The organism is Paenibacillus sp. FSL M7-0420, from assembly GCF_038002345.1.
Classification (GTDB): Bacteria; Bacillota; Bacilli; order Paenibacillales; family Paenibacillaceae; genus Paenibacillus_AQ.
Genome location: NZ_JBBOCJ010000001.1, coordinates 3748036 through 3805706 on the forward strand (window position 1 = coordinate 3748036; position 57671 = coordinate 3805706).

Consider the following 57671-nt stretch of genomic DNA (forward strand, 5'->3'; position numbering starts at 1 on the left):
TGCTGACCTCTACAGTCATCGAAGCTCTGTCTACCGGTAGACTAAGCTTATTTACTCGCTCCCCTTGAAACGTAATTTCCGTCTCCAGCCGGAGATCCTTTTCTTCCGGGAGGCCGTGTACGCGATAATCCAGCCGGAGCATTTGGCGGTTAATGTCGGGCGTCATTTTCACAGAATCCAGCCGGGTAGCGTGGACATGCTCCAGCCAGACGCTTTTCCAGATGCCGGTGGTCTGCACATAGAATGAGTCGTGGTTCCGGCCCGCCCAGCGCTGCTTGCCCCGGGGCTGGAGACAGCTGTCGCTGTCGGTCACCATCAGTACGATCTCGTTCACGCCATCCTGCTTAAGCAGATCGGTAATATCGAAGGAGAACCGCGCATACGCCCCCTCATGCTCTCCAGCGAAGCCGCCGTTCACCCAGCAGACCGCCTTATAATCCACGCCTTCAAAATGCAGCACCGTCCGCTTCCCATCTTCCGCCCGGAACAGGTCCAAATGCTTGCGGTACCAGATCCGCGGGTGAAAGGTCTCTTCACCAATGCCGCTGGCCGCTGTCTCGTAGGTGAATGGAACGTTGATCGTGTGCGTGGCTGGAAAATGGTCCATCCAGCGCTCCGCAACGCCTGCATGGTCATCATCGAAGCTAAAGTCCCATTCTCCGTTCAGATCCAGCCACTGGCTGCGGACCATTTGGGGTCTCGGGTAGTTAGGGGTATAGAATTTGGTAGCTGGCTTTGTAGTTGCTGTAGTAGACATCTCGAACCATCCTCTTTCTCATCACTGAAGTATTCTCTATTCACTATCACAGAGTACTCCCTTGTCCCGGGAAAGAAAATGAATTATCCTATCTATTGACTGATCTATTATCTAAAAGGTGGAATTGTGTATGATCACCCTGAAGCGGTGCGGTGCGAATGTGATTCATCCGGAGGGCATGACAATCGACCGCCCGGAGGGCTCCGGCGATTATGTCTTCGTATTCTTTCGGAGCAAGATGGAGCTGAGGCTTCAATCGCGGAGCGTGTATGCTGAACCGAATACTTACATCATCTATAACAGAGACAGCCACTATTACTACAAGGATGCGGAGCTGCCGCTGGTGCATGACTGGTTCCATTTTGAGCTGGAGGGGGCAGATGCTTGGTTTAACCGCTTGAAGCTGCCGCTGGATACCTTAATGAAGGCCCATGACCCGCTCTATATCACCAGAAAAGTAAATGAGCTGCACTGGGAGAATCTGCAGAACGGCACCTTCCGCCAGGAGATTATCGACTCCATTATGCGCTGCCTGTTCATGAAGCTTAGCGATATGCGGCATCACGTAGAGGCCAGCCATAGGGTCAGCCGATACTATGATTCGTTCCTGAATCTGAGAAATGAAGTACTCAGCTCCCCCTCCATCTGGTATTCTGTCGAAGCACTGGCAGAGCGGATGAACATGAGCCCTTCCTATTTCCAGCAGATCTACAAGCAGGTCTTCAGCATCCCGGTCGTCAGCGACATCATTCAGAACAGGCTGGGGCATGCGTCTTATTTACTGAAGAGCACCACGTATAGCGTCAGCCAGATTTCTGCGATTTGCGGCTATGAGAACGATGTCCATTTCATGCGGCAGTTCAAGAAGTTTACCGGCCAGACGCCGAGTGAATATCGAGGGAAGGGCTGATGGCGAAGGAAGGCAGACCGGGGTTATTGGCTTGGATGAGCGGGATTAACGATTCCGTAATAAACCAAATCCTCATACGAATTAATCTTATGTATTTGATCTTTCAATGTGCCTTCATAGGTCATTCCGCACTTCTGCATAATTCTTCCTGAGGCCGGGTTGGAGGCGAAATGCCGGGCATAGACCTTGTGATACTTCTTTTCGGTAAAAGCAAATTCAATAACCGCCCGCTCGGCCCGGTGATATATCATTTAGACCCTCTCCCTATCAATTCATGACTCTCCTAAACATTTCATTTGGAGATGTTATATAAGACGCACTAAAGAAATTAACAAAAAAGGCAAAAGAAGTGGAGGGGAAATTTGGAACTGTAGGAGCGTAGCGTCCGCCTTTGTATTTGGATTTCTACCGCGAGAAGCGGTTCTCATCAGGAAATCCAAATACAACAGCGGCCGGAGGGCCAAATGTTCACCGCAACGACGACCATGCTTCAAGTGCTAATCTTAAGTGCTTTTTTATAATCAAAAAATCCACATGATCACAACAACAATCAAAGCAATAACACCTACTGCAATTAACAGATCAGAGATCTGCCGCCAAAATCCCAAAGGCCCTTCACGATGAAGCTTCTGTTCATTGACGTCATGGTTGGCCTTGTGCCCGCCGGGATCAGTCGAATTCGCATGAGGTCCCGGATTGAAGAAATCAGTCATTACAATCGCCTCCCTTTCCCACAATTATACACCATTTAATCTCATTTATGGTAAACGAAAAGAATTTGATATAGCTTACATTTGAATTTTAGTTGGAAATATCCTATTTTAAAAAGATAGAGTTTCAGCAGTTAACGGAAGAGGTGAGCGCAGCGTGGCGGAAATACATGAATTGATTTCAGCGGGAACCCGGGCTTTGATCGTGGATAACTTCCTCCAGCTCATGGAGCAGGAAGGATTTCACAAGGTGAGCGTACGCCAGCTGGCGCTTAGAACACATATTAACAGGGGAACGTTCTATCTGCATTTTACGGATAAATACGATCTGCTGGAGCAGCTGCAACGGGAAATACTGACAGGTCTGGAGCAGGTGATGGTTGTCAAAATCGTACGCGAAGAGATGTCCGGGCATTATCTGAAGGGCTTGCCCTATCCGCCCTTGGTGCATATCCTTGAGTATCTGCACCAGCACGGCGAGCGAATCCGCTTATTTCTCGGGGCCAAAGGGGATGCGGCATTTCCGGGGCAATTCAAGGAGGTTATCAAACGCAGCTTCTACCGGAAGCTGGAGATGAATGGCGTATTTGCCGGCCACCCGGCGGTTCCTCCGGAGTATCTCGCTGCGCATTCCGCATCCATTTTTCTCGGAATTACGGAAGAATGGCTGCACAGCGGGATGCCTTATACTCCGGAGGAGCTGGCGGTGATCTATAATGAAGTGTTATTCATTCAGTCCACTCTGATCGCTAAGTCTTAAATCGTAATCAGTACCTTACCACGGAGCTTACCGGCCTCGCTCATGGCATGTGCGGCAGCCAGCTCGGCCAGCGGCAGACGGCCGGTAATCCAGAGCTTCAGCTTGCCCGCATCCACCAGCTCTGCAACCCGCGTCAGCAGCGTGCGATCCTCTTGTGCAAACAGCCGGTGTGCCTTAACGCCAAGCTGCGCTGCCAGTGTTTCGTCCGCAGGATTCACCGCCGAGATCAGCGCTCCTCCCTCTTTTAGCAACGGCAGCCATGTATTAAGTGCCTCTGTACTCTCAGGGGACAGATTGAGGATCAGATCTACCTTGTCCTTCAGCTTGTCCGTAACGCTCTCCCTGGTGTAATCAATAATCTCGTCAATCCCCAGCTCTTGAAGCATCGGCATACTGGCCGCTGAGGAAGTCCCGATGACATATGCCCCATGCTGCTTGGCGAATTGCACTGCATAGCTGCCTACCCCGCCAGCGGCTCCGGCAATCAGCACACGCCCGCCCTGCGGCAGATTACCATGATCGAATAACCCCTGCCATGCGGTTAAGACACCAATCGGCAGCGCAGCTGCATCGGATAACTCCAGTGAGGCTGGAGCGAACGCAGCATGATGCGCTTTGGTGACCACATATTCTGCGGCAGCACCGTCCCGGGACATATCGAGCGCAGCATAGACCTTGTCCCCCGGCTGAAAGTCCGTAACCTCTGCGCCTGCTGCTTCCACCGTACCCGACACCTCAAAGTTAGGAATGTAAGGAAATTCATGCGGGAAAAAGGCTTGCAGGTAGCCCTTGCGGATTTTGACATCTGCCTGATTGAACGCGGTCCCTGCCACCTTAATCAGAATCTCGTCCGCTGCGGGAACGGGAATCGGCGCATCCTCATACTTTAATTCTTCCAGCCCTCCAAATTGATGTATCCGAATCGCCTTCATATGTGTGGCTTCGTTCATTGCGATCACTCCTATGGATGAATTGGGAATCCGCGTACCGTTGAAGCAATAGGTGTACTGTTCCTGTAACTCATTGTAGAGTTCAGCCCAAGCGGATACAATCAACAATCAGGCCTCAAGTGTTCATTCTTCTCTCTAAGGGGTAGTAGAGTATAATGGCACAGGCATCCTTGATGATAACCTGCTACTGAAAGGAGACTACCTATGGACTATATGGATACGATCGATCTCGTTGCCATTCTGGCGCTGGTGCTGGTATTACTGCTTATGCTTAGCGTGTTCAGCCTGAAGCGGCGTGTGAACGAGCTGGAAGCCCGGCTCAACCAAAGAGATCCTTACGGAGAAATGCCCGCTGACCCCTCCTTCAGCCGAACCGCACATATTCCTGCGCCCATGTTCGTGCAGAACCCGGAGCTGGCACCGGATCTGGAGCGGAGGATCCGCCTGCTGTTAGCTGAGGGCAAGAAGATTCAGGCAATCAAGGTCATGCGCGAAGCGCGGAACCTGGGCCTGAAGGAAGCCAAGGATTACGTGGAGAACCTGGAACGGGGCGGGAACTTCCGCTGAGTGAACCATGAGTGAATGATCAAGAATGACCTCAGACTGCCACTGGACAGTGGAAGCTGAGGTCATTCTTGGGATGAAGCTTATACCGGCAATGAAGCTAAATATCCTTGTGCATATAAATTCGCGACGAAATCAGATAGGAGCTATAGATAATGATGAGGTATGCCAGCACGCCGATGAATACGAGCAGCATATTGTCTATTTTACCGTCCTGAACCCATTGAGCAAGAGCCGGAAATTCCTTATTCAGGCTTCCAAATGTAGTGAAACTCAGCATAATTACCATCATAAAGATGAAATTAACGATCTGCATCCCTTTTTGCCCCAGCCAGTAATATAGCGGCAGGTAGAAAGCGGCAAGCAGCGGGATAACAGCTGTAATCAGTCCCAGCTCTCTCCAGCGCAGCGGTTCGTCCAGCTTGCCCATCTGTACAGCAACAAAGTACATCACAAGGGTACAGATCAGGCTGAACAGGGAAAGTGGAATGATCGTCAGATACTTGGCTTGAATCAGCCGCTGCCTTGGCACCGGCAACGTGGCCAGAAACTTCTGGTTGTTATGCTGCATATCAATCGTACAGGCGTTAATCAGTAACAATAGTGCCGGCAACAACGAGAATACCGTATAGGCTTGTGCATTGGAATATAACATAAGCACAAAATAGGGAATCAGCAGCAGAGCGAACTTCCGGGTAAGCATGAAGTCTTTGCGGATTAGCGCAATGGAATTATGCATGGGCTTCGTCCCCTTTTACCGTATAATACATAATCTCTTCCAGCGTAGGTGTCTCGCAGATTGCGGTGTCCCTGAAGTAACGTTCGCCCTCCGCACGGTTGCTGATCAGCCCCTCGAAGCCCAGCCCGTTCTCCCGCAGCCCCACGAACCACCGCCGGACATCCCGGTCCAGCAGCTCCTTCCCGCCTTTGACCAGCAGATAGCGCTCGCTCAGACTCTCCTTCATCTCGTTGAACACAATCCGTCCCTCGTTAATGAATACAATATAGTCGGCAATCCGGTCCAGATCCGTAGTGTTATGAGTGGAGAACAGAATCGACTTCTTCTCATCCTGGATATGCTCACTGAGCAGCTCCAGCATCTCCCGGCGAAAAATCGGATCAAGCCCCGAAGTAGGCTCATCCATAATCAGCAGATCGGCACCATGGGACAAGGCTACGGCGAGTGAGAATTTGATTTTCATCCCCTTCGACAAGTCCTTAATCTTCTTGCCTGGAGACAGCTTGAACTGCTCCTGAAATCTCAGATATGTATCGTTGTTCCAACCGGGATAGAACGGAGCAATAATATTCTTCATCTGCTTCACGGTCATATGCTCATAATAGAAGCTCTCATCCGAGACGTAGCCGATCCGCCCCCGAATCGCAGCCTGCTCCTGACGGTTGTTCTGGCCGAAGACCCGGATGTCCCCTTGATCCTGCGAGATTAAGCCCATCATCAACTTGATCATTGAGGTCTTGCCTGCACCATTCGGGCCGATCAGCCCGGTAATGTAACCCTCCTTAATCGATAACGAAATATCCTTCAGCTCAAAACGGTCGTAGCTCTTCGTTACATGGTCCAGCTCAATTACAGTACTCATTCCTGTTCCTCCTCATAGAGCAGCTTCAGCATCTCCGCGAGTTCAGCGTATTCCATGCCCAGTTGTCTGCTCTCGTCAATAATATCCTTCAGCTTGCCCTCTACCATCCGCAGCCGCTGTTCCCGGATATATTCCTGATCGGCCCCGGAGACAAAAGACCCCTTGCCGACAATCGAGTTGATCAGCCCCTCCCGCTCCAGCTCCTCATAAGCCCGCTTGGTGGTAATGACGCTAATCTGCAGCTCCTTCGCCAGTAAGCGGATCGATGGCAGGGGCGTACCCGAGACCAGCTCGCCTTGGAGAATCATCTGGCGGACCTGTCCCACAATCTGGGCGTAGATTGGTTCGCCAGATGTACTTGATATCACGATATTCATGCAGCAGCATCAGCTTCCTTTGTGTTTGTTGTAACTAGTGTATATATGTAATATATACACTATGTCCAGTTGTGTCAATCCCTTAATGTCATACCCTTAATTAGCCGATCATTCCCTGAGACCGCAGAAAGTGGTATACGATCTCGCTCTGCAGCCTTACTCTTAAGGCATAATCCAAGCTCCAGCAGGTCTCTACGGTCACCGCCCGGGCACCGAGCAGGCGCTGGAAGGCCATCCGTGAAGTTCCTGCACGCTCCCTATGCCGTATGTTGAAGCGGTAAGCTCTATTCGTGATCGTCTGATTCATCCGCACCACAATTTGCTTCGCCAGTCCATGCGCCCGGCTGACCGGGCTGATGATCAAGGTCTGGCCGACCCGCTTCGGATTCAGCTCGGACAACCCGTTCGCCTCATGCAGATCCAGTACCCACGAGGGACGGTAGCGCAACGCAAGCTGCCATACGGCTGCCGACAATGGATGACGGGCCGGGGCGCCTTGTCCGCGCGGGAAGGTACGGTTCAGGTCGGGCTTCCCGCGAATCCCCTTGCGCCGTGCGATTTGATTCACCAGCGGGACGATAATCAGCTTTCCTGAACGCAGCATCAGATCTCCCCGGCTGAACCGGCTGGCGATGCCTTGCGCTGCACGGCTGCTCGCCGGCTCATTGCCATGAACACCGGAGATGATCATGAATACAGGTCCGGGAACGCCGCTGCTAATTACATAATAAGGTGTGGCATAGGGCGTTCCTGCCGCCAGCGTATGCTTCTCTACAGACAATGTGGTTCACCTCGCTCTGGATGATGCGGATCATGTGGATAATGGTATACAAGATTCTGGACAGCACCAATGGTTACTCTGTAATGTATGCGGATTACCTGTGGAGGATTGGACGAATAGGACAGCAAAATAACCCCACAAAGTGGAGCTTTAGCGTAGATGATGACTCAGGTACTTTGCGGGGGCCCCAAAACATATCAAGCCGGACAAGTCCAATATGGACTCATCCGGCTTGATCTCTGGATGCACGCTATTACTAGCGTGTGTTAATAAAATACGACCTGGTTCTTCCCGGCGGACTTCGCCTCATAGAGAGCCTTCTCCGCCTTGGCAATGAAGTCAGACGGGCGGTCAGAGGGAACAGGTACCTTCAACAGGCCGCCTATGCTTACAGTGACCACACCCTCCTCTTCAAACCGGTCGCGGGGGATCTGCAGATCAGAGACACCTTGACGGACGGATTCGGCTAATTGCTCCGCTTGGGAGGCGGACGCACCCGTCATTGTGAGGATGAAGTTCGCCCCGCTGAAGCGGGCCACGAAGGTGCCATGCGTGATGCTGATGATATTCAGTACATCGGCTACCGACTGGATGCAAAGATCGCCGCCCTTCAGCCCGTGTACCGCATTATAGGAATGGAAATCGTCGATATCAATCGACAGCAATAGCAAGGGTTCCCGGGTATTCAGCGTATCCTCCCAGCGCTGATCCAGCTCATGCACAAGGGCCTGGCGGTTCGGCAGATCGGTTAGTGAATCGGTCGTCAGATAGCTTTGCATCTGATTGGCCGCATCGGTATAGGCTTCGCCCTTCGCCTCTACACCGGTTCCTGCATTAAGGACCGCCATAATGGACGGTCTGCCGCCATGAATAACCGAAGCCAGACTCAGGCTTATCTCCAGCACTTGCCCGTTCCCGCTCATGAATTGGCCCTGATCGGATACGAATTGGGTCACATTCTGGCTCAGGTCTGAGAAGTGTTGCTTCAGATTTGGCCGGTAGGACTCCTGCACATAGTTCAGGAACGGCTGCCCGATGAGTGATTTGCCCTTCTCTTCACCCATCAGCTCTACTGCGCGGTTATTACAGTAGGCAATCACATCATCGGTAATCATGAAGAAGGCTACGGGAGACAGGTCCATCAATTGCAGATACCGCTGTTCATTATGACGCAGACTGCGGGCGTTCTGCAGGGCCTGCTCTTCCGCCTGACGCAGCTGGTTCTCGGTCTGTCCGCGCAGAATAGATTTGAGCTGCGGCAGAATGTTAAGATGCTGTTCTCTCCATGGAAGTGAGGTGGACTGAACTACCTGCCGCCATTTCTCAAAGGACTTGCGGGGAGACAATCGCAATCCGTCATTCTCCTGAATGACAGCCTTAGCCGGATCTCCGGCCCAGTCCACTATCTCCACCACCTCAGGTCTGAACCAGATCATGTAATTCTGATGTCCTGGAGTGAGAGCGAGATAGATGACACCAGAGGCTTTATTCTTGTAAGCTTTGGCTGATTCATATTCCAGACTGAGCCTGGAGGTGCAGTAGGTGTAATCCTTCGACTTCCCTGCCAGCCAGCCGGCAAGCTCCCGCACCTGCTCCTGGGAGGGTGCTACTCCGAACAGCATCAGCTTGTCCTGATAACACACGGCTGCGCCGGAAGCCTCCATCATACCCAGTAGCGTCTGCTCTTCATCGCCGAGCTGTTCAATCACCCGGGAAGAGCTGACGTTACCTGTGAAAATATCGACAATTCTCATCGCCTTGGTCCGCAGCTCCAGCTCCGTCTGATAGTTGTCGAGCTGCTGACGCTGGTACAGCTCACTGGAGAAGAAGGCGCCCAGGAAATTACACAGATTACGGATACGGTGCGGGACATACTTGGGGGAATAGTGATGACAGGTGATCAGTCCCCAGAGCTTGTTATTATTGATCAGCGAGATAGTGGTCGTTGCGCCTACCCCCATATTCTGCAAATACTCGATATGGAGCGGAGACACACTGCGGAGGATGGACAAGCTGAGGTTCAGGGGCTTACCGGTAAGCGGCTGCAGCACCGGGGTGATCGGAACCGGAAGATAGTTCACATCGACGATCGTCCGCAGCCAGTTGCGCAGATACAGCTCACGCGCCTGCTTCGGAATGTCAGAGGCAGGATAATGATGGCCGAGGAACGGCTCCAGTCCGTCTTCCTTGGCTTCGGCGATCACCTTGCCGTTCCACTGTTCATCGAACTCGTAGATCATCACCCGGTCATAGCCCAGCATCTCCTTCACCTGCTCTGCGGCGGCCTGGCTGGCTTCCAGCCGGTTCGCCGTATGCTTCAGCCGTCCGAAGAACGTGCGAATCCAGTCGAAGTCATTGGAGCTGTCGCTCTGATCGATGGAGGCAGGCTCCAGTTCAACGATCATCAGACCTTCACTTTCGTGAATGATGCAGAAAAAGTCCTGCGGCTCACCCGCGACTTCAATCTGTATCACAATATATTGCAAATCGGCAGTTTCTTTCGCATTTACGCTGCGTTTAAGCAGCATCTCCAGCTGATCCGGGCCTACCAGGTCAGCCATAGGCGTGCCTAACAGTGCTTCGGCAGCTGTTCCCAGTAACTTATCTGTATTCAGACTGGCCTGGACAATTCGATGGGCTGTGTCCTGAGTTACGGCCAGCAATACACCATGCGGCTGAATAAGCCCCGGAATATGGATGGGCTCCTTCTCACAGTTATTAAGATCTACGGGTTCCTTAGGGTCCACTCCCGCTTCGTTCAGCAGGGTCCGGTTCAGCGGCTGATTCTCATGTTCTATATTAAAATCTGACATAGGTGCAAAGCCTCCATTGAAGTAAATGATTTCTAAGCTGTTTTTGCGTAGATTTATTCTAACTTACTTTGGGCAGCAATAACAAACATAAGTTTGGTCTGCACAGCCTGTTTTGTCTTGTATTACAGACTTGGAATAATTATGTATAATATAAATGGATAGAGCATAACCTGTGACGGCTAATCCATTCCTAATACTCCGAGGTGACCGTAATGCGGCGAACCAAACGTTCAGGTAGAGAGATTGTTTCTTTTCTGCTAAGCGCCTTCTCCATACTGATCATTGCCTTCTTCATCATCCGCTATGTGCTTCAGACCGTTTCATTCGCACCTTAAGCCTGCCCACGCAAAAAGGAGCATTTGGGGGAAATGCTCCTCTTCAGCTTGCATATACCAAGGATTAGATTGCACTTCCGGAAGAATGGTAATCCGAAAGTCATACCAATAATTTACCTTAAAAATCACAATAATACAAGTATTTCCTTCTATTCCAGTGAAAATGTGACTAATTCATGACTGCGCTTCGCCGCTTGGCTGCCCGGTAGCTAATCCTTACTCTTGCTGCTGTAACACCCTCTGCAGAATAGACTGCACAAACGCAGTCTTCCCGTCACAATACGCATCAATGTCATAACGGTACTCTTCAGCCAGCCGCTGCTTGACCGCCTGATATTCCTCACGGGCAGCGGGATGGCTGCGCAGATAATCTCGGAACCGAATATGCTCTACGTAACCCTTGCCGTCCTTAGGGCATACATAGAGATGGTATTTCATGAATCCGTCATCCTGGTTGCTCTTGAAGGCTTCCCGGCCCTCGATGCCCAGATTGCCCTGATGCTCATAACCGAACGCCTGCAGTCTGCGGATGATCTCCGGCAGCTGGTCATAGCTCTCCATCACCAGATCGATATCAATCACGGGCTTGGCCCACAGCCCTTCAATTGAGGTGCTGCCCACATGCTCAGACCGGATAATCAGATCTCCCGCGATCTCCAGCATCCGCTTCTCAATTCTGCTATATTCCGCCTTCCAGGCCGGATCATATGGAACCACTTCTACAACCTTAGTCTTCTCAGCCATAATCCCTATCCTCCTTCAGCTATAACCTAGACCCGCCACTGGAATAAAATACAAACCACTATCTCATACTAACCCACAGAGACGGAGGTGAACAGTATGCCCAAGAATAGTGCGGACCCGAAGCATGACCGTGCAGATAACCGTGCCGATTCAAAAAACAACCAGCAGAACCACGCCAGCATCAGCGAAATCCCCCAGATGGTAACTCCTGATAAAGCGGCAGATGTCGTGCCGAGCCTTAACGGGGTGACCAAGAACGAGAGCTGATTTCCGGTTTGCTCTGCCCGCAGACCAGGCTTCTCCCTCCGGCAACAGAGGCGGAAGTCCGGTCTTTTGTCCATGCGCTATAGTTCTACAATAAGTCTAATGATAGAATAATAGAATCCTATTAATAATGACGGAAAGAGTGGACATATGCGAATTGGATTTTTTGACTCCGGAATTGGCGGGTTAACCGTGCTTCATCAGGCGCTTAAGCTCCTGCCGCAAGAGGACTACCTCTTCTATGCAGATACCGACCATGTGCCCTATGGGGAGAAGACGAAAGACGAAGTCAGGGAATACATCCTGCAAGCGGTGGAATTCATGGCCCGGCAGCATATCAAAGCGTTGGTTGTCGCTTGTAACACAGCCACCAGCATTGTGATCGAAGAGCTGCGGCAGCGGTATGACTTCCCGGTCCTCGGGATCGAGCCGGCCGTGAAGCCTGCGGTTGAACAATCGGAGGGCAAGCAGAAGAAGGTGCTGGTACTCGCCACCCGCTTAACGCTGCAGGAGAAGAAGTATCATGATTTGGTGCACCGTATCGATCACGGGGAGATTGTAGACAGTCTGCCGCTGCCCGGGCTGGTTCGGTTTGCGGAGCATTTTGATTTTGACGAAGAGAGAATTATTCCCTATCTGAAAAGTGAGCTGGCCCACTTGGACCTTAAGCGGTACAGCACAGTGGTTCTTGGATGTACCCATTTCCCCTACTTCGAGGGAAGCCTGCGGAAGATATTCCCGGATACGGTTGACTTCATCTCGGGCAGTCTCGGAACCGCCAGACATTTGAAACAGCTCCTTGAAGCGGGGGGCCGGATCAACGAGGGGACGGGCGATATCCTTTTTTACAGGTCCAGTGTCCCGGTAGATGATCCCGCAATGTTATCTGAATATAAACGTCTGTTCCAGCGTCTGGATGACATTGAACAATCTATGAATCTTAGCAAAAGGAGTGATCCCGCATGAGTCACTATACAGCCATAATGGAAAGATTACGCCGGAATCCGCTGAAGAATGTTACGCTTCTCAAAATGATGACGGCTTATCATGCACAGATCGACAGCGTGCTGATTGAACAACAGGAGGAGTGGGGTGTGCTGCTGCTTATGCCTGCCGCCACCTTCGGCTATGATCACCGGACCTACCCGGAGGCTGACACCGTTGTGCTGATGGATTACAGCAGCCCCGAGGTCTTCCCTGCCCTGCTGAAGCGGTTGCCGCGGGACGCCAATCTGGTCTTCAAGCTTCAGGAGGATGCGTACCGTCAGGCGCTGGAACCGTATTTCGCACTGCGGCGGGTCCGTAGTCTCTACTCTTATTCTTCGGCCGAAGGCCAGAGGTTCAGCGCAGATGAGGCCTGCACAGTCAGTGAAGCTATCGATGAACGGCTGCTGCCGCTGTGGATGGCGAATGATTATTCGCTAGAGGAGATCACGCAGTATTTTGCAGACGGGGCGTTCGCTGTGACGTTATTTGACGGGGATACGCCACTCAGTACTTGTATGGTGTACCGCAATGAGGAGCGAATCTGGGAGATTGGCGGTGTGCGTACCATAGAAGCTGCTAGACAGCGGGGATTGGCACAGCGCGTAGTCCGTACAGCAGTCTTCCACACCCTGCAAAAGGGCTACCTTCCAAGATATCAGGTGCTGGAGAACAATCCCGCCTCCATCCGTCTGGCCGAATCTATCGGCCTTACCCGCGCTGTTACGCTGGAGCACTGGGTTAATTATTGACACTAAAGATGAAGGAGGCAACCTATGAACATGAACTATCAACCTCCGCCTTACGGAGAACAGGATCATTTCGGGCAATATCCGAAGCCCCCGCTGGAACGGATGAATAGCAAAGCTGTTGCAGCACTGGTATTGGGTATTCTCTCCATCGTAATACCTTACGTCGGCATCATCTTCGGTATTACCGCAATCATTCTGGCTACACTTGCCTTCAGAGAGATCCGTTACAGCTATGAACAAGGCCGTGGATTGGCGATCGCCGGGCTGGTCTGCGGAATAGCCTCCACCTTTATTTACACCATTCTCATCATAATGTTTGTTTTAACTATTCTGTTATTTAATCATGCCTACACTGCTGCGGCGTATAACTTGATCATTGCTGATAGTCTCTTAGTCTAGACCGGATGGCGCTTTAATGTGTGTGTTTATCGCTAATCTCATGTAAGTGATAGGTAGCGCAGAACCACTTAGGGACATTAATTGGATTTTCAACACTTATTAACCATGCGATTGCTTGTAGATTGACCGTAAGTGGATTTATAGCAACTAATTCTGTGCATTTCCGTAAATCTCATACTTTCAGCTGAATTAGGTGGATTTTTTCCAACTGCTTGGCTGGAAAGTGAGATTCTCGTCTTATTAAATTACGTTTATCCACCTATTTTCCGGCGGGCTGGACGGGGTAAACGGGGTGGCCGAGGTGATTGGGTGGCGGATGTGGGCTGACACCGGTTTCGATAACCGGACCAGCCCCATTGTACAACTCTGCATCACAGAGTACCCTTGCTCCTAAGAATGCTGATGCTTTCCTGCTGGCGGTACTCCGTCGGGGTAAGGTTGTATTTCTTGCGGAACATTTGGGTAAAATGGCGCATGTCCTGGTATCCTACCCGCTCCGCGATATCGGCCAGCTTCAGCCCCGGATTCAGCAGTAATAGCTTCGCCTGCTCCAGCCGCAGCGAGGTGACATAGTCCTTGTACCCCTGCCCTGTCTTCTGCTTGAACAGCTGGCTGAAATACGCCGGATTCAGGAACACCACCGAAGCGATTCGCTCCAGCGACAGCTCCTCGTAGAAATGCTCCTTAATGTAGTGCAGCGCGACTTCAATCGCCTTCTCTCCACTCCCCTTGAGCGGCTCAAGAGGCGGCCCCTGGAAGGCTGAAGCTTCCCGCATCCGCTTCACGATCTGCGGCACCGTATGGAAGTCACAGCTCAGCCCGGAATAGATGATCTGAAAAGGGATTTTCAAATAATGCGTCAGATGCGTCTTCACCTCCTCCTGGAACTGCTCTACCCGTACACTCTCGCCCGGTGTGATCAGGCCCAGCAGATTCTGCCGGTCATAGTTGACCACGAAGCCCCGCCCATACCGCTCGATCAGCTCGGAGAGAACATTCTCGACAATGAAATGCTCCAGCCGGGCGCTCTGATCCCCCGCCTCCAGCTGAACCATCACCAGATAGAAGGAGTGATAATCTTCAATGAACGCGTCGATGTCCAGATTCCCGATATCCAGCCCGGAGGCCAGCCGCTGAAAAACCCCCTCGCGCAGGAACCGCAGACTGGCCTTCAGCCGCTCGCCTTGCCGCGAGAGCTGGTTATCCTGCTGGATTTCGCTTGTCAGGCTGTCGATCAGCTCGGTCAGCTTATGCTTGCCGATCGGCTTCAGCAGATAGTCGCGCGCACCCAGCCGGACAGCTTCCTGGGCGTAGGAGAATTCGCTGTGGGCAGAGATGACAATCCATTTCACGTACGGATACCGGCGCTTCGAGATTTTCATGAATTCCAGCCCGTTCATGCCCGGCATCAGAATATCCGTCAGCACGATATGGATATGCTGCTCCTCCAGGATCTTCACCGCTTCCTCCGCCCGGTCGGCTACGAACACCTGATGCTCCGCACTAATCTGCTTAATCGTGCGCTTGATCCCTTCACGGATGGCCCGTTCATCATCGGCTATAAGAATATTCATCCCGGCATCTCTCCTCCCACTGGAATAGGCAGCACGATCGCCACCTGCGTCCCCTCACCGGGGAAGCTCTGAATCTGCAGACCATATCCCTCCCCGAACATGAACCGCAGGCGGCGGTGCAGGTTCTGGAGTCCGATCCCGCTTTTGCCGCCTTCTCTGCCACTGGAGCCCGAACTATCCGGACTATCCACATTCAGCGACTTCTGTAGCCTTGCAAGCTGCTCCCTATTCATTCCGTCTCCGTTATCCTCCACGATTAGCTCAAGGTGGTCGCTCTCTTGCCGGGTGTATACCTTAAGAATCCCCTGACGCGAGAGCGGCTCCAGTCCATGCTTGACCGCATTCTCAATGACCGGCTGCACCGTCATCTTCGGTACTCTTATGTTCAACCAGCGTTCATCAATATCTGTCACAATTACGAGGCGGCCCTCCAGACGGATCGAGATAATCTTCAGGTAATGCCCGATCTGCTCCAGCTCCTCACTCAGGCTTACATCTGCCCCGTCCTCCCACTGGCTGCTGTAACGGAACATAGATGACAGCGACAGCACCAGCTCACCAAGCTGTTCATTACCCTCTTCATCCAGCATCCAGTAGATCATATCCAGCGTATTGTAGAGGAAATGCGGGTTCACCTGAGACTGCAGGGCATGCAGCTCCGCATTCTTTTCGCTGACCGAGGACAGCTTGACCCGTTCAATCAGCTCCTCGATCCGCCGGACCATCCGGTTGAAGGAAGCGACCAGAATGTTAATCTCCTGATACGAGGAGACCTTGACCATGCCGCGGAAATTCCCCACCTCTACCTGCCGCATCTCGCGGATCAGCTTCTTCAGCGGCGAAGAGATGGTCTGCGATACGATGGAAGCAATTAGTGTGGAGACCAGGATCAGCGCCGAGATCACGATCAAGAGATAACGCTTCATCTCCACCAGCTCCACATTCAGATCCTTGTCCGGCGTAATACTCATCACCCACCAGCCCGAGAAAGACAGCTTAGACGCCACAACCAGTTGGCCGCGCTCCTGCTGAACCATCACATGCTCCGAAGCGGGGAGCTTAGGCAGACGGGCAGCGTCCGGCTGCGGATCTGTGGCCGAGGTGACAAACCGTCCATCCGGGGACATCAGGTAGACCTGACTGTGCTCACCCAGCTTCAGATTCTCCAGCGCGTCCAGCACCGGCTGCGGGTCCGTCTCATACAGCACGATGCCTATCGGCTTATGCTCATTCAGGTCATAGAGCTGCCGCCCGAAGGCGAAGACCGGACTGTCCTCCACCTGGTCGATCAGGGAGTGCGGGTACACCCCGAGCCAGACCATTTTGCCCGAGGAAGCCTGCAATTGCCGGTACCAGTCCTCCTGCCTATAATTCGGATCGACCACATTCATATAGTTGCCATAGTTGTAGATCTTGCCGCGGTCCGTGATCACATGGATGCCCACCAGATCATCCCGCGAATAAAAAATCGAGCCGATGATATTCGTCACCGTCTGCTCATTGATATAGGCCACCGCCGGCCCGTCCGTCTTCTCATTAATTAAGCGGATCATCTCGAAGTTATTGCTGAGTGACTTGGACAAGGCGTCATACCCCTTATAGAGAAGCGTGAATAGGCCTGCGCTCTGGGCGACGTTTTTTTGCGACAAATCACCGATCTTCTCATGCAATTGGTCTGTAGTCCGGTTATAGTACAGCAGGCTGACAATAAGCAGAATACTGGACATGCAAAAAAGAAACAGCAAGAACAACCGATGATGAATGGAATGAAAGCCGAGCTTCATAGGACTCTCCCCTTTACGCACCCTGTTCTGCCGTTTCCTATTATAAAACTTATCCATTTTTATGCAATGAGGGAATTCAGCACACCTTACCCTACCCCTTAACCGCTCCGGCCACCATCCCTTTGGTAATCTGATTCGACAGGAAGAAGTAGATCAGAATGACCGGCAGCGCGCCCATCACCAGGAAGGCCCCGATATTCCCGTAGTTGACCGAATACTGGCTCACGAAGGTATAGACCCCGAATGGAAGGGTTTTGAGCTTCTCTGACGAGATGAACGTGGCGGCCAGGATGTACTCGTTCCAGATGTTGATGAAGGTTAAAATACATACGGTCATGACAGGCGGAATCGACACCGGCAGGATAATGCTGCGGAAGATCCGGTACACGCTCGCCCCGTCGATGAATGCCGATTCTTCGATCTCATGTGGAATGGCTCTCATGAAGCCGCTCAATATGAACACAGCGATGGGCGTCGAGAACGCGATGTACGGCAGAATCAGCGACCAGTGGGTGTTGAGAATATGCATATTTTTGAAAATAATCATCAGCGGCAGCAGTGTGGCCTGCATCGGAATCATCATCCCCATCAGGAAAATGGTCATCACGGCATTGCCGTATTTCCACCGGAACCGGGAGATCGCATAGGCCGCCATCGAAGCCAGCAGAATGACACAAATCATCGTAAGCGCGGTAACGAACACGCTGTTCGACAGGTACTTCAGATAACTGCCCGAGGTGTAAGCCTCGTAGTAGTTGTGCCACTGCAATTTTCGCGGTAAAGAAAAGAAGCTCCCGTCCAGAATCTCCTCATTGGTCTTCAAGGAATATAACAGGAGCCACAGCAGCGGGTAGAGCTGGGTAATGACAGGAATGGCAAAAAGAAGATACACGATTCCTTTTTTAAGCATACGCATGGTCCGCGCACTCCTTTCCTATTCGAATTTTCGCTCAAGCCTGTTGAAGATCATGTTGATGATGCCGGTAAAAATGAGACAGACCACCACGAGGAAGGTCGCAATCGCGCTGCCGTAGCCATATTTGAAGGACAAGAAGGAGCTGTTATACATATGGGTGGAGATGACATCCGTGGCATGCGCCGGACCGCCGCCAGTCATGACCATGACCAGATCGAAGGCTTGCAGGGACCCGATGAACGCCAGAATAATCGATATTTTGAAAATCGGAATGATCAGCGGAAGCGTAATGTAACGATCCGCCTTGAAGCCGTCAGCCCCGTCAATTCTGGCCGCTTCGTACAGCTCGTCGGGAATGTTCTGCACCCCGGTATATTGGATCAGCAGATGGTAGCCGAAATACTGCCACAGGGACACCAGATACAGAGAATACATGGCGATATTAGGCTCGGTCAGCCAGTTATGCGTCCAGCTCTCCAGCCCCAGGGACACCAGCACACCGTTCAGCATGCCCCCCATCGAAGTAGGGTTATAGATGGTCTTCCAGAGTTGTCCAATAATAACGACTGATAAGATGACCGGCGTGAAGTAGATCGACACCAGTGTGTTGGCTCTGCGCAGATAACGGTTCAGCAGGATCGCCATCCCCAGACAGAGCGGGATTTCCAGCATGGAAGCCACGGCGTACAGCAGCGTTCTCCGCACAGAGGGCCAGAACACCGGGTCATTCCAGAACATATTCTTGAAGTTGCCGAAGCCGACGAACTGAGAGGTCGTTAGACCGTCCCACTTCAATAAGCCGGTATATAATGAGACCAGTATGGGAACGAATACCAGGCACACATAGAGCAGCAGACATGGCAGTATGAAGACGGCGATTGTGCGTGCCGGCACCTTAAGGACTTTCATCTTTCCCGCCTCCTAATCAAGCAGATTCTTCTTTATCTACTGATTTATATCATTAATGATTAATGCTATTAACTTTAAAAAGTGCATGATAAACCCGATGCGAAGCAGCCTGGATCAGCTGGCTTCGCATCGAGCAGAACGGCTATACGATTGCATGGAATGCGTTAGATTGGGCGAACCGCTAAGGACTTAAGCTTATTTATTGGCTTCAAATGCGGCCTGATGCTCTTTGGCTACCGCCTTGGAATCCATCTTCTGGACGAACAGGTTCTGGATGCTGCTGAGGTGGACCTGTGCGGTTGCAGGGTTCATGGTGTTATCGAACGCCAGGTCGCCGCCCTTCACTTGGTTGAACAGTCCGGCAATGTTCACTGCCAGATCGGAATAACCGGCAGCCTTGAGGTCGCCGTCCACCTTTTGGCCGATCCCTACAGCGTTCTTCAGCTCAAATTGCTTCTTGGGATACTGGGTGCCGAAGTAGTTGAGGAAGTCCTTGGTTTCCTGCAGATGCTCGCTGTTCGCCGACACCGCGAAGGCACTGCCGGGGGCCAGCATGAATTCGTTAGGGTCGCCTTTGCCGTTCACCGTCGGGAACTGGAAGGCTCCCACTTTACCGGCTACCGGAGAAGCATCAATGGCGCCGGTCTCCCAGGAACCGATGGACCACATGGCAGCTTTGCCTGTTTTGAAAATATTCCCGCCCGCATTGGCATCAATAGAGGTTGCGCCGTCAGGGAAAGCGCCCGCTTGAACCAGAGCCTGGAAGGCGTCAACTGCTTCGATGAACGCAGGATCTTCAAAGGTCTTTTTGCCGTCCAGCACATCTTGCAGGAAGCCGGGGCCGCCGTTAGTGCGCAGCAGAATGTTCATGAACAGGAACGATCCGGTCCAGGAATCCTTTTCGCCGATTGCCAGCGGGGTGATGCCCTTGTCCTTCAGGATCTTCACATCCTTCAGCATCTCCTCGAAGGTAGTCGGAGGAGCAGCAATGCCGGCCTGGGCGAACAGGTCTTTATTGTAATAGACGACTTCAATGTTGTTGCCGTCGGGGATGGCATACACGTTATTGTCGAAGCTGTAGTAGTCGAGGAGGCCCTTCTGGTACGTGTCCTTCAGGCCATTCTGATCAAGCATATCGTTCAGCGGAGCGAACAACCCTGCATCGACGAACGGTTTCATTTGTGCTGCCGGGTTCACGATGGTGATGTCCGGCACTTCTTTGGAGGCCGCCTGTGTCTTCAGCTTCACCTTCTGCTGGTCCGTGTTCAGCGTGTCCAGTTCAATTTTCACATTGGGATGCTCTTTCATGTACGCGTCGGTCAGTTCACGGATCATTTTGTAATTGGGCGTTGCGGGATCGGGGTAGATGTTCTGGAAGGTAAGCGTTACCTTTTTATCGCTCGGTGCGTCTGTTGCAGCGGCATTTCCGCTGCCTGTGGCGGCGTTCGGTGCGGCGGTGTCCTTAGCCTTGGAATTGGCGTTGTTGTTCGAGTTCCCGCATGCGGCAAGGCTTACTGCCATTAGCGCGGCGAACGCGACGGTGGCGGTTTGCTTCATTTTTCTGTTGACCATTCATTAATGCCCCCTCTGTCGTGATAAGCTAATTATCATCGCGTAGAGCGCTTCCGGGCAAGGTGGGAACTGCAGAAATGAGGTTTGTTTTTTCTAGGGTATGCTTGGGCGGGCTTCATTCGTCAGCTCTTTATCTAACATCTGCTCATCGTCTTTCACATAGCCACAATCTTCGTAGGTCCGAATAGCCGCAGTGTTCCTTCTACCCGTCAATACCTTGACCCGTCTCACTCCGCGCAGCCTAAGCTCATCTTCCAGACAAGTAATGATAGCTCTGGCAGCTCCCTTTCTTCGGGCGGTATCTTGCACATAGAGTTCTGTAATTTCTCCATAGGGCTCCTCATAGCAAAAGGAATACAGGCTTTGAGCGCAGCCAAAACCCACGATGCTACCGTTCAACTCGGCTACGGCGATACATTCGTTACGGTTCGTATGTAGATGTTCAATAATTTGGGCCGGGGGTCTGTGGACGCCGCGGTTGAACTCTTGATTGAGTCCCGACAGTGCCTCAGCATCTGCTATGGACGCTAGCCTAACAGTTATAAGTGAATTCACATGGAGTCACCTCGTCTATTTATATTTTTATAAAAAGCACTAAGGAATTGAACTCTAAGCTTGGTCGTCACTGCGGTGAACATTTGGACTTCCGGCCGCTGCCCATCCCCAGATTTCTTCATCTAATCCGCTGTTCGGAGTTGAAATCCGGTGACAGCTTATGCTTACGAGGTAGCTACCGCTCCTACAGTTCCAAATTTCCCCTCCGCTGCTTCATAATAACGCTAATTCTTGAAGAACTTCCTTTACATCACAGCTTGAATTCAAGTTATGAATCATCTCTTCCGTAATGGGGAGATCCTCGTAGATTTTTGCAACAACCTCTAAGGATAGGGATAATTCAAAGTAACCTGTTGCAAATTCCACAAAATCCTCTGGTGTATGGAATATACAGCCCAATAAAAAATCAGAACCATCGCTTGTACCTTCTGGAATCTCAACGTTTCCTTTGTGCCAGCTAGTGTCACTGTTTTTACGCCAAATACAAAAAGTCACATCTTCTTTTTCAATTGCATCATCTTCAAGTAATGATAATAATTCCTTTGGGACGTCATCATAAATCCCTTGCCATACTTTATGTTCATCTTGCGCATATGGGCTTAATTCAGATTCGTGATCGAAGCCTTTTATTATGGAGCCTTCATTGGAAAACAAAATAAATAAATGATCCCCTGCTCCATTATCTATTTTCGCCATAGAAACACCCTCATTCCAATCTTGAACATAGCTATGGTAACGAAGCCATTCCTCCTGACAAAGAATAATATTCAGTGATGCTTGGATTTTCATTAGCTTTTGTAACATTGTTGGATCTGGTAAACGCTCTAACGCTTTTGCTTCCATAGAATCCTCACCCACCATATAATATTTTTCTAATTATACCGTAGTTCTTTGTATAATTTTCGTGGTTAAACAAGAAGCAGCTGATCACGATAGGATCAACTGCTTCTTGTTGAATAAGCGAGATACATCTCCGCATATTGGCTATCGCTATATTAATTATGCCGGAGGCTGCTTCCACTGTTTGATCACGCTGATCAGTCCAGGGACATCAAGGCCGTCGAGCGAAAAGGCTTTGCGCAGCAGGTCATGGGGGATGAACTCATCGTATTTGCCGAGGTAAGGGGCTTCATCCGGCTTCAGGAGCGTGAGTGCATCGGTAGCGGCAGCGGTCTCGGCGATGATCTCATCCTCCAGCTTCTCTGCATCCACTTTACCGGCGACTACCATGTAATACGGTTCCATCGGCACGACCGAGCGTAAGCCAAGCGGCTCCTTCAGATTGTTCTTGAGCAGGCGCTCCAGCGTACGGAACTGGCGGCTGCCTGCCCACGGAAGGATGAACATGGAGTCTCCCCCGGCTGGCAGAACCGAACGTGTCAGCAGTCCGCTCTCCTTGGCGAGCCTGCGGGCCCGCTCCAGTCTGGCGGCTGCGCTTGGTGCAAGGTAAGGGTACAAGGCCGTAGATCCTAGTACCTCGCGAATCTTCGTCATAATTCGGGTATGGACATCTCCGCCTGCGCCGAGCCATAAGGTATCCACTTTACCGCGTGAGCCTTTGACATAGACGGCCTTATGGCGGTTGTCCACCTCTTCGACCTTCCATAGCTTGCCTGCCAGTGTGAAGCAGTAGCCCGGAGGCGGAACGGTGGTAATGGACCCGATCTCCTCGGTTCCGTTATAGACGACATGCTCTTCGTCGTCCTTAAATACCGCATAGAAGCGGAAGTTGTTGACGATCTTCTCGCCAGCCATTCCAATTAGCAGGCTACCCTCATCCATCTTCTCGATTTGGCCCATACCCAGCATGTATTCCATGAAGTCATCATAATCCGCAGGATCGATGCTGCGGAAGGACGGCAGGCTCAGCACAGCCTCCTTCAGCTCCTCCGGCTCTGCTTCCCCCATACTCTTCAGAATGCTCATCGTCTGATGATACAGGAGACCGACCGGCAGCTGGCGCACGGCCAGCGGCTCTACCCACTTCTCGCGTACGTACAGCTCGATGACGGCAATGGCCCGCAGCAGCGTCCACGGCATGCGCGCCGGGAGCTGCGCCTCCTCGTCCTCCTCCTCGGGCGTGACGAAGATCATCTCGGAGGCGGCGTCCCCGCGCCTGCCCGAGCGGCCCAGCCGCTGCACGAAGCTCGCGCAGCTGTAAGGCGCGCCGAGCTGGAGCACCCGCTCCAGCTCGCCCAGATCTATCCCCAGCTCCAGCGTCAGCGTCGCTGCAGCCACAGCCGGCCCCGCGCCCTCACGGAGCGTGGCCTCGGTCTCCTCGCGCAGCATCGCGGAGATGCTTCCATGATGCACATGGAAGACATCCCGCTCGCCGCGCTTAGCGGCAATGCGCCGCATCTCCAGAATGGCCTCTTCGGCATCGGTGCGGCTATTCGTGAAGATGAGCGCCTTCTTCACATGCGTGTGATCATAGATGAAGCCATAGTAAGCCTGTCGCGCCCGCTCCAGGTGTTCGGCCTCCTCCTCGTTCCGCGCATCCGGGAACGAGAAATGCTCCACGCTCAGCCGCAGCTTACGCCCGCCCTGGGGTGCGCTGACCTCCACGCTCTCACGCGTGCCCGCCGCCAGCCACTCCGTGACGGAGGCGTAGTCACTTAAGGTCGCAGACAGGCCGACCCGCCGCGGATGACAGCCCGCCATCCGCGAGATCCGCGCCAGCTGGCTCAGCACCTGAATGCCGCGGTCCGCGCCCATGAAGGCATGAACTTCATCGATAACGATGAAGCGCAGATCATGGAACAGGGCCGGGATCGCATTCGGGCGATTCATCAGCAGGCCCTCCAGCGATTCAGGGGTGATCTGCAGCACCCCTGAAGGGTTCTGCATCAGCTTGGTCTTGTCCGCCTGCGGCACATCGCCATGCCAGTGCCAGACCGGAATATTCCCTTCACGCAGCAGATCATTCAGCCGCGTGAACTGGTCGTTAATCAGCGCCTTCAGCGGCGCGATATATAGAATACCTACCGATGCAGACGGACGCTGGTGCAGCTCCGTAAGCGCCGGGAACAAAGCTGCTTCGGTCTTGCCTGAGGCCGTTCCTGAAGCGATCAGCAGATGATGCGGCGTGTCAAACAGCACACGGCAGGCATCGACCTGCGCCTCGCGCAGCGTATCCCAGCGGTTCTTGTAGATGAATTCCTTGATGAACGGGGCCAGCCGGTAGAACGGATTATCACTCATAGGTCGAACTCCGCCAGGAAGCCGTCCAGCTCATTCTGCTCCGTCTCGGCAGGTCGCGAAGTCCGCTCCCCGACCAGCTTCTCGAATGAAAGCTCCGGATGCTGGTGCAGGGTATGCAGCAGATCCATGAAGTCCCGCACCACCTCGCGTGCGGTGAGCAGTTCATCAGCTCCCAGCCGGTTGACCGCCTCCTCCATGAAATGCACCAGCTGCTCCTGTGTCAGTCTTGCTTCATATCCGTAGTGCAGCGAGTGGATATCCCGCAGCTTCTGGAGCAGAATCAGAATCTCTTCGTGGGAGAGCATGTCCAGCGCGATAATCGGCCCTGTGAAGTTGTTCAGTCCGCTGCCTGCATACCGTCCGGCCACCAGCCGGGAGCGCAGGGCCTCATAGCTGAACAGACCGCGCCGGTGGTCCTCCACGAACTGCGGCGTACCGCCAACGAAGATGCCCAGCCGCTCTGCCTTCCCCTGCATCGTATCATTGAACATGGTCAGCAGCTTCTCGTAATTGCTCTGCCGCGAGATGCTGTTGGTAATCTTGTAGAGGTTCACCCCTTCATCGATGAACAGCAGCAGGCCCTTATAGCCAATGGCTCCAGTGAATTCCGCCCATAGCTTCATGTAGTCATACCAGTTGTCATCGTCGATGATGACACCAACGCCGAGCGCCTTCCGCGCTTCCGTGCGGGTCGGGAACTCTCCCCGCAGCCAGCGCAGGGCATCCTGCTTCAGCCCGTCATCGGCCAGCTTGTGCCCGTTCCAGTAGGAGGCAAGCACCTTGGCGAAGTCGAAGCCATGCACCAGCCCGCGCATCTCGGAAGCCACCGAATAGATGCGCTGCCCGACCTCATCGCCAAGCTCCGGCGCATCAGGGCCATAGCCCTTATCCTGCATTACCGCCTGCTGCAGCGTCATGATCCACTTCTGCAGCATAATCTCCAGCGCCCCTCCATCCGGGCGGGTCCGGGTCGAGAGATGGCTCATCAGCTCGCGGTAGGTGGCGAGCCCCTGTCCCTTCGTGCCGACCAGCCGCCGCTCCGGCGACAAATCGGCATCGGCAACCACGAAGTCGCGGTCCATCGCATAGTTGCGGATGATCTGGAGCAGGAAGCTTTTGCCGCTGCCGAACTTGCCTGTTATCAGCTTGAAGGCAGCTCCGCCATCGGCGATATTGTCCATATCGCGGAGAATTGCCTCCACCTCCGGCCGGCGGCCGACGGCGATATGTTCAAGACCGATCCGCGGTACAACTCCCGCTGTCAGTGAGTTGACGAGCGCGGTGGTCATCCGCTTCGGTATTTTGAGTGGGTTCATTTTACGAATTTCACCTCTTTATATAGTCCAGCATGGATAGACATTCTTCCGTCAGCTCTTCCCCGTCAATAATGAGGTCTCCCAAACTGTCCATTGCCAGCTCATTAATCTCATCGTAGAGCAGCTCTGCCATCGTTCCTGCTCCCGCAGCCAGCCGCTGCACCTTCGCAGAACCGTCCTGCTCGGCCAGCGTCAGCACGGCCTCCCGTTGCAGCGGAGTCAGCTCCGAAGCGAACAGTATCCAGTGGTCTGCTTCGCTATCAGCGGCAGGAGGCTGGGAAGCGGTAAGCTTCTGTCCGGCAGACGGCTGGTTCCCTGGAGGCTCTTCATGGCCCCGCTCGATCCGCTCACCACCAGCCATCCGGCCCGCTTGCTCTTCAGCTTTTGCAGAACTATCGGAATCACTTTCTCCAGCGCTATTCACATCGATTGTCCTAACTTTCCCAGCCGCGTTCGCATCACTTTTCTCGCCCGCTGATCCGGTACTTCCATGTGCTTCTGCATCACTCTTCACATCTGCTGATCCCGCTCTCCCAGGCACGTCCGCATTACTTCCGATACCAGACAATCCGGCTTCTCCATGTGCTTCTTCCGACTCAATTCCCCACTCCGCAACATCTTCATGACCCGTCCCCCCGGTGTCTTCCACCGTAAGCAAGGAACGCACCACCTCGGAGTCGCTTGCCAGCTGCTCCAGCTTCTGCTGGTCAATGACCACTGCCGGTCCCTTCTCTTCCTGCTCCGCCTTGCGGAATTCACGCTCCAGGAACCGGGTGACGAGATCATCCATATCGGCATCGACCCTGACATCCTTCAGTCTTCCCCGGTAGCCCATCAGCGCCCGCAGCTTATTCTCGGTCAGCCGGAACAGCCGGGTAATCAGACTGCGCAGCGGCGGGGACTTGCTGACCCGGATAACAGGCACAAGAACAGAATAGCCATACAGGGAGATATCGTATACCGCGCTGCGGAACAAATAACGCTCACGGACGACAGGCGGGGCGGGCGGAAACATCGTGATCAGATTCGAACCGTGCTTCCGCGCGACATAAGCATCAATTAGGGCTACAACCTGGGGAATATAACGATCCGCAGCGATTTTACCCTCGCCGGTATAGAATTTCGACTTGCTGATATCATAGTCCGACATCACACTCAGCACCTCGATCCTAAGCTGCTCCGGGGCAGCCGACAGGCAGCGGACCAATTCAAGCTCAGCCAGATCCCCGGCTAGACCGCGCGAACGGGCTACAATCTCCGAGAGCGGGATATCCAGCTTATGGACAAAAGAGAAATCCGCAATCCACCCGCCAAGGTACTGATCCAGACGTTTGTAACTATCACGGTAGGCCTCCCACAGCAGACTGAGCTGACGGCAGCCCTCCTGAGGCTCGTCCCAGCCCACACCGTTAATCAACTCATAGATATGCAGGAAGATGTATGAGAGATCGGTCTTCGGGTATCTCCCCTGCCGGACTTCATCCCGCCAAAAGAAATACCATCTGCTCTGCGCGCCGGTCATATGCCCGTAGGTGGGCCAATAGCTTTTGAACGGGACGAACAGCGCCGCAGGCTCCTTATGTTCTACAAGCTCACGTGCACGCTGGACGAACTCGCTCTCTGTAGTGGTTACCGGCTCCACACTCTCTTCCATATCCCAGAGCTTAAGCTGGACTGTATCGTAACCGGACGTTGTCTTCTTAACCGGCTCTGACTTAGGCTTCCGGCTGCCTTCATCTACAGTACCGCGCGGCGGAATCGCCACATTCTGCTCCGTACTCTCCCAGACCAGCTCCGAGAAATGCAGGCCCTGCCTGTCTTTAGCCATGCTTCATCGCCCCACCCGTATGTCTTGGTAATTCTCACATTATATCATATACCCTATGCAGCGGATGCAGCCGTTCCAGTCATGTGCAGGAGCAGTTAATGAGGCTACTTTCACTCTCCACCCGCTGTGCCGGACTGAGAATCCGTTATTCTGAACAAATCCGGCAAATGCGAAGCCAAGCGGACTCAGAATCCCTTAATTAGACAATATCGTCTCATTTCAGGGCCGAATAACCCAAATAAGCGCTTCTCAGTCCGCTCGGGCCTCATAAAGTAGCTTTTTGAAGAAATAACTGATTCTCAGTCCGCATAACCGCTAAAATATCCAAACCGCTAAATATCCGAAGTGCCTGTCTATGTAGTCGCACAATAGCACAGTAGGCAGGAATACACCCGCCGCCCGCGTCCCTCCATAAATCAATAAAAAGACCTTGAGAGACTAACTCCTCAAGATCTTGGATGAGAGCGTCTGTCACCGCACCGCAACTTGATGTAACCTGCCGGGCAATGAGAACGTTCGTTTGTGTCTCCATAAGAATATACTATACTCACCCTGCGGGCTGCAATAGCGGAGAATTACCCCTTCAAATAATCACTCGGGCTGCGCCCGGTAATCATCTTGAACACCTGACTGAAATAGGCGGGGTTGTTGAAGCCGACCATTTCACTGATCTCATACACCATATGCTGGCCGGATTGCAGGAATTCGATGGCCCGTTCCACCCTGTACTGGTTCAGGTAGCTGACGAAATTCTCACCGCTGATCCGTTTGAACAGCTGGCTGAGATATTTCGGATGCACATGCAGCTCCTGCGCGAGGCCCATGAAGCTGATCTCCTGGGTATAGTGGGCTTCCACATAGCTTTTGACGCTCTCTACCAGACGGTTCTTCTTGACATTCATCTCGGTGAACGCTGCGGTCAGGAAGGCCGGAATCATCTGCCCCATCCACTCCGTCAAGCTTCTCCAGGTATAGTATCCCGTTACCGCCTGCAGGAATTCGGACATGCTCATAGGAGGAGTGCGGCCCGGGCAGCAGGCATTCCAGTAATACATCAGCGTAGTGAACAGCCCGACACACACCGTCTGTATGTCCTGAATATTATTCTGATCCTCCTGCCGGAGCCTGCCGAAGATGATCTCCCAGGTCTCCCATACTTTTGAGGAATCCCTGCACAGCAGCACCTCATTCCACTCTTGGAGCAGCCGGGAATAGTCCTCCAGCGTCCACGGGTTGGTGCTTTTGCACGGCTCATAGGCGTAGATGGGACTGGTCTCCTGAAACTCCGCAGAAGCAAGCGCCTCTCTGCTCTCCAGATAAGAATCGATCAGTTCATGGATGGCAGATTTGACCGAACCAATGCCGGCATAGGCCTGAAGCTGAATGTAATTCCGGATCTTATCCATCGTCTCCTGCACTACTTCCTTCAGAACGGGGATTGGCTCTCCCTCCTCACGGTCCAGCAGCAGCACCACCAGCAGATCGTCGGAATAGTCCAGCACATGACCCTGCACAGAGGGATGTCCGGCAAGCTTGTGCTGGAGTGTCTCCCGGCAGATATTACCCGCTCCGAAGCGCAGCAGCTGCCATTCTCGCTCCTTCAGCTTATGCAGCGGCGAAGGCCGGTTCAGCTGGATGCTGGCCGCCGCCAGCCGCTGCGGGCGGGTAATCTGCAGATATCCGAGCCGCTCCTCGGAGCATTCCTCTGCACTGTAGCGTGTGGTCAACAGCTCCATTAGCAGGCGTTCCCGCAGAAAAGGAAGCGTGCGGCCGATTTCCTGCTGGTAACGCTCCTCCAGCCGCTTCTTCTGCTCTCCGGCCTCCAGATCCAGCAGCACAGCGCGAAGCACTGCTTCGATCTCGTCTACCCGGGCCGGCTTCAGCAGGAAATGGCTGACGCCCCAGCGCATCGCCTGCCGGGCATTCTCGAATTCCTCGTAGCCGCTCAGGATAATAACCGGCAGCTCCGGGGCCAGCTCCCTTAGCGCCTCTGTAAGCTCCAGCCCGCCCATGCCCGGCATATAGACATCGGTCATCACCAGGTCGGGGGAGAGCCTGCGGAACAGCTCCAGCGCTTCATGGCCGTTGACCGCTGTTCCAGCCAGAGTCAGGCCCAGCTTCTCCCAGGCCACATGTCTCGTAAGGGCTTTCAGAATATGCGGGTCGTCATCCACCAGCAGTATAGAGCGGCTCATATCTGATCGCGCAGCAGCCGCTCCAGCTGCTCCTCCGTCTCAATGACTGGCAGCGTAATCATAGCCGCAACCCCTCTCTCCGGCCGGTTGGCCAAGTATAATCCGTACGGTTCCCCGCAGTACAGCTGAATCCGGCTCATCACATTCCGGGTGCCGATGCCGCTCACCTGCTCCATCGACCAGCCTTCAGCCAAGCCCCGGCCGTTATCCAGCAGCATAATTTGCAAGTAAGGCTGGCTTCCCGGCGTCTTAATCTCCCGCACCTCCAGATGAATCTGCAAAGGGCTGGAGCCAGGCTCCCGGCTGCCATGGATAATTGAATTCTCAATCAGCGGCTGAAGAATCACCTTCGGAATGAAATAACTCCGGACCGCCGGGTCCGCAATCGACTCCGTATACTCAATGGCAATCGGCAGCCGTTCCTGCTGGATGCTCACATAGCACCGCGCATGCTCCAGCTCGTCGCGCAGACGAATGAGCATTCTGCCGCCGCTCAGGCCGATGCGCAGCATTTTGCCAAGCTGGGTGATCATGTAGCTGATATCCTGGGCGTCGTAATCCATCGCCTTCCAGTGAATCATATCCAGTGTATTGTACAGGAAATGCGGCTTGATCTGGGCCTCCAGCAGCCCTGCCTGCGCCTCCCGCTTCGCGGCGCTTGCTTCCCGCTCACTCTGCACCAGCTCCTGCAGCCGGTTCACCATGTGGTTGAAGCCGTAAGACATCTGCGTGTATTCCTCTGTCAGCGACTCACTCATACTGGCCCGGAAATCTCCGCGCTCCAGCTTCCGCATCTCCTGAATCAGCCTGCGTACCGGACGGATCATATTCCGGATGAAGAAGTACGCCAGCAGCGCCGACAGGAGCAGGCAGAGCAGTCCGATCCCGATCACCTGCCTGTCCGCCTTACGAACCTCCTGCAGCAGCTCACGCGTAGGGATGACCTGAACTAACCGCCAGGAGATGGTGCTCGGTTTGGAGAACAGGACGAGATAGGACTGGCCGTCCTTGTTCAGCAGCTCATAGCCTTCATTGCCCTCATACGTATGCTGGTAGAGCCAGTCCGCATCCAGTACAGTTTTGCCGGCAGAGCCTTCCTCCTTGTTCACCAGCAGCAGCAGATTGCCGCTTGTATCCACCAGATGAATCTGGCCGTCCAGCACAGCCGGAATATCCTTGAACTGCTTCAGGATATCGTCTGCGGACAGCCGGATATAGAGGTAGCCGATCGTTTTTCCTTCATTGCCGAACAGATGCTGAATATGGCCGATCAGATAAGGCTCGTCATCGCCGCCGCTGCCCTCCAGGGGAACCCAGAGTGAATCCGCCTGCTTCAGCCGGGGATACCAGCTCTCGTTCTTAATCGAAGAGACCGGAAAGACAAGATCCGTCGAGCTTTGCGCCACCCCGCTGAACAAATCACTGTAAATCTCAATCGAGCTTACCCCTTCGTTCAGCACCAGCGAATGCTGGAGAATCTCCGTAATTTCCCGCCTTCTGGAGATCATCTGATACTTGGAGGCAGGCGTAGTCTCCAGCCCCTCAATCACGCTCTTGTTCGCTGCAATGGAGTAGGCGGTGCCCGACACATTGGTCATGAAGTCGAAGCCGCGCTTCGTGCTCTCATTCAGCAGTGCAAGCCTGGTCGTGCTGATCTCCCTGAAGGTTACGTCCGAGAAGGTCCGGTACGCCAGCAGGACAATGAACCCGAGAAAAATCAGATTGAACGTAATAATACTGGCCGCCATCAGCGTGGAGAGCTTGCTCCGCCTGATCCGCAGCAGCCAGGTGCCGAGCATTCTTTTTTGCATCTGCCCCATCCCTATGCTTTTCCCCAGATTCTATCCTTTCAGGCCGGATGTCGCAATTCCTTCCACGAAATACTTTTGCAGCGTGATGAAGAGAATGAAGCACGGCACCAGCGACAATACCGACATAGCGAACATCGGTCCCCAATCCGACTGCGAGCTGGAGTCCAGGAACAGCCGCAGCCCGAGCGGCACGGTGTATTTCCCGATATCGCTAAGGAAGATGAGCTGGCTGAAGAAATCATCCCAGGTCCACATAAAGGTGAAAATCATCGTCGTGATCAGCGCAGGCAGCGCCAGCGGAATAATAATCCGGCTGAAGATTTGCACCGGCCCGCAGCCGTCAATCGTTGCCGCTTCGTCCAGCTCCTTCGGCAAGCCGCGGATGAACTGCACCGTCAGGAAGATAAAGAAGCCGTCCGTCGCCATCCACTTGGGCAGAATCAGCGGCGCGAAGGTGTTCACCCAGCCCAGGCTGTTGAAGAGGATATAACGCGGGATAAGAGTCACATGCAGCGGGAGCATAATCGTCATCAGCATCAGCGCGAAGCCCAGTGCCTTGAACCGGAAATTCAGCCGCGCGAACGCATAAGCCGCCATGGAGCAGGTAATCACATTGCCGAGAACGGCCCCCAGAGAGACCAGAGCCGAGTTTTGCAGGAACCGGGCGAAGGAGCTGCCCTGGAAGCCAAACCAGCCGCTTACATAATTATGGAAATTCCACTGCCGGGGCCAGAACCAGATTTCCGAGAAAATCATATTCGCCGGCTTAAACGAGCTGCCCACCAGCCACAGCACCGGGTACAGCATGACAAAGGCGATCAGACAGATGATGAAGTGCTTGAGCCAAATGGCACTTTTCGAAGCGCTGCCTGTATCCATAGCTTATTTCCCCCCATCTTCATAGTGCACCCACAGCTTGCTGCTGCCGAATAGCAGGAGTGTGAATAGCCCGATCAGCAGCACCAGTACCCAGGCCATCGCCGAGGCATAGCCCATCTGGAAGAAGGAGAAGCCCTTCTTGTACAGGTACAGGGAATACATCAGGGTGGAATTCACCGGTCCCCCGCTGCCGTTACTGATAATGAACGCTTGGGTGAACGACTGGAAGGCGGTGATCGTCTGCATGATGACATTGAAAAAGATAACCGGAGACAGCACCGGCAGCGTAATATGCAGAAACTGCCCTACTTTACCTGCACCGTCCACCGATGAGGCGTCATAATATTCCGGCGGCACCTGCTTCAGCCCGGACAGGAAGATGATCATCGACGAGCCGAATTGCCATACCGACAGCAGGATCAGCGAATACAGCGAGTATTTGGGATTCGATACCCAGTCAGGCGCCTGTATCCCCGCCATGGCCAATAGCTGATTCAGCAGCCCATCGCCGCCGAGCATCTTACGCCACAGCATCGCAATAGCAACACTGCCTCCAAGCAGCGTAGGGATGTAATAGACCGTCCGGTAGATGCCTAAGCCCCGTATCCCTTTGTTAAGAAGCAGGGCGACCGCCAGGGCAAACATCAGCTTCAGCGGTACCGACACGAATACGAAGATAAATGTCACCTTAAGCGACTGGATAAATAACGGATCTGCAGTGAGCATGGTGGTGAAATTATCCAATCCGATCCATCTGGAGCTCTCCAGAATACTGTAATCTGTAAAAGAAAAATAGAGTGAGGCCGCCATCGGCCCCAGGGTCAGGCACACCAGCCCCAGCAGCCAGGGCGACAGGAACAGGAGGGCAATCCCGTTCTGATTGTAGCGCAGCTTTGTTTTACGCCGCTTCATGCCTGCTGGTCTATCTACTGTCATCAGATCTGCACTCAATGGCTCTCTCGCTCCTCTGTATTTATTTGGCCTTGTCCAGTATGGCGTTAGAACCGGAGATGAACTGCTCGCTTACCTGCGGAATGCCGGCCTGACCGAAGGAGATCTGCTCGCTGGCGCTCTTGAAGTTCTTATCAATCTCCGAGAAGCCCTGCGGGTAAGGCGGGTCAATATCACTGGAATGCTTGGAGACCACATCGATAAAATCAAAGATTAACTGCTCCTCGGCGGTAAGCGACGGCTTCAGCTGCTCCCGCACTGCGGAATTGACCGGCACTCCCCGTTCAGCCCCCAGAATAGCGGTCCCTTCCGGATCATTGACCATGAAGTCGATCAGCTTCGCCACCTCCTTGGGATACTTGGTCTTGGCATTCCCGGAGATGAACTGGCCGGGCTTCAGATATTCGCCGATCTTCTGCTCCCCTTCCATATGCGGAATCACCTGCATCTTCAGCTTCTGGCTCTGATCCTTCAGCACATTCTGATAGGTAATCAGCTGGTTGGACCAGGCGAAATCAAGGGCAGACTGGCCTACGGACAGCGGCCGGGTCTCCAGAGCATTCGTCATAGCGGCAGTTACTTCTGCCGTCGTAGCGCCGCCGCTGTCCCGCAGCTCCTGCCAGTAATTGAACCATTCATCGATGACCTCCCGGGAGACCCCGAGCTTATTCCCGGCGAACAGGCCGCTCCCGTTCTGGCGCACGAATACCTCGAAGATGTTCGTCGTGCCCGAAATATCCGGCGTACCATAGTAGCCGTTGCCTTTCTTCTTAGCGATCGTATTCGCCATCTCCGCAAAATCCTTCCACGTCCATGACTCCTGCGGCTCCGCAATTCCCAGCTCCTGAAGCACGGAAGCATTATAGACAACACCTGGAGCATTCACTCCAAGCGTAACGGCGTACAATTTGCCGTCAATGCTTCCTGCCGAGAGCATGCTGCTGTCATGATCTTCCGTCCGCAGCGTTCCATCCCGGGTATAAGGCGTCAGGTCAAGCAAGGTGCCGCGCTTGGCATAATCGGACAGGAACGCATAGTCCATCTGAATGATATCCGGAGCATTCGAGCCAGCCACCTGGGTAGACAGCTTATCGAAATAGCCGTCCCAGCCGGAATATTCCGGCTTAATCGTAATGCCCGGATTCTTCTCCTCGAAGCGCTTGATCATCTTGGTGGTCAGATCGTGGCGTGTCTGCGAGCCCCACCACGTCATACGCAGCTCAATTGCAGGTGCCGAACCCTCAGTCTTGGAAGAAGCCTTAGCGCCGTCCGGTGCATTCGATCCGCCGGATGAGCATGCAGCCGTAGTCATCAGCAATATGGAGCTTAGAAGCAGTACAAGTCCTTTGGTCCCCTTGATTGTCATCTGTTGCCTCCTCGAATTTGTGAAGTAAGCGGTTACATTAATGATTATACGGAACGCTCTGCATAGGGTAAATCCAGAAAAGTAAGGGGTTATATCAAATAAGTAAGACAAAAGCCAGCCGGAATCTTCCGGCTGGCCTGTTAGTCCTGGTTAATCCTGATTAGTTCTGTTAAGTATGAATCTATTCCGTAAGCAGTCTACTCTAGCTCCAGTCCCTTCGTTTCTTTCCCCAGAAACAGGACCGCCAGAGCGCCGATTACAATCGTGACGAAGAAGATCATGAAGATGGAGCCGATCCCGACCGCCTTGCCGACCAACAGGCCAACCAGTGTTGGGGCAATAATGCCGCCAATCCGTCCAAAGGAGGTGGCAAGTCCGGCGCCTGTGGAACGGATCTTAGTCGGATACAGCTCAGGCGTGTAAGCATACATCCCGCCCCAGGCTCCCAGGTTGAAGAACGACAGGCAGATTCCGGCAGCCATCAGCATGCCCTCGGTCGTTGAATTGCCGAACCAGGCAGCGCTAACGGCTGTCAACAGCAGGTAGATGACCAGTACGAACTTGCGGCCGTATTTCTCGATGAAATAAGCGGCGGTGAAGTACCCCGGCAGCTGGGCGAGTGTCATGATCAGCACATACTCGAAGCTTTTGACCAGACTGAAGCCCTTCAGCACCATTACCGTCGGCAGCCACAGGAACATGCCATAATAAGAGAAGACCACGGTGAACCACAGAATCCACAGCATGATGGTCGAGCGGCGGTACTCTGCCGACCAGACTGCCGCTACACGCTTCTTCAAGGGCACTGGAGGAGCTTTCTTGATCTCCGCGAACTTCGGTGAGTCATCGATTGCCCTGCGCAGATAGAGCGCATATAGCGCCGGTACCGCCCCGATGGCGAAGGCGACCCGCCAGCCGTAATCCGGAATGACGAAGTACGCAATCAGCGCCGACAGAATCCAGCCGAGCGCCCAGAAGCTCTCCAGCAGCACCACAGCCCGGCCTCTTTCCTTGACCGGCATGCTCTCGGATACCAGTGTCGAAGCCACCGGCAGCTCTCCGCCCAGCCCGAAGCCGGCAATGAAGCGCAGCACACATAATACTGCATAACCTGCGGCGAATGCCGACAGTCCGCTTGCAATCGAGAAGATCAGCAGCGTCCAGAGCAGCACCGATTTGCGGCCGAAGCGGTCCGCCATAATTCCGGCTGCGGCTGCACCGACCGCCATCCCTACCGAGTTAATGCTGGTTAAATAGCCGATCTTTTCCGGTCCCAGCGACCATTCCTTGGCTAATGCAGCCACGACGAACGAGATCATCCCTACGTCCATTGCGTCGAACATCCAGCTTAGACCTGCACTGAAGAGCAGCTTCCGCTGCTTCCGATTCTGCAGCAGCGACATTTGATTCCACATGACTTAAGGCCCCTCTCCCCTGATTCCGGCTAATCCAATAATTCCTGATTAGTATCACTTACACATTCTAGAAGCGGATGATTCAAAAATCAAGGAATAACACCGCATTGAAATATTGCCGGGCCATCGCCTGAAAATAACAGGTCTGCACCGAGATCGCAGCGATCAGCAGCATATTCTGCACCGCATCCCGCTGCCCTCTGCTCAGGTGGCTGAGCCGCTTCATCATTCTGTCCATGGCGGACTTGATGGCGCTATCCGATTTCCACAGGTATTCCTTCGGATTTCCGGTTAGAGCCTGTCCTTGCGCCGGAAGCGGGGAACGGGTCTTAATCTCCTCGAACAGCTCGGCATACCCGTGATACAGCTGTGCCGGCTCCACCAGATCATCGTCATCACGCTCAGGCGCCAGGAACAGCATACAAAAGAGCTGTCTGATGCTCTCGAAATCAAGCGCAGCCTTCAGATCATCTATTATAAATAGAATAGCCGCCTGATTAATGGAGTACTTCTTCCCTTCACGCGGGGACCCGAGATATTCCTTGAAATCGCGCTTCACCCAATTCTGCATAGCAGAGACGGATAAAGTGGAATACTCAATCAGACCGCCAAGCGAAGCAATTTCACCCAGGGACAGCCCTTTGACGCCGCCGCCTTTGATCAGCTTTTGCAGAATCGGGGGAATATCCGTAGACAGAAAAGCGGGCAGGCTTGTCCCCTCCCGCACCTCGTCACGGTGGAACTTGGTCCAGGCTTCCTGCAGAATATGGAGCGGCTTCCGCTCCGAGTTTGGCCCTAGAGACAGTAATAGTCCGGACATCTCTATCCGGCTAAGTGTAAAAGCTTCCATAGCTGGCAACCCTCCACCATTTGATATTTCACTGAAAAGTTCGTACAATAGGTTCATATGAACTCATAATATGAGTATAACCTATTTTAGGGACGAAAGGGATGGTAAAGATTATATGGGTATAGGACTTAGTTTGACGCTCGTGGCAATTTTGATTATTTTAACCGCATTTTTTGTAGCGACGGAGTTTGCAGTAGTGAGATTACGGGGAAGCCAGGTCAGCCAAATGGTGCTGGACGGCAAGAAGAACGCACTGGCAGTACAGCGGGTAGCCGCTAACCTGGACGGATATTTGTCCGCCTGCCAGCTCGGTATCACGATTACTGCACTCGGGATCGGGGCATTGGCAGAGCCTGCTTTTGAGCAGCTGCTCATTCCACTGTTTGATCTGGCTGGTGTGAGTCACAACGTTAGTAAGCCCATTGCTTTTGCATTGGCCTTCATTATCGCCACCTTCCTCCACGTCGTGGTCGGAGAGCTTGCACCGAAGACCGCCGCTATTAATATTCCGGAGAAAATTGGTCAGATTACCGCACCGCTGATTATTTGGTTCTACAGAATATTGTACCCTTTGATTTGGTTCATGAACGGTTCCGCCAACCTGCTCGTCCGTATGTTCGGCATGAAGCCTGCCAGTGAACACGGCGACGCGCACAGCGAAGACGAAATCCGCCTGATCCTGTCCGAGAGCTATGAGAGCGGCAAAATCAACAAAGCGGAATATGGTTATGTTAACCGTATTTTCACCTTTGATGAGATGCTCGCTAAGGAGATTATGGTTCCCCGGACAGACATGGTCTGCCTGTTCACTGACCATTCGCTGCAGGAGAATATCGCGATTATCCGCAAGGAGCAATATACGCGTTTCCCTGTGGCCGACGGCAGCAAAGACAATATCATCGGCATGATCAACACCAAGCAGCTGTACCTGCAATATGACAACAACCCGGATTTTGATTTCAAAAGCCTGATTCTTCCGATTCTTACCGTATCTGAGGTTACACCGGTCAAGACCCTGCTGACCCGTATGCAGAAGGAGCGTGTGCATATCGCCCTGCTGCTGGATGAATACGGCGGCACCTCCGGCCTGATTACGATTGAGGACATTCTGGAAGAAATCGTCGGCGAGATCCGCGATGAGTTCGACGGGGATGAACGCAGAAATGTCGAGAAGCTGAGCGAGACTCATTATCTGTTTGACGGCAACGTGTCTCTCCTGGAGATTAAGGACCTCACCAAGCTTGATTTCCACGATGAGGAGGTCACCACGATCGGCGGATGGCTGTACAGTCATCTGGAAGAACCTGTGGTCGGCAAAAGCCTCACTTATGAGCATGTCACCCTGACCGTCCGCGAGATGAACCGCCACCGTATCCGCAAGGTGGAGATCCTGATTGATCTTCCGGTCTCTGAAGATTCTGCTGTACGCAGCGAGTAACCATATGCTGTAAAGGAAAAGGCGCTTCCCGTGAGTTATCGGGGAGCGCCTTTGTTCTTATTTAGGAAATTATAGTTTCTTTCTTTTGTGGATAAGGGAGGCACAGAGACCGGGTGCGCCACCTAAGCCGAATGTAATCGAAAAACCGATTACAATTGGACCGGGGGCGCCACGTAGGACGAATGTAATCGAAAAACCGATTACAATTGGACCGGGGGCACCACGTAGGACGAATGTAATCGAAAAACCGATTACAATTGGACCGGGGGCGCCACGTAGGCCAAATGTAATCGAAAAACCGATTACAATTGGACCGGGGGCGCCACGTAGGCCAAATGTAATCGAAAAACCGATTACAATTGGGCTGGTGGCGCCACGTAGGCCGAATGTAATCGAAAAACCGATTACATTAAGCAAATGAGGGGTACTCCTGCCCCTGAATTCACCGGATGCCCCTTGAAGTGGGCGGATGGGGAAGGACGGTCTGACCAGATGAGTTGTGTGGACCGCATAACTTCTTACATCATTCACCCGCAGGGTGATTTTGTTCGTGTAGACGATTTACCCATATAGTTAATGCAATTAATTATAGATCTTACCCATATAATATTCGTCCACCCATTGTCCATCCACCAGCAGCGACTTTCTCTTCAAGCCCTCAATTTCAAAGCCCTGCTTCTTATACAGCGCAACCGCCTGTTCATTATGCTGCATCACAGTAAGCTCCAGACGTACCAGGCCGCAATCCCTGGCCCACTGGTCCATTTCTTTGAACAATGCGCTGCCGATGCCCCTGCCCTGGTACTGCTTCAGGATGCCGGTAACAATATAAGCACTGTGTCTATTGCGGCTGAAGCTCCCTCCTTGGACTGACAGGTATCCTACAAGCTCACCGTCTGCTTCCGCTCCCAGAATAAGCGAGTTCTCTGCTTGGTGTAAGCCTCTAATCATCTCTTCCACCTGGGAAATGCCGCTCTTTCTCTCGCCCGGGGCCAGCAGCATAAAGGAGGTTTCCCCGTCCAGACGATCTTGGAGGTTCAACAGCGCCGCTGCATCCCCCGGGAGCAGTTCCCTTAGTGTTACGTTCATTTCCATGCCTCCTGCAATAAAGAGCGGTATGTTATCCTTGTATAATTAATATGATTAACAAATATAATTAACCCAATTAACTAAGTGACGGAGCGGCAGATCATTAACACGTTTCCGTCAGGGTCCTTGAAGTTAAACCAGTGGTCATTCTCAATATCCGTAAGGATCTCTGCCCCGCTGGCTTTGACATAATCATAGGCGGCATCAATATCATCGGTAAGCAGATGGAAGGACGGCACCTTCAGCACGGCTTCGGCTGTGAATATTTTGCTGTCCAGTACGATCCCCGGCCCCTGCATCGGCACCTCATACAGATGCCCGAATAATACTTCACCGTCAAGCGGCAGTCCGAGCAGACTGCAATACCAGTTCTTGGACCTTTCGATATCACTAACCGGGATGAAGACAGCGCCAATCTGATTGCGTATCGGACTTGTCACAGCAGTATAGCCTCCTCATAGAGTGCAAGTTGTTGAATCCTACAGCCTTTAATGATTTCGATAAAATATGTCAATTTCCTGCCTGTTTAGGGATGAGAATATAAGTTATGCTATAATCTTGTCAGATCCTATCCCTATTGTCAGGAGAATGAACTTGGCTAACCTTTTCTTTGGGCATTTGAAGCTGACGCCGCCCAAAATACTATCGCTCGGCTTCGTGCTGCTGATTGCTGCCGGAACCCTGCTGCTGTCCCTGCCTGCCGCTTCTACGGGCGGAAGAATCTCGTTCATTGATGCGCTGTTCATGGCGACCTCTGCGACCTGTGTAACCGGACTTGCCGTCATAGATACGGGTACGCAGCTCTCGACCTTTGGACAGATCGTGCTGCTGGTGCTGTTCCAGTTCGGCGGTCTTGGATTCGTAACGATGGCTACGCTGATTACGCTGGTGCTGAACAAACGAATCTCATTGAAGGAACGCCTCTTACTGCAGGAATCCATGAACCAGAATTCCATGCAGGGGATCGTGAAGCTGATCCGCCGGGTTCTCATCTATTCCCTGGTAATTCAATTAACCGGGGCCATTCTGCTGGCTGCCAGATTTGTAGTGGATATGCCGATAGGCAAAGCAGCTTATTATGGACTTTTCCATAGCATCTCCATCTTCAACAATGCGGGTTTTGACTTGTTCGGCGACGTTCACGGGCCATTCAGCGGTTTAACACGCTATGTGGAAGATCCTATTGTGAATATTACCTCCATGCTGCTGATTTTCCTCGGCGGTATCGGCTTCATTGTATTGTCCGATGTGATCGATTATCCCAAGCGCAAGCGGCTGACACTACATTCGAAGGTCGTGCTCGCAACTTCAGCAGTGCTGATTCTGGTCGGAGCTGTTGTCTTCTTCTGGCTGGAGCTGAACGCTACACTGAAGCCGCTGCATGCCGGAGGCAAGATTATGGCCTCCTTCCTGCAAGCTATTACGCCCCGTTCCGGCGGGGTGACAACCATTGAGATTCCGCTGCTGCGGGAATCCACCCAATTCCTGATGATTCTGCTGATGTTCATCGGGGCGGCTCCCGGCTCTACAGGCGGCGGAATCAAGATTACCACCTTTGCCATTCTGGCCAGCACCGCCTACGCCAAACTAAGGGGCAAAGAGGATATCGTCATGTTCCGCCACCGGATCTCGAAGGAGAATGTATACAGGGCTATTACCATGACGCTGCTCTCACTAATGCTGGTGGTCATCTCCACCATGCTGCTGTCAGTAACAGAGAGCGCAGATTTCCTGAGCGTATTGTTCGAGGCGGTGTCCGCTTTCGGCACTTCAGGCATCACTATGGGACTGACCACAGAGCTGACCACGACCGGCAAGGTGCTGGTGATCATTCTTATGTTCGTGGGCCGGACCGGACCGCTTACCCTGGCCTATGCGCTCAAGCCGAAGAACAGCAAGGAGCTGTACCGTTACCCGGAAGGCAATATCACCATCGGCTAAGGGCAGCGACTATTTAAGAACAAAATCACCCATACGGGTGAATGAGATTACCTGCGCGCCAGCAAATGTATGCTGTTTTTCGCATACATTCGGACCACATGCCTGCGGGCCAGCAAATGTATGCTGTTTTTCGCATACATTCGGACCACATACCTTCGCGCCAGCAGAATGTATGTTGTTTTTCGCATACATTCGGGCCACATACCTGCGTGCCAGCAAATGTATGCTGTTTTCCGCATACATTCGGGCCATGCGCCTGCATATGAGCACAATGTATGCTGTTTTTCGCATACATTCGAGCCACACGCCTGCACGCCACTTATACGTAACAGAAGAAAATCATAATCTCCTCTACTATTAAAAATGCGACCCTGCCCGTCCAAGGCAATCAGCCGGGACGGGGGTCGCATTGTTATATCCGCAAGTAAGCTTAAGCTTCCTCTTCCGGGATCTCTTGGGTATCCAGCGCTGCATCCAGCAGCTGATTATACAGATCATCGTCATTCTCCAGCAGCGCATCCACTTCCAGGAACTGCTCCTCACTCCCCGGCTCCCCGGCGAAGCTCAGGCTGTAATCCCATTCGGTTCCACGGGAACTGTAGAAAGTAATCTCATAAGGGGAACGGTGATTCTCTAATGTAAATACCGTTCTCCCCACAAAACTTCTATCCTCTACGCGTTTCATTTCTGCTTTGGTGATTTCCAGGTTCATCCTCTTTCCTTCCTTTCATCTGATCATGCCCACAATATTCAGTATAACATTGATATGTCAGCATTTCTCTTTCCTTTTGCGCTGTAATTGACTTTTTTCATCCGGCGGTTAATAATTTAGTACAATGCTTATATAGAGCTAAAAATAATGGTAATGGAGGAAATGTCAATGACTGAAACAGAGCTTCAGGACAAGCTAAGTAAATATGCTGATTTGGCGGTTCAAATCGGTGTGAATGTTCAGCCGGGACAAATCCTGGTCGTGAACGCACCGATCACTGCGGCTGAGTTCGTCCGCCTGATTACGGCCAAGGCGTATGCCATCGGCGCCAGCCAGGTTAAGGTGAACTGGAGTGACGAGTTCATCACCCGCCAGCAGTTCGAGCATGCGTCGCCCGAAGTATTCACCAAAGCCCCAACCTGGTTTGCCGGTGAAATGACTGAGCTTGCAGAGAACGGTGCCGCCTTCCTGTCGGTCATTGCCGAGAACCCGGATGCTCTCAAAGGCATTGATCCTGAGCGGATTGCGAACTTCCAGAAGACCCGGGGCGCAGCGCTTACGAAATACCGCGAATTGCAGATGTCCGACAAGGTTAGCTGGAGCATTGTAGCGATTCCTTCCCAGCCTTGGGCAGACAAGGTGTTCCCTGACATTCCTGCTGACCAGCGTGTAGACAAGCTGTGGGAAGCCATCTTCCATACTGTCCGTCTGGACCGTGAGGACCCTGTTGCCGCCTGGCAGGAGCATCTCGACACGCTTGAGTCGAAGGCTAATGTTCTTAACGCGAAGAAGTACGCCAGCCTGCATTACATAGCACCTGGAACTGACCTTAGCATCGAGCTGCCTGAAGGCCATTTATGGGCGCAGGGGGACAGCATCAATGCCAAAGGTCATTCTTTTGTCGCCAACATGCCAACGGAAGAAGTGTTCACAGCTCCGCTGAAAACCGGCGTTAACGGTACGGTCCGCAGCACGAAGCCGCTGAGCTATGGAGGGAATGTGATTGACGGCTTCTCGATCACTTTTGAACAGGGCCGGATTACCAGTGTGAGCGCTGAGCAGGGCCAGGAAGCCCTTGAATATCTGATCAGCCTGGATGAAGGCGCCAAGTATCTGGGGGAAGTCGCACTTGTGCCGCATCAGTCGCCGATCTCGGAATCAGGAATTCTCTACTTCAATACCTTGTTCGACGAGAATGCCTCTAACCATCTGGCTATTGGCACCGCCTATGCCTTCTGTCTGGAAGGCGGCAAGGAAATGAACCAGGATGAACTGACCGCCCGCGGCCTCAATAACAGTGTGACCCACGTTGATTTCATGATCGGCTCGGCCGAGATGGATATCTACGGAATTACCGCTGACGGTACGCGCGAGCCGGTCTTCCAGAAGGGCAACTGGGCCTTCTAGACCCCTTATAAGTTATTGCATTTCATTAGATAATGAATGGAGCTGAAGCTATTGCTGGATTTCAACCAAAAGCTGGAGAATTACGCACTGCTCGCTGTAAAGATCGGCGTTAATATTCAACCCGGCCAGACCCTTGTCGTGAATGCGGATATCGTATCGGCTGAGCTGGTCCGCCTGATTGTACGTCAGGCCTATGAAGCAGGTGCGAAGCTCGTCAAGGTTAACTATTCCGATGAATTCGTCACCCGTACCCGCTATGATCTGGCGCCGTCCGAGAGCTTCCTGGAGCCGCCGAAGTGGCAGGCCGATGAGCTGGAGGATCTGGCAAGGGGCGGAGCGGCATTCCTGACAATCATCTCCGCGAATCCGGACTTGCTGAACGGAGTAGATGCAAGCCGCATTGCGGACCATCAGAAGACCGCCGGCCAAGCTATGGCTCCGTACCGCGAGATGCTGATGGCTAACCAGGTCAGCTGGACCGGCCTCGCCTTCCCATCTGCCTCTTGGGCCGCGAAGGTGTTCCCGGACGCTGCACCTGAGCAGCAGATTGAACTGCTCTGGGACGCCATCTTCAAGGCCGTGCGCGCAGACCAGGAGAATCCGGTGCAGGCCTGGAGTGTCCATCTGGCCGGCTTGAAGCAGCGCTGTGAGCTGCTGAACGCGAAGAAATACCGCAAGCTGCACTACACGGCACCGGGCACCGATCTGACGATCGAATTGCCTGAAGGCCATATCTGGTGTCAGGCCGGTGCGGTGAACAGCCGCGGCCTGTCCTTCCTGGCGAACATTCCGACCGAGGAAGTATTCACTGCTCCGCTGAAGACGGGTGCGAACGGCACGGTCCGCAGCACGAAGCCGCTCAGCTATGGCGGCAACATCATCGACCGCTTCAGCCTGACGCTGGAGAATGGTAAAGTTACAGACTTCACCGCTGAAGTGGGCCAGGAAGCCCTCGCTTCCCTGCTGGCCATGGATGAAGGTGCCGCCTACTTCGGTGAAGTGGCGCTTGTACCCTTCCACTCCCCAATCTCGGAGAGCGGCATTCTCTACTACACCACCCTGTATGACGAGAATGCTTCCTGTCATCTGGCACTTGGCGCTTCCTATGCCTTCACCCTGCAGGACGGCATTAACATGACCAAGGAACAGCTGGTGGACATGGGCATGAACCAAAGCCTCACCCATGTGGACTTCATGATGGGCTCCCCGGAGATGAATATCGACGGAATTGCCGATGACGGCTCCACCGACCCGATCTTCCGTAATGGAGATTGGGCCTAAGCTTAATATTTATACTATGAACGGGACCCCGCTATTTCCTCTTGAGGAGTGGCGGGGTCTTTGTTTTTACCAGGGGACTTTTCCCCTAAGAATGCTATGCGATGAGAGTGCTATGAGATTTAATGAGTGACAAAATGGCTGATTGCACTTTCTGCAATAGAATTCACGGAAACTACGGTTAAAACACCTTCTGCTGTATTTCGTACAACAGATTTCTGGATTTCAGCTCAAAACCCCCGTTTTCTCAAAATTCTAGTGTATAAAGTGCAAGAGATTCATTTTTTCGGCGAAAATAGCGCTCATCTATTGTATAAAGTGCAACCGAAGGTAAAGTTAAGTGGGTAAAAGCAACCCAAACAGCCCAAATGTGAACATTCAGTCAAAGAATTTTCACAATATTGTTGAAATTAGTTCACAAATATGTCACAATACAATTATAGATAGTGTCTACAGTTCCAAAAGAGGAATGTTTTAGTCCATGAATAATCTAAGGAGGGAATTCTGATGAAAGAAACTTTCACTCATGACAACACGGATTCTATGGAAACAGAACGTCTGGAAGTCCAGGCTCCCAAAGACTTAAGTATCGTTGCCTCCGACGCTATCAAGTACACCGCCTACATCATGCTGCTGTTCGGATTCCTGTACTTCCTGGTTGCCTACCTTGGCCCTATGCTGTAAGGCTGCTTCAATATACACAAGATACGTAGTACAATCACATATTCGTAAGCGCTTACGGCCGGTCTCCTGCGGGAATGAGATTAGCCGTTTTTATTTGTCTCCCCTGTCAAAACGCCAAAAACGGCAGCCCTCTTCATATGAAGGACTACCGTTCTTTGTCTACTTCCAGCCCAGCGCCTTATTGATCCAGGCAACTGCCTCCGGTTCCCACGCGTCTTCCATTCGCGAGCGCAACCAGGCTATCGCCTCTTCTCTCGATCCCTCAAACGGCGGAATGCCCGCTTCATGCATCCAGTGCTCCGAAGTTTCAAAAGAGGTGCTGTTCCAGCCATTCGGCTCTCCGTCCGCATTCACCCGTTGCTTCACGCCAGAGATTACGATATCCATAGACCCTTGCAGCTCCGTTACCGCATTGTCAAAAGCCGTCTTCTTCTCCTTGGCCTTCATATCAGCCATTGACCGCAGCTGGCGTGTCTCAATTCCCTCATTCGCCCGGATAATCTCCAGCAGAGTCAGCGCTTCTCTCGTGGCCAGGCCGCTCTGATACCGCTCTTCCAGAGACTGCTGAGGCCCGGACGCTGCCAAGTAAGCCGGAAGCCACTCGCGGGATACGAGCACGGCTTTTTTCTTGATGAATTTTCCATAGCCGGCTAAGCCTTCTCCGGGAAATCTGACCCGCCAGCGCCAGGGGTCCAGCTCTGTATCGGTATGCCAATTCTCCGCCAGCGTCAGCCCGTTCACAGACGGATGCTCCGGGATCAGGGGTGCCAGCGGCACAATCCCCAGTCGGGCGACTACCTCAGCCATCTCTTCATAGGTGGTTACATTCTCTTGCTTACCTGCTTCGCCCACGTAATTCAGCCTCCTAAGTCAATCTGGCTTGTACACCAAATTAAGCTTATCATTATAAATGAGCAAATTCACTTCCTGCATATGCTCATTAGGAGATTTTGTTTAAAAATATACCATTTTCATTACAGCCAATCTGAAAATGTTCATCCTGTAAAATCCAGGCATCTGTTTTTTCAACAAAGAAATGAAAGCCTCCGATAGATTGAACCAATGCCGGATCGATCGGTGTAGCACTTGCATTTAGGCCAATCGCAAAAGCATCTGAGCCGCCACCTGCATATTTTGCATAAATTCTTACATATTGGGCCTCTGTCAAACCCCATTCATCCTTAAAAGAATCAATAGCTTGTTCCGTTACTTCAAATGATATCATCCCTGTTCTCTCCTTCCCCCAGGTTAATCACATTTTTTAACTTCCCCCCGATAGTTAGCCATCCGAAAACTGGCCCCGCATCCACATGAGGCTTTGGCATTAGGGTTATTCATGGTGAATCCGCCTATCATTCCGCTTTGTTCATAGTCAATTTCAAGACCGTCAATATATGGAATACTCTTCGTGTGAACAACTATACTGAACTTATCTTTATGGAATACCATATCCTCCTCTGTCTGCTGCTCATCCAAGACAAGGGTATAAGATAATCCGCTGCATCCCCCTTCTTCAACACCTACTCTAAGAAAAGAGTGCCGGGTATCAGCGGTTAACAAGATTTCGGCGATTTTCTCTGCTGCGATCTCACTGACCTCAATGTTCATCTTCATTCCTCCTCGTTTACAAGCTTAATTTAGTTTTGGCTACCCCAGTCCATTAAACAAGGTATGAACGTAGCGAGAGCCGCTCCTTTTGGTGTAAGTTCATACATGGTTTTTGTAGGGCGCTGCGGACTGGTTCTCTTGACCAGATTATGATGTTGAAGCTCCTTTAAACGCTGGGAAAGGATTCTTTGCGTAATGGAAGGGATACTCCGGTTGATTTCACTAAATTTCTTCGGACCGTAAGAAAGAGTGAATAAGATGTGGATCGTCCATTTAGACCCGATGATGTCAAAGGCTATAAGAAGTTTCTCCCTATCCTCATTGGACAATGACCGGCACACCCTCTTTCTTAGCATCAGCATTCTTGATGGATGGCTGTGAGATCCGGGTGCTGGCAATGATGCTAATAACGATCAACAAGAGATGGAAGCCCATTGCTGCAATTAAGCCGGATTGCAGTGACATTCCGCCAGCCTGACACACGACGAGTATGGAACCGCCAATCCCGATAACAACGCCGGGTGTAAAAGAATCCGCGAATTGCAGATTTGCCGAGGTTTGGCCCACGCCGCCTTCCCCTGTTTGGGAAAAGGCTACAACACCGCTAATCGGATGCGCCAATCCAATACCAACTCCTGCGATGATCTGACCCATAACTGCAACGGTAACGGACACAACCGGTATCCAGAATACGATGGCAATCCCGATGGCAAGCAGCAATACCCCAAGAATAATTCTCATATGACGTCCACGGCCCTGATCTGCCGCATCCCATCGTCCTTGCAGATACGCAATGATACACCAGCTTAATGCAGCACTCGCTACGATTAAACCGGCCTGAGAAGGTGTAATTCCTTTCACATTAATTAGAGCCAATACCAGGAAATTCTGTGTGCTGGTATAGGCAGCGAAGAACAACCCGCGTGTAGCCAGAATCGCCGGCATCCCTCTTCGCAGCGTAAGCGTTCCCTTCGGCAGCAATTGACGGAGCGGAAATATCATACCTACGAGGCCAATCATGACGAATACAAATCCCATCGTGCCCGGAAGCATACCTAGACCAACCAGGAAAAGACCTGTACCCATCGTTAAGAGTAACGCCATCCAAGTGGATGAAGATCCGCTAGCCTCTCCCGTCTGCTGCACTTTCAATTTCCTGAACGCAGGTAAACTAAGCACTGCTGAAACAACCAGCACAGGTAAAATCCCCCAGAAAACAAACCGCCAGGACCACTGGTCTGCTATAAGACCTGCTACATATGGACCGAGCATGGACGGAAGGACATAGGCTGTACCAAATGCTCCAAGGATCTTGGCACGTAACTCATCCGGGTAACTTAAGGATATGGCTGTATACACACAAGTCATCATAGCTCCGGCACCCAAACCCTGCAGGGCCCGTGATCCTATCATGATATACATATCGCCTGCTGTTGCGGCAGCGACCAGTCCTGCGATAAACAACAACAACGCATAAGTGAAGGGTGCTGCAGGTCCTCTTTTATCTATGATTCGACCGACGACCAGCGTTCCGATAATCTGCGCAAGCAGGTACGTACTGAATATCCATCCGAACAGGCTAAGCCCGTTCAAGTCTCCGGCAATCGAAGGAGCAATGGTAGTTACGGATAGACCTTCGAATCCAACAGCCATCACGGACAGGATAATCCCTATGGATAGTGCAAAATAACGCGGGCTGAAAATACTTTGATGATTAGGCGACATGAAATGAGACCTCCAGGAAAATTGGTATGTATACATCGTATCCGGATACTTAGTAAACATTTTTGTTTATAAAGTCTAGGCTACAGTCCGGCTTTGACTTTGTCAACATTTTTGTTTAAAATGTAGGGAGTGATGTGAATTCAGTTGCTGCAAAAAGGAGGTGCACCATGAGCCGGAATGAAATCAAAAAGGATGTCTCCACCCGTACCCGAAGAGCGATCATTGATCTGTTAAAGGAGCGTGGGGGCATGGATGTTATGACCCTCTCCGCTCATTTTTCGCTGTCTGGAATGGCTATTCGCCAACATTTGAATGCACTGAAGGAAGAGGGATTGGTTACGAATGTGGAAGAGGCCCGTCCCATGGGCCGGCCCACCAAGCTGTGGATATTAACACCAGCAGCTAATCGTTTTTTTCCAACCGGATATTCGGATTTATCCATCAGCCTCATTAATTCTATGAAAGAAGCTTTTGGCAATGAAGGGCTGGACAAGCTGCTGGATGTTCGAAATAAAAAGATGCAGGCACAATATCTTCAGCATCTTGGCGATGCATCGGATGTTAGAGAGAAATTGGAGAAGCTGGCCGAGATTCGAACCAATGAAGGTTATATGGCCGAGGTTAAGACGCAGGAGGATGGCAGTCACTTGTTCATCGAGAAACATTGTCCGATCTGTGAAGCTGCTGCTGTATGTACCGGGTTATGCAAGAATGAGCTGCATTTATTTAAAACGGTGCTAGGAGATGATGTTCATATTGAGCGAGGGGAGTACATTTTAGCGGGAGGCAGAAACTGCAGCTACACCGTTAGGCAAAATAAGCCGTGACAACAAGAGCAACCTCACTTGGAGATTGCTCTTTATTTCATTTGATGCTGTCTGCGTCCGATCCCATACAGCGGATTCCCGCAATATAGGTGTTAATCAGCCGGGTGAGCGTGACATTCAGGTCCAGCGGCATTCCAAATCCGCCCTGGTGCTCTAAGGTGGAGAATCCGTGCAGTATACTCCGCAGTCCACGGACTGCATGCAGATTGCCTTCCTCCTCCAAGCCGAATGCGGATATCACCTGGATGATGAGCGACAGGATCTTCCCTCCCGCCGCTTCCAGAGCGGTGTCTCCTTGTTCGGGTGCTTTTAGCGTCGTCTGGTACAGCCCCGGGTGCGCTCTGGTGAATCCGATGTAAGCCTGACTCATGGCATGTACTGCAGCCTCTCCGCTTAGCCCCTCCGTTGCCTCCGATATGACCTCATACAGCTGCTCCAGGCCATATACCGCCATCAGTGTACGCAGCCCAGCAAGCCCGTTGATGTGATTATAGAGTGACGGGGAACGGACACCCAGCTTCGCGGCAAGTGCAGCCAGCGTCACTTCTTCAATCCCGTATTCATCCGCCAGCTCTGCGGCAGCCAGCACCAGCGTGTGCGTGTCCAGACCTGCTCTAGCCATGTACCCTCTCTCCTCCCTTAAACTGTCCTTCAGCCTCCGAAGCCGCCCGCTTCATCGCCTCTACCGGAGCTATAAGCAGATCACCGTGTCCTACCGCGAGTACAGAAGGTGCAAGATCAATCAGCCTGTAAGCACTCACCAAGGCCTGTTCGGGGCTCCAAGTCGCCATAGCCGGAAAAGGAAACCAGGCAACCTTCTTGCCGGACACCGCCGTGGCCCGGAAGGTCTGGAACGTATCACCAACGATCAGCGCTCCACTGCGCCGGTCCTGAAAAGACATCGATCCCGGCGTATGTCCGGGAGTGCTGAACGCTGTCAGCGAGCCGATACTATCGCCGTCATGCAGCAGAATGTCGGGGCGGGTCACTATTTTGGCGGGTACACTGCCCTTAATAGGAGTCTGCAGCTCACCGGCTCTGAGCGAGCGGTCACCAGCCAACAATGCAGCATCCCGCTCCGAGATATAGACCTTAGCCTCCGGCACCTCCTTCTTCAAGGCATCAAGCGCTCCGACATGATCCATGTGGCCATGAGTCAGGATGATGCGGGTCAGCGGCTTACCGAGCTTGGCGGCCTGACTCAGAATACCTTGCAGACTGTAGGACATTCCCGCGTCAATAAGTGTAAGTTCCTGTTCTTCCTCGATCAAATAGCAATTCACTGGAAAAATACGCGGCAGCCACGTAAGCTGATGCAAATGGCCTTCTCGTGTCACTCTCATCGTAAAACCCTCCTTAAAACTAATATCATTAGTTAAAATATAAACTAATTATATTAGTTTATCAAGAGATATTTACTCATACAAAAGTGAAGGGCTTAGGCAGGGGTGTGGCGACATCCAGTCTCTGCTCCTCGCGCCAGTCCAATGTGATCGGTTTTTCGATTACCTTGAGTCCGCACGCCCTCACTCCGCGCAATGTGATCGGTTTTTCGATTACATTGCATCCGCCCCCCTCGTCCTGGCGCAATGTGATCGGTTTTTCGATTACATTGGGCCCGCACGCCCTCGCTCCGCGCAATGTGATCGGTTTTTCGATTACATTGGGTCCGACCCCCTCGTCCTGGCGCAATGTAATCGGTTTTTCGATTACATTGGGTCCGCCCGCCCTCGTCCTGGCGCAATGTAATCGGTTTTTCGATTACATTGGGTCCGCACACCCTCGCTCCGCCCAATGTAATCGGTTTTTCGATTACATTGGGTCTGCACACCCTCGCTCCGCCCAATGTAATCGGTTTTTCGATTACATTGGGTCCGCACACCCTCGTCCTGGCGCAATGTAATTGGTTTTTCGATTACATTGAGTCCGCACGCCCCCTCGCGGCCCATTATCTCCTGAGCAGCCAAAAACACCACCCGCATTGGATGGTGTCCTGAACGATCAGTGTGATCGAATTTGTCTATACCCTTCTATACGCGTCCCGGCCCGTCTCCCGATCAGCCAAACCGGCCCATAATGTACTCCTGCGTCATCTGGTTCTCGGGGTTCGTGAAGACCTTCTCGGTCTTGTCGTATTCCACCAGGGAGCCGAGATAGAAGTAGGCGGTATAATCCGAGATCCGCGCGGCCTGCTGCATGTTATGGGTGACGATCACGATGCGCAGCTCTTCCTTCAGCTCCTTGATCAGCTCCTCCACCTTACCGGTTGATACCGGGTCAAGGGCCGAAGCCGGCTCATCAAGCAGCAGGATCTGCGGGTTGACCGACAGCGCCCGCGCGATACACAGACGCTGCTGCTGTCCGCCGGACAACGCCAGCGCGGAATCCTTCAAGCGGTCTTTGACCTCGTCCCACAGGGCGGCGCGGCGCAGACTGCTCTCGACGATTTCATCCAGCGCCTGCTTGCCCTTGATGCCATGATATTTCGGGCCGAAGGCGATATTATCGTAGATCGATTTGTAGAACGGATTGGGCTTCTGCCAGACCATGCCGATCTTTTGCCGCAGCTTGATTACATCCGTGCCTGTAGCATTGATATCGACACCGTCAATCCAGATGCTCCCCTTGGTCGTAGAGCCGGAAATATCGTCATTCATCCGGTTCAGTGAACGGAGAAAGGTTGATTTCCCGCAGCCCGACGGGCCGATCAATGCGGTTACCGTATTCTGGGCAAAAGGAAGGCTGATCCCCTTCACCGCCTCATACGTGCCATAATAAATACTCAGATCCTCCGTTTGAAATGATTCGCGTACGACTGGCTCTGCGATTCCCATCTTAGTTCCTCCTACAGACTCTTTTTGAAAAGCGGATTGCCTTGTCTATTCCTAGCTCATTCTCTTGGATGCAGTAAGCTTGCGGTAGATGAATCTTCCGAAGTAACGGGCCGCCAGATTGAAGATTAATACGGTCAGCACCAGGACGGCTGAAGCACCCGCTGCGATCTGAAGTGCATCCGGTGCCAGGCCTTCACTGTTGACCTTCCAGATATGCACCGCAAGCGTCTCCGCCGGACGGAACGGGTTCAGCGGCGAGGAAGGGCTCAGCGGATTCCAGTTGCTGAAGTCCAGGCGCGGGCTGCTCATCCCTGCGGTGAACATCAGCGCGGCTGCTTCACCGAACACGCGGCCAGCCGACAGGATCGTGCCGGTGATAATAGTTGGCAAAGCTACCGGAAGCAATACCGAGGTGACAATCTTCCACTTGGATAATCCAAGCGCGAAGCCTGCTTCCTTCTGCTGCTTAGGCACCGTGCGGAAGGCTTGCTCCGTAATACGTACCATAAGCGGAAGGTTGAAGAAGGTTAACGCGAGCGCACCCGAGATCAGGGAGAACCCGAGATTGAAGGTGTTGACGATCAGCAGGAGACCGAACAGACCCACGATAATCGACGGGAAGGACGACAATACCTCCACGACCAGACGGATGAAGTTGGTCAGCTTGCCGGGACGGGCATACTCTGCCATGAAGATTCCGGCACCCAGCCCCAGCGGCACGGTGATGATCAAGGTCAGCACCAGCAGGAACAATGAGTTGAACAGCTGCGGCCCGACGCCTCCGCCTGCGCGGATCTTTTGCGGCGCTGAGGTCAGGAAGTCCCAGCTAATATGACTCATGCCGCGGATCAGGATATATCCGAGTAAGCTAACCAGGATGGCTACGATCAGCAATGCAAAGGTAACGATAACGACTGTGGCTATTTTATTCGCAGTTCTCGGCTTCAAATTTTATTTCTCCTTTCGAGCATTCTCACCAGCAGGACGAATACGAAGGTCATCAGCATCAGCACCAGCGCCATACTCCACAGCGCATTGTTCTGCGGTGAACCCATCGTGGTATTCCCCATGCCCAGCGTGATGACACTGGTAAGGGTGGACGCGGACTCGAACAGGGAGTGTGGCACGAACGGCGCGTTACCGATAACCATCTGCACGGCAAGAGCTTCGCCGAAGGCGCGGGCCATACCAAGCACTACACCCGTCATAATCGCCGGGAAGGTCGTCGGGAGAATGACCCGGGAGATCGTCTGCCAGCGTGTGGCACCGAGCGCAAAGGAGGATTCTTTCAAGTTTTGCGGCAATGAAGCAAGCGCGTCTGCAGCCACGCTGGTAATCGTCGGCAGAATCATGACCGACAGCACTAGCGCGCCTGCAGCCACCCCGATGCCCTGTCCGGGCAGCGTATCCCGCAGAAATGGAACAATGACGCTTAAGCCTACGAACCCGTAGACAACAGATGGAATGCCTGACAGCAGCTCGATGACCGGCTGCAGCAGCTTTTTACCCCAGCCCGGCACAATTTCAGTCATGAAGAGCGCAGCGCAGATACTGAGCGGACTTGCGATAAGCGCGGCCAGCAGCGTGACCAGGAAGGAACCCGAGATGAACGGGAAGGCTCCATAGGAAGGTGTATCTGCTTCAGGCGACCACTTCGTGCCGAACAGGAATTCTGAGACCTTGACCTCACCGCTCACGAAGTTGGCCACGCCTTTGGAGGCTACGAAATAGACCATGGATATAATAATGACAATGAGCAGCAGCACGCAAAAGGACATATAAATACGTCCGATTAAATTTTCTATATGATGTTTTTCCAGCCGCTTGTTTGTTGGTTGTCCCCTCAAGATGCTCCCTCTTTCTAAAGTGAAAAGAGAGGCAGAGTTTATCCGCCTCTAATCACATTAAAGTTGAAATCCAATCCTAACTGTGAACCGGTGAAGCTTATTTAGGTGTTACAGTACCTGCAACATCACGCGATACCTGCATTTTGGAAGCCGGAATGTAGCCAAGCTCTATCACATCGCCAGTCTGTACTTCATCCGTCAGGAAGTAATCCAGGAAGGCTTTTACAGTCTCATTGGGTTCACCGTTAGTGTACATGTGCTCGTAAGCCCATACCGGATATTTACCGGCCACTACGTTGTCTACCGAAGGCTCCACGCCGTCATAGTTTAATGTTTTCACGGAATCATCCAGGTAGGACAGTGCCAAATAACCGATAGCTCCTGGTGTTTCGCCGATCATTTTCTTAACCGTACCGGAGGAATCCTCCTGAATCGAGCCCTTCAGATCCTCGGTCTTGGTGCCAAGAGCGAAGCTCTCGAAGGTAGCACGGGTACCTGAGCTTGCTGGACGGTTGATGATCTGGATGGCCTGGTCTGCACCGCCGACCTCTTTCCAGTTCGTGATTTTACCTGTGAAAATATCTACCAGTTGCTGCTTGGTCAAGCTGTCTACGCCTGCCGCCGGGTTGCTTACTGCCGCAATCGCTACAACCGCCACCTGATGATCTACCAGCTCAGCCGCCTTCGCTGCATCCTTCAGCTTCTCTTCGGCGAATACGTCCGAGTTCCCGATATCGACTTGCTTCTCGGAGACCTGAGTCAAGCCCGTTCCGCTGCCGCCGCCCTGAACCTGAATGTCCACGCCTGCATTCGCATCCATGAATTTCTCAGCTACCTGCTCTACGAGCGGCTGAAGTGCTGTGGAGCCTGACGCCAGAACCGAACCGCTCAGCTTCGCACCGCTGCTGGTTTCTGTGTTTGTAGCAGCCGGTGTATTCCCTCCGTTATTGGTTGTTGCCTTATTTCCCCCGTTGTTGCCGCATGCTGAAAGTGCCAGTACGCTTGTTAGTGTCAAAGCCATGATCCACGATTTTTTGAATTGCATTGTTTGTTTTCCTCCTAAAGGTTTTGTGAGTGTCTGCTGCGTTCCTTCTGCTTCGTACAAAACTCACTCGGGAAGCATTATTGTGTGTCTATCAGCTTCTCTTCTGACTCTTCTTATTCTAGGACCCGTTCGTTAGATAAAAGTACTGAGTTTGTAAACCGAAGGATAAAAGTTATAATATAAATTGAATAATTAAATAGATAAAATCTATATCGAAACAACAATAGGGGACTTTTTGCCCCATCCCGGAGGAATCTTCATGAACCTTGTAAAGCTGCAAATCTTAGTTCTCATTGAAAAATATAAAAAAGTAACGGATGTAGCCGCCGAGATGAACCTTAAGCAGCCTACCGTCTCCTTCCATATGAAAAGTCTGGAGAGTGAGCTTGGCGCTTCCCTCTTCCAGTACCGGAGCGGCCGGGTCCTGCTGACGGATGCCGGACGCGCCTTGTATCAATATGCGGTCCGCATTGTCTCGCTGAGCGCGGAGGCCGAGCGGACGGTCAAGCAGTTCACCTCGCTCGCCTCGGGGAATCTGGAGCTTACCGCCAGCGATATCCCTGCCAGTTATCTTGTGCCCAAACTGCTGTCCCAATTCACACAGCATTATGACGGGATCGATGTCTATTTGTCCGTGCTGCCGGATGACGCCATCCGGGAACGTCTGCGCAGCCGGGAGATCCAGCTCGCCGTGCTGCACAGTACAGAGGGCCAAGACGATACCTTCCATACGCAAGTGATTGCTGAAGAGGAGACGGTGCTGGTCTTTGCGCCGGAGCATCCCTTTGCGGGGGAGCAGGAGCTGACCGCCCAAGCCGTAGCACGCGAGCCTTGGGTCCAGCATGAAGCCGCCTCCTTCCTGCGCGGAATCTCCGACCAGTGGGCACAGCTTAATAACGTAAGGGTATGGAACCATGCGGTGCTGGGCTCGCCGGAAGCAGTCAAGGGGATGCTCTACACAGGCAGAATGGTGGGCGTGTTCTCCCGCTCCGGGATTGAGGGTGAAGTATCGGCAGGCCGTCTGGCCTACGCCAAGCTGCCGGGAATCCTTCCGGCTGACGGGTCTTTTGTGCTGGCTTGGCGCAAGGACTATACGCTGTCTCCGCTCCAGCAGGCTTTTGCCGGGATGGCGGCGGATTCAGCAATAAAAAACGGTATCCCCGGAGCGCCTGTGTAACTGCGCTAACGGGGATACCGTGTGATGGTGAACCTTATTATCTTTTGACAGCAACCAGGGTGAAGGTCTTGGGAATTCCCTTATCGTACACATCCGACGACAGATTGGGCTCCTCCACCAGCTCCTTAATCACCAGTCCGCTGGCTGCGGCAGCAGTAACCAGCTCGCCCAGCGTCCAGCGCCGCCAGTAGACGACATTCGGCTTGTCCGCCTCCGATGCTGCTCCTGAAGAAGGCATGTATTTGGAATAGGACACCTGCTTCTCTTCAAGCGCCGTATCGAAATAATCCCCGCTCACCTTATGCTTGCGCACCTTGGCCGTCGATCCCTTGGAGGAGATCAGCTTGGTCGTTACCGGATGGAAATCCCGCAGCACGAACGTCCCGCCCGGTGCCAGCAAGCGGTAGGCCGTAGCCATGAACGGAGCCAAATCCGTAAAATAATGAACAATCCCCATTTCGGCAAAAACCGTATCATAAGAGCCGTTAAGATGCGCTTCAGGCAGCTCCAGGACATCCGACACTATATATTCTAGCTGCACCCCGGCCTCCTGCGCGAGTTCTCCGGCATAACGGGCATTGGCCTCAGAGAAATCCGCTACAGTCACCTCAGCCCCCAGCAGTCCCAGTGCCACCGCCTTCATGCCGTTAGAGCCCATCAGATTCATGATCCTCCGGCCCTTCACTTCACCGAGATAGGTGTTCAGCGGATACAGCTTCCCCGCAGGGTCCTTCGACAGCTTCTCCGCAGCCTCCGCAGGGGTTCCGAACCGGCGGGTCCAGGCGGCATAGGTATCCTCATTCCACAGCTCCTCACTGGTAGGGGCCGCCTCCTTATTGAGACCATCCGGTTCATTCTGATTAGGTTCATTCATTGCTTTCGTTACCCCTTTATCTAAGTTCTATAAATTTTAATCAAGTTTGCCTCACGGGTCTGTCCGCGTATAGCTATGAAGCGTTCGGCAGAGACTGCCGGAGCTTCATAGCTTTCCTGCGCCCGGCATACAGATAGACGCCCAGCCCGGCCATGACCAGCACGCCGCCCGCCCACTGCAGACCGCTAAGCTGCTCACCCAGCAGCAGGAATGCGAGAATACTTGCGCCAACAGGTTCTCCCAGGATATTCATGGAGACGGTAGTCGCCGATGTATATTGCAGCAGCCAGTTGAACAGGATATGGCCGAAGACGGTAGGTATCACCGCCAGCAGGACGAAGATGCCCCATTCGCGGGCCGGA

General features: G+C 52.8%; 57 protein-coding genes and 1 pseudogene (2 of these 58 only partly in view). 15 read left to right on the plus strand and 43 right to left on the minus strand.

Going from position 1 to position 57671, the window contains the following annotated elements; genetic code table 11:
• Positions 1–757 carry the start of a glycoside hydrolase family 2 protein gene (locus MKX51_RS15785; RefSeq protein ID WP_340993087.1) on the minus strand. Its footprint begins 1037 nt before the window's first position, so 757 of the gene's 1794 nt are visible here — the first part of the coding sequence; the start codon lies at positions 755–757; the stop codon falls past the left edge of the window.
• Between the two features lie 130 nt (positions 758–887).
• Between MKX51_RS15785 and MKX51_RS15790 the strand changes: the two genes are divergently transcribed.
• A complete protein-coding gene (locus MKX51_RS15790) occupies positions 888–1667 on the plus strand; it encodes a helix-turn-helix domain-containing protein (RefSeq protein ID WP_340993088.1) in 780 nt (259 codons plus the stop codon).
• A gap of 23 nt (positions 1668–1690) precedes the next feature.
• Here MKX51_RS15790 and MKX51_RS15795 read toward each other — a convergent pair.
• Together MKX51_RS15795 and MKX51_RS15800 are read right to left on the minus strand one after the other, a co-directional pair.
• A pseudogene (locus tag MKX51_RS15795) lies at positions 1691–1903 on the minus strand (GNAT family N-acetyltransferase); the annotation flags it as partial.
• Positions 1904–2188: 285 nt separating this feature from the next.
• Positions 2189–2380 (minus strand): hypothetical protein, encoded by a 192-nt coding sequence (locus MKX51_RS15800; RefSeq protein ID WP_340993089.1) that lies wholly within the window; start codon positions 2378–2380, stop codon positions 2189–2191.
• A gap of 154 nt (positions 2381–2534) precedes the next feature.
• Between MKX51_RS15800 and MKX51_RS15805 the strand changes: the two genes are divergently transcribed.
• Positions 2535–3137, plus strand: a complete 603-nt coding sequence (locus tag MKX51_RS15805) for a TetR/AcrR family transcriptional regulator (protein ID WP_340993091.1) — start codon at positions 2535–2537, stop codon at positions 3135–3137.
• On the opposite strand, the gene MKX51_RS15810 is transcribed toward MKX51_RS15805, so the two are convergent.
• Positions 3134–4087 carry an NADP-dependent oxidoreductase gene (locus MKX51_RS15810; RefSeq protein ID WP_340993092.1) on the minus strand — a complete coding sequence of 318 codons (954 nt, stop codon included), beginning with the start codon at positions 4085–4087 and terminating at the stop codon, positions 3134–3136. The genes MKX51_RS15805 and MKX51_RS15810 overlap by 4 nt on opposite strands.
• A gap of 204 nt (positions 4088–4291) precedes the next feature.
• Between MKX51_RS15810 and MKX51_RS15815 the strand changes: the two genes are divergently transcribed.
• A complete protein-coding gene (locus MKX51_RS15815; protein ID WP_340940483.1) occupies positions 4292–4654 on the plus strand; it encodes a ribosomal protein L7/L12 in 363 nt (120 codons plus the stop codon).
• Between the two features lie 97 nt (positions 4655–4751).
• Here the strand turns inward: MKX51_RS15815 and MKX51_RS15820 are convergent, their stop codons facing one another.
• The 5 genes from MKX51_RS15820 to MKX51_RS15840 form a co-directional block, all read right to left on the minus strand.
• On the minus strand, positions 4752–5390 hold the full coding sequence (locus MKX51_RS15820; protein ID WP_340940481.1) for an ABC-2 transporter permease: 639 nt from the start codon (positions 5388–5390) through the stop codon (positions 4752–4754).
• Positions 5383–6252, minus strand: coding sequence for an ABC transporter ATP-binding protein (locus MKX51_RS15825; protein WP_340940478.1), 870 nt, complete (start codon positions 6250–6252; stop codon positions 5383–5385). Before MKX51_RS15825 ends, MKX51_RS15820 begins: the two co-directional genes overlap by 8 nt.
• Positions 6249–6629, minus strand: coding sequence for a GntR family transcriptional regulator (locus MKX51_RS15830; RefSeq protein WP_340940476.1), 381 nt, complete (start codon positions 6627–6629; stop codon positions 6249–6251). Before MKX51_RS15830 ends, MKX51_RS15825 begins: the two co-directional genes overlap by 4 nt.
• Positions 6630–6729: 100 nt before the next feature.
• Positions 6730–7410, minus strand: coding sequence for a succinylglutamate desuccinylase/aspartoacylase family protein (locus MKX51_RS15835; RefSeq protein ID WP_340993093.1), 681 nt, complete (start codon positions 7408–7410; stop codon positions 6730–6732).
• A 266-nt stretch (positions 7411–7676) separates the two neighbouring features.
• Entirely contained in the window at positions 7677–10223 is a 2547-nt protein-coding gene (locus MKX51_RS15840) for a diguanylate cyclase domain-containing protein (RefSeq protein ID WP_340993094.1), read from the minus strand.
• Between the two features lie 212 nt (positions 10224–10435).
• On the opposite strand from MKX51_RS15840, the gene MKX51_RS15845 reads away from it, so the two are divergent.
• A complete protein-coding gene (locus MKX51_RS15845; RefSeq protein ID WP_340940472.1) occupies positions 10436–10558 on the plus strand; it encodes a hypothetical protein in 123 nt (40 codons plus the stop codon).
• Between the two features lie 216 nt (positions 10559–10774).
• On the opposite strand, the gene MKX51_RS15850 is transcribed toward MKX51_RS15845, so the two are convergent.
• The gene (locus MKX51_RS15850; RefSeq protein WP_340993095.1) at positions 10775–11302 is read right to left on the minus strand and encodes a GrpB family protein; all 528 of its coding nucleotides are present in this window, start codon (positions 11300–11302) and stop codon (positions 10775–10777) included.
• A gap of 96 nt (positions 11303–11398) precedes the next feature.
• Here MKX51_RS15850 and MKX51_RS15855 point away from each other — a divergent pair, with 96 nt between their 5' ends.
• From MKX51_RS15855 to MKX51_RS15870, 4 genes are all read left to right on the plus strand, one after another.
• Complete coding sequence (locus tag MKX51_RS15855; RefSeq protein ID WP_200869561.1) at positions 11399–11569, plus strand: hypothetical protein; 171 nt, start codon at positions 11399–11401, stop codon at positions 11567–11569.
• A 147-nt stretch (positions 11570–11716) separates the two neighbouring features.
• A complete protein-coding gene (gene murI, locus MKX51_RS15860; protein WP_340993096.1) occupies positions 11717–12532 on the plus strand; it encodes a glutamate racemase in 816 nt (271 codons plus the stop codon).
• Positions 12529–13302: a GNAT family N-acetyltransferase gene (locus MKX51_RS15865; protein ID WP_340993097.1), complete on the plus strand. Its 774-nt coding sequence runs from the start codon at positions 12529–12531 to the stop codon at positions 13300–13302. The genes murI and MKX51_RS15865 overlap by 4 nt, the downstream gene beginning before the upstream one ends.
• Before the next feature lie 30 nt (positions 13303–13332).
• Positions 13333–13701, plus strand: a complete 369-nt coding sequence (locus tag MKX51_RS15870; RefSeq protein ID WP_340940467.1) for a DUF4190 domain-containing protein — start codon at positions 13333–13335, stop codon at positions 13699–13701.
• Between the two features lie 371 nt (positions 13702–14072).
• Here MKX51_RS15870 and MKX51_RS15875 read toward each other — a convergent pair whose 3' ends face one another.
• From MKX51_RS15875 to MKX51_RS15955, 17 genes are all read right to left on the minus strand, one after another.
• Complete coding sequence (locus tag MKX51_RS15875) at positions 14073–15275, minus strand: response regulator (RefSeq protein WP_340993098.1); 1203 nt, start codon at positions 15273–15275, stop codon at positions 14073–14075.
• Positions 15272–17059: a cache domain-containing sensor histidine kinase gene (locus MKX51_RS15880; RefSeq protein ID WP_340993099.1), complete on the minus strand. Its 1788-nt coding sequence runs from the start codon at positions 17057–17059 to the stop codon at positions 15272–15274. The genes MKX51_RS15875 and MKX51_RS15880 overlap by 4 nt, the downstream gene beginning before the upstream one ends.
• A 91-nt stretch (positions 17060–17150) precedes the next feature.
• Positions 17151–17975, minus strand: a complete 825-nt coding sequence (locus tag MKX51_RS15885) for a carbohydrate ABC transporter permease (RefSeq protein WP_340993100.1) — start codon at positions 17973–17975, stop codon at positions 17151–17153.
• Positions 17976–17993: 18 nt separating this feature from the next.
• The gene (locus tag MKX51_RS15890; protein WP_340940461.1) at positions 17994–18884 is read right to left on the minus strand and encodes a carbohydrate ABC transporter permease; all 891 of its coding nucleotides are present in this window, start codon (positions 18882–18884) and stop codon (positions 17994–17996) included.
• Between the two features lie 195 nt (positions 18885–19079).
• Positions 19080–20456: an extracellular solute-binding protein gene (locus tag MKX51_RS15895; protein ID WP_340993101.1), complete on the minus strand. Its 1377-nt coding sequence runs from the start codon at positions 20454–20456 to the stop codon at positions 19080–19082.
• 93 nt (positions 20457–20549) lie between these two features.
• Positions 20550–21011, minus strand: coding sequence for a GNAT family N-acetyltransferase (locus MKX51_RS15900; protein WP_340940457.1), 462 nt, complete (start codon positions 21009–21011; stop codon positions 20550–20552).
• A 213-nt stretch (positions 21012–21224) separates the two neighbouring features.
• A complete protein-coding gene (locus MKX51_RS15905) occupies positions 21225–21854 on the minus strand; it encodes a hypothetical protein (protein ID WP_340993102.1) in 630 nt (209 codons plus the stop codon).
• Positions 21855–22010: 156 nt separating this feature from the next.
• Entirely contained in the window at positions 22011–24212 is a 2202-nt protein-coding gene (locus MKX51_RS15910; RefSeq protein WP_340993103.1) for a DEAD/DEAH box helicase, read from the minus strand.
• The gene (locus MKX51_RS15915) at positions 24209–25528 is read right to left on the minus strand and encodes an ATP-binding protein (protein ID WP_340993104.1); all 1320 of its coding nucleotides are present in this window, start codon (positions 25526–25528) and stop codon (positions 24209–24211) included. Before MKX51_RS15915 ends, MKX51_RS15910 begins: the two co-directional genes overlap by 4 nt.
• A 10-nt stretch (positions 25529–25538) precedes the next feature.
• The gene (locus MKX51_RS15920) at positions 25539–27356 is read right to left on the minus strand and encodes a TerB N-terminal domain-containing protein (protein WP_340993105.1); all 1818 of its coding nucleotides are present in this window, start codon (positions 27354–27356) and stop codon (positions 25539–25541) included.
• A 575-nt stretch (positions 27357–27931) separates the two neighbouring features.
• Complete coding sequence (locus MKX51_RS15925; RefSeq protein ID WP_340993106.1) at positions 27932–29551, minus strand: response regulator; 1620 nt, start codon at positions 29549–29551, stop codon at positions 27932–27934.
• Positions 29548–31362: a sensor histidine kinase gene (locus MKX51_RS15930; protein WP_340993107.1), complete on the minus strand. Its 1815-nt coding sequence runs from the start codon at positions 31360–31362 to the stop codon at positions 29548–29550. The genes MKX51_RS15925 and MKX51_RS15930 overlap by 4 nt, the downstream gene beginning before the upstream one ends.
• 30 nt (positions 31363–31392) lie before the next feature.
• The gene (locus tag MKX51_RS15935; protein ID WP_076086200.1) at positions 31393–32241 is read right to left on the minus strand and encodes a carbohydrate ABC transporter permease; all 849 of its coding nucleotides are present in this window, start codon (positions 32239–32241) and stop codon (positions 31393–31395) included.
• 3 nt (positions 32242–32244) lie between these two features.
• Positions 32245–33153: a carbohydrate ABC transporter permease gene (locus MKX51_RS15940; protein ID WP_340995618.1), complete on the minus strand. Its 909-nt coding sequence runs from the start codon at positions 33151–33153 to the stop codon at positions 32245–32247.
• 61 nt (positions 33154–33214) lie between these two features.
• Positions 33215–34558, minus strand: coding sequence for an ABC transporter substrate-binding protein (locus MKX51_RS15945; RefSeq protein ID WP_340993108.1), 1344 nt, complete (start codon positions 34556–34558; stop codon positions 33215–33217).
• 197 nt (positions 34559–34755) lie between these two features.
• Complete coding sequence (locus MKX51_RS15950) at positions 34756–35973, minus strand: MFS transporter (protein ID WP_340993109.1); 1218 nt, start codon at positions 35971–35973, stop codon at positions 34756–34758.
• 82 nt (positions 35974–36055) lie between these two features.
• Entirely contained in the window at positions 36056–36823 is a 768-nt protein-coding gene (locus MKX51_RS15955; protein WP_340993110.1) for a DUF1836 domain-containing protein, read from the minus strand.
• Between the two features lie 115 nt (positions 36824–36938).
• Between MKX51_RS15955 and MKX51_RS15960 the strand changes: the two genes are divergently transcribed.
• Positions 36939–38261 carry a hemolysin family protein gene (locus MKX51_RS15960; RefSeq protein WP_340940439.1) on the plus strand — a complete coding sequence of 441 codons (1323 nt, stop codon included), beginning with the start codon at positions 36939–36941 and terminating at the stop codon, positions 38259–38261.
• Positions 38262–38843: 582 nt separating this feature from the next.
• Here MKX51_RS15960 and MKX51_RS15965 read toward each other — a convergent pair.
• Together MKX51_RS15965 and MKX51_RS15970 are read right to left on the minus strand one after the other, a co-directional pair.
• On the minus strand, positions 38844–39350 hold the full coding sequence (locus MKX51_RS15965; protein WP_340993111.1) for a GNAT family N-acetyltransferase: 507 nt from the start codon (positions 39348–39350) through the stop codon (positions 38844–38846).
• A gap of 80 nt (positions 39351–39430) precedes the next feature.
• Entirely contained in the window at positions 39431–39790 is a 360-nt protein-coding gene (locus MKX51_RS15970; RefSeq protein ID WP_340940436.1) for a VOC family protein, read from the minus strand.
• 148 nt (positions 39791–39938) lie between these two features.
• On the opposite strand from MKX51_RS15970, the gene MKX51_RS15975 reads away from it, so the two are divergent.
• Positions 39939–41291, plus strand: a complete 1353-nt coding sequence (locus MKX51_RS15975) for a TrkH family potassium uptake protein (RefSeq protein WP_340993112.1) — start codon at positions 39939–39941, stop codon at positions 41289–41291.
• Positions 41292–41721: 430 nt separating this feature from the next.
• Here the strand turns inward: MKX51_RS15975 and MKX51_RS15980 are convergent, their stop codons facing one another.
• Positions 41722–42003, minus strand: coding sequence for a hypothetical protein (locus MKX51_RS15980; RefSeq protein ID WP_036695355.1), 282 nt, complete (start codon positions 42001–42003; stop codon positions 41722–41724).
• Between the two features lie 162 nt (positions 42004–42165).
• On the opposite strand from MKX51_RS15980, the gene MKX51_RS15985 reads away from it, so the two are divergent.
• From MKX51_RS15985 to MKX51_RS15995, 3 genes are all read left to right on the plus strand, one after another.
• Positions 42166–43410 (plus strand): aminopeptidase, encoded by a 1245-nt coding sequence (locus MKX51_RS15985; RefSeq protein ID WP_340993113.1) that lies wholly within the window; start codon positions 42166–42168, stop codon positions 43408–43410.
• A gap of 51 nt (positions 43411–43461) precedes the next feature.
• Positions 43462–44691 carry an aminopeptidase gene (locus MKX51_RS15990; RefSeq protein WP_340993114.1) on the plus strand — a complete coding sequence of 410 codons (1230 nt, stop codon included), beginning with the start codon at positions 43462–43464 and terminating at the stop codon, positions 44689–44691.
• Between the two features lie 504 nt (positions 44692–45195).
• Positions 45196–45372: a hypothetical protein gene (locus MKX51_RS15995; protein ID WP_155991496.1), complete on the plus strand. Its 177-nt coding sequence runs from the start codon at positions 45196–45198 to the stop codon at positions 45370–45372.
• A 159-nt stretch (positions 45373–45531) separates the two neighbouring features.
• Here MKX51_RS15995 and MKX51_RS16000 read toward each other — a convergent pair whose 3' ends face one another.
• From MKX51_RS16000 to MKX51_RS16015, 5 genes are all read right to left on the minus strand, one after another.
• Positions 45532–46224, minus strand: coding sequence for an AlkZ-related protein (locus tag MKX51_RS16000; protein ID WP_340993115.1), 693 nt, complete (start codon positions 46222–46224; stop codon positions 45532–45534).
• Positions 46225–46312: 88 nt separating this feature from the next.
• Positions 46313–46597, minus strand: coding sequence for a hypothetical protein (locus tag MKX51_RS16005; RefSeq protein ID WP_340940427.1), 285 nt, complete (start codon positions 46595–46597; stop codon positions 46313–46315).
• Positions 46598–46620: 23 nt separating this feature from the next.
• Entirely contained in the window at positions 46621–46980 is a 360-nt protein-coding gene (locus MKX51_RS16010) for a HesB/IscA family protein (RefSeq protein ID WP_340993116.1), read from the minus strand.
• Between the two features lie 29 nt (positions 46981–47009).
• Positions 47010–47342, minus strand: a complete 333-nt coding sequence (locus MKX51_RS33220; RefSeq protein WP_445322010.1) for a winged helix-turn-helix transcriptional regulator — start codon at positions 47340–47342, stop codon at positions 47010–47012.
• Complete coding sequence (locus MKX51_RS16015) at positions 47299–48705, minus strand: MFS transporter (RefSeq protein ID WP_340993117.1); 1407 nt, start codon at positions 48703–48705, stop codon at positions 47299–47301. The genes MKX51_RS33220 and MKX51_RS16015 overlap by 44 nt, the downstream gene beginning before the upstream one ends.
• A gap of 167 nt (positions 48706–48872) precedes the next feature.
• Between MKX51_RS16015 and MKX51_RS16020 the strand changes: the two genes are divergently transcribed.
• Entirely contained in the window at positions 48873–49532 is a 660-nt protein-coding gene (locus tag MKX51_RS16020; RefSeq protein WP_340940422.1) for a helix-turn-helix transcriptional regulator, read from the plus strand.
• A 37-nt stretch (positions 49533–49569) separates the two neighbouring features.
• On the opposite strand, the gene MKX51_RS16025 is transcribed toward MKX51_RS16020, so the two are convergent.
• From MKX51_RS16025 to MKX51_RS16050, 6 genes are all read right to left on the minus strand, one after another.
• Positions 49570–50154, minus strand: coding sequence for a TetR/AcrR family transcriptional regulator (locus MKX51_RS16025; RefSeq protein ID WP_340993118.1), 585 nt, complete (start codon positions 50152–50154; stop codon positions 49570–49572).
• Positions 50147–50875 (minus strand): MBL fold metallo-hydrolase, encoded by a 729-nt coding sequence (locus MKX51_RS16030; RefSeq protein WP_340993119.1) that lies wholly within the window; start codon positions 50873–50875, stop codon positions 50147–50149. Before MKX51_RS16030 ends, MKX51_RS16025 begins: the two co-directional genes overlap by 8 nt.
• Before the next feature lie 714 nt (positions 50876–51589).
• A complete protein-coding gene (gene pstB, locus MKX51_RS16035; protein ID WP_036695365.1) occupies positions 51590–52366 on the minus strand; it encodes a phosphate ABC transporter ATP-binding protein PstB in 777 nt (258 codons plus the stop codon).
• Between the two features lie 51 nt (positions 52367–52417).
• On the minus strand, positions 52418–53314 hold the full coding sequence (gene pstA, locus MKX51_RS16040) for a phosphate ABC transporter permease PstA (protein WP_340753431.1): 897 nt from the start codon (positions 53312–53314) through the stop codon (positions 52418–52420).
• Positions 53311–54144 carry a phosphate ABC transporter permease subunit PstC gene (pstC, locus tag MKX51_RS16045; protein WP_442792645.1) on the minus strand — a complete coding sequence of 278 codons (834 nt, stop codon included), beginning with the start codon at positions 54142–54144 and terminating at the stop codon, positions 53311–53313. Before pstC ends, pstA begins: the two co-directional genes overlap by 4 nt.
• Positions 54145–54310: 166 nt before the next feature.
• Positions 54311–55258 (minus strand): phosphate ABC transporter substrate-binding protein PstS family protein, encoded by a 948-nt coding sequence (locus tag MKX51_RS16050; protein ID WP_340993120.1) that lies wholly within the window; start codon positions 55256–55258, stop codon positions 54311–54313.
• A gap of 259 nt (positions 55259–55517) precedes the next feature.
• On the opposite strand from MKX51_RS16050, the gene MKX51_RS16055 reads away from it, so the two are divergent.
• Positions 55518–56435 carry a LysR family transcriptional regulator gene (locus MKX51_RS16055; protein ID WP_340993121.1) on the plus strand — a complete coding sequence of 306 codons (918 nt, stop codon included), beginning with the start codon at positions 55518–55520 and terminating at the stop codon, positions 56433–56435.
• A 37-nt stretch (positions 56436–56472) separates the two neighbouring features.
• Here MKX51_RS16055 and MKX51_RS16060 read toward each other — a convergent pair whose 3' ends face one another.
• Positions 56473–57309, minus strand: coding sequence for a class I SAM-dependent methyltransferase (locus MKX51_RS16060; RefSeq protein WP_340993122.1), 837 nt, complete (start codon positions 57307–57309; stop codon positions 56473–56475).
• Between the two features lie 73 nt (positions 57310–57382).
• Positions 57383–57671, minus strand: partial view of a DMT family transporter gene (locus MKX51_RS16065; RefSeq protein WP_340940413.1) — the 3' end only. It continues 626 nt past the right edge of the window; the window shows 289 of its 915 coding nt (coding positions 627–915); its start codon lies off the right edge, out of view — the gene reads right to left on this strand; it ends in the stop codon at positions 57383–57385.

Excerpts from the sequence above, each read along its gene's own strand:
- MKX51_RS15980 (WP_036695355.1), bottom strand. The coding sequence starts at position 42,003 with ATGAACCTGGAAATCACCAAAGCAGAAATGAAACGCGTAGAGGATAGA.
- MKX51_RS15790 (WP_340993088.1), top strand. The coding sequence starts at position 888 with ATGATCACCCTGAAGCGGTGCGGTGCGAATGTGATTCATCCGGAGGGC.
- MKX51_RS33220 (WP_445322010.1), bottom strand. The coding sequence starts at position 47,342 with ATGCTGATGCTAAGAAAGAGGGTGTGCCGGTCATTGTCCAATGAGGAT.
- MKX51_RS15800 (WP_340993089.1), bottom strand. The coding sequence starts at position 2,380 with ATGACTGATTTCTTCAATCCGGGACCTCATGCGAATTCGACTGATCCC.
- MKX51_RS15975 (WP_340993112.1), top strand. The coding sequence starts at position 39,939 with ATGAACTTGGCTAACCTTTTCTTTGGGCATTTGAAGCTGACGCCGCCC.
- MKX51_RS15940 (WP_340995618.1), bottom strand. The coding sequence starts at position 33,153 with ATGAAGCGGCGTAAAACAAAGCTGCGCTACAATCAGAACGGGATTGCC.
- MKX51_RS15930 (WP_340993107.1), bottom strand. The coding sequence starts at position 31,362 with ATGCAAAAAAGAATGCTCGGCACCTGGCTGCTGCGGATCAGGCGGAGC.
- MKX51_RS15965 (WP_340993111.1), bottom strand. The coding sequence starts at position 39,350 with ATGAACGTAACACTAAGGGAACTGCTCCCGGGGGATGCAGCGGCGCTG.
- MKX51_RS15955 (WP_340993110.1), bottom strand. The coding sequence starts at position 36,823 with ATGGAAGCTTTTACACTTAGCCGGATAGAGATGTCCGGACTATTACTG.
- MKX51_RS16010 (WP_340993116.1), bottom strand. The coding sequence starts at position 46,980 with ATGAACATTGAGGTCAGTGAGATCGCAGCAGAGAAAATCGCCGAAATC.
- MKX51_RS15890 (WP_340940461.1), bottom strand. The coding sequence starts at position 18,884 with ATGAAAGTCCTTAAGGTGCCGGCACGCACAATCGCCGTCTTCATACTG.
- MKX51_RS15995 (WP_155991496.1), top strand. The coding sequence starts at position 45,196 with ATGAAAGAAACTTTCACTCATGACAACACGGATTCTATGGAAACAGAA.
- pstC (WP_442792645.1), bottom strand. The coding sequence starts at position 54,144 with ATGTCCTTTTGCGTGCTGCTGCTCATTGTCATTATTATATCCATGGTC.
- MKX51_RS15915 (WP_340993104.1), bottom strand. The coding sequence starts at position 25,528 with ATGAACCCACTCAAAATACCGAAGCGGATGACCACCGCGCTCGTCAAC.
- MKX51_RS15950 (WP_340993109.1), bottom strand. The coding sequence starts at position 35,973 with ATGTGGAATCAAATGTCGCTGCTGCAGAATCGGAAGCAGCGGAAGCTG.
- MKX51_RS15910 (WP_340993103.1), bottom strand. The coding sequence starts at position 24,212 with ATGAGTGATAATCCGTTCTACCGGCTGGCCCCGTTCATCAAGGAATTC.
- MKX51_RS16020 (WP_340940422.1), top strand. The coding sequence starts at position 48,873 with ATGAGCCGGAATGAAATCAAAAAGGATGTCTCCACCCGTACCCGAAGA.
- MKX51_RS15960 (WP_340940439.1), top strand. The coding sequence starts at position 36,939 with ATGGGTATAGGACTTAGTTTGACGCTCGTGGCAATTTTGATTATTTTA.
- MKX51_RS15855 (WP_200869561.1), top strand. The coding sequence starts at position 11,399 with ATGCCCAAGAATAGTGCGGACCCGAAGCATGACCGTGCAGATAACCGT.
- MKX51_RS15875 (WP_340993098.1), bottom strand. The coding sequence starts at position 15,275 with ATGAATATTCTTATAGCCGATGATGAACGGGCCATCCGTGAAGGGATC.
- MKX51_RS15945 (WP_340993108.1), bottom strand. The coding sequence starts at position 34,558 with ATGACAATCAAGGGGACCAAAGGACTTGTACTGCTTCTAAGCTCCATA.
- MKX51_RS15820 (WP_340940481.1), bottom strand. The coding sequence starts at position 5,390 with ATGCATAATTCCATTGCGCTAATCCGCAAAGACTTCATGCTTACCCGG.
- murI (WP_340993096.1), top strand. The coding sequence starts at position 11,717 with ATGCGAATTGGATTTTTTGACTCCGGAATTGGCGGGTTAACCGTGCTT.
- MKX51_RS16050 (WP_340993120.1), bottom strand. The coding sequence starts at position 55,258 with ATGCAATTCAAAAAATCGTGGATCATGGCTTTGACACTAACAAGCGTA.
- MKX51_RS15935 (WP_076086200.1), bottom strand. The coding sequence starts at position 32,241 with ATGGATACAGGCAGCGCTTCGAAAAGTGCCATTTGGCTCAAGCACTTC.
- MKX51_RS16015 (WP_340993117.1), bottom strand. The coding sequence starts at position 48,705 with ATGTCGCCTAATCATCAAAGTATTTTCAGCCCGCGTTATTTTGCACTA.
- MKX51_RS15825 (WP_340940478.1), bottom strand. The coding sequence starts at position 6,252 with ATGAGTACTGTAATTGAGCTGGACCATGTAACGAAGAGCTACGACCGT.
- MKX51_RS15810 (WP_340993092.1), bottom strand. The coding sequence starts at position 4,087 with ATGAACGAAGCCACACATATGAAGGCGATTCGGATACATCAATTTGGA.
- MKX51_RS15830 (WP_340940476.1), bottom strand. The coding sequence starts at position 6,629 with ATGAATATCGTGATATCAAGTACATCTGGCGAACCAATCTACGCCCAG.
- MKX51_RS16025 (WP_340993118.1), bottom strand. The coding sequence starts at position 50,154 with ATGGCTAGAGCAGGTCTGGACACGCACACGCTGGTGCTGGCTGCCGCA.
- MKX51_RS16060 (WP_340993122.1), bottom strand. The coding sequence starts at position 57,309 with ATGAATGAACCTAATCAGAATGAACCGGATGGTCTCAATAAGGAGGCG.
- MKX51_RS15895 (WP_340993101.1), bottom strand. The coding sequence starts at position 20,456 with ATGGTCAACAGAAAAATGAAGCAAACCGCCACCGTCGCGTTCGCCGCG.
- pstB (WP_036695365.1), bottom strand. The coding sequence starts at position 52,366 with ATGGGAATCGCAGAGCCAGTCGTACGCGAATCATTTCAAACGGAGGAT.
- MKX51_RS15840 (WP_340993094.1), bottom strand. The coding sequence starts at position 10,223 with ATGTCAGATTTTAATATAGAACATGAGAATCAGCCGCTGAACCGGACC.
- MKX51_RS16055 (WP_340993121.1), top strand. The coding sequence starts at position 55,518 with ATGAACCTTGTAAAGCTGCAAATCTTAGTTCTCATTGAAAAATATAAA.
- MKX51_RS15870 (WP_340940467.1), top strand. The coding sequence starts at position 13,333 with ATGAACTATCAACCTCCGCCTTACGGAGAACAGGATCATTTCGGGCAA.
- MKX51_RS15845 (WP_340940472.1), top strand. The coding sequence starts at position 10,436 with ATGCGGCGAACCAAACGTTCAGGTAGAGAGATTGTTTCTTTTCTGCTA.
- MKX51_RS15920 (WP_340993105.1), bottom strand. The coding sequence starts at position 27,356 with ATGGCTAAAGACAGGCAGGGCCTGCATTTCTCGGAGCTGGTCTGGGAG.
- MKX51_RS15885 (WP_340993100.1), bottom strand. The coding sequence starts at position 17,975 with ATGCGTATGCTTAAAAAAGGAATCGTGTATCTTCTTTTTGCCATTCCT.
- MKX51_RS15905 (WP_340993102.1), bottom strand. The coding sequence starts at position 21,854 with ATGGAAGCAAAAGCGTTAGAGCGTTTACCAGATCCAACAATGTTACAA.
- MKX51_RS16005 (WP_340940427.1), bottom strand. The coding sequence starts at position 46,597 with ATGATATCATTTGAAGTAACGGAACAAGCTATTGATTCTTTTAAGGAT.
- MKX51_RS15880 (WP_340993099.1), bottom strand. The coding sequence starts at position 17,059 with ATGAAGCTCGGCTTTCATTCCATTCATCATCGGTTGTTCTTGCTGTTT.
- MKX51_RS15985 (WP_340993113.1), top strand. The coding sequence starts at position 42,166 with ATGTCAATGACTGAAACAGAGCTTCAGGACAAGCTAAGTAAATATGCT.
- MKX51_RS15865 (WP_340993097.1), top strand. The coding sequence starts at position 12,529 with ATGAGTCACTATACAGCCATAATGGAAAGATTACGCCGGAATCCGCTG.
- MKX51_RS15925 (WP_340993106.1), bottom strand. The coding sequence starts at position 29,551 with ATGAGCCGCTCTATACTGCTGGTGGATGACGACCCGCATATTCTGAAA.
- MKX51_RS15850 (WP_340993095.1), bottom strand. The coding sequence starts at position 11,302 with ATGGCTGAGAAGACTAAGGTTGTAGAAGTGGTTCCATATGATCCGGCC.
- MKX51_RS16030 (WP_340993119.1), bottom strand. The coding sequence starts at position 50,875 with ATGAGAGTGACACGAGAAGGCCATTTGCATCAGCTTACGTGGCTGCCG.
- MKX51_RS15815 (WP_340940483.1), top strand. The coding sequence starts at position 4,292 with ATGGACTATATGGATACGATCGATCTCGTTGCCATTCTGGCGCTGGTG.